General features: G+C 36.2%; 59 protein-coding genes. 33 read left to right on the top strand and 26 right to left on the bottom strand.

Features of this window, described 5'->3' with window-relative positions:
- The first annotated feature begins 123 nt into the window (after positions 1–123).
- The 16 genes from xerA (at position 124) to JOC73_RS01700 (ending at position 15852) form a co-directional block, all read left to right on the top strand.
- Positions 124–960 carry a site-specific tyrosine recombinase/integron integrase gene (xerA, locus tag JOC73_RS01775; RefSeq protein WP_204400114.1) on the top strand — a complete coding sequence of 279 codons (837 nt, stop codon included), beginning with the start codon at positions 124–126 and terminating at the stop codon, positions 958–960.
- 750 nt (positions 961–1710) lie between these two features.
- On the top strand, positions 1711–2475 hold the full coding sequence (locus JOC73_RS01770; RefSeq protein ID WP_204400113.1) for a hypothetical protein: 765 nt from the start codon (positions 1711–1713) through the stop codon (positions 2473–2475).
- 268 nt (positions 2476–2743) lie between these two features.
- Positions 2744–3265: a hypothetical protein gene (locus JOC73_RS01765; RefSeq protein ID WP_204400112.1), complete on the top strand. Its 522-nt coding sequence runs from the start codon at positions 2744–2746 to the stop codon at positions 3263–3265.
- A 213-nt stretch (positions 3266–3478) separates the two neighbouring features.
- The gene (locus JOC73_RS01760; RefSeq protein ID WP_204400111.1) at positions 3479–3640 is read left to right on the top strand and encodes a hypothetical protein; all 162 of its coding nucleotides are present in this window, start codon (positions 3479–3481) and stop codon (positions 3638–3640) included.
- Positions 3641–3822: 182 nt separating this feature from the next.
- Complete coding sequence (locus JOC73_RS01755) at positions 3823–4440, top strand: flavodoxin family protein (protein ID WP_204400110.1); 618 nt, start codon at positions 3823–3825, stop codon at positions 4438–4440.
- Between the two features lie 205 nt (positions 4441–4645).
- Positions 4646–7369 carry a DNA mismatch repair protein MutS gene (gene mutS / locus JOC73_RS01750; protein WP_204400109.1) on the top strand — a complete coding sequence of 908 codons (2724 nt, stop codon included), beginning with the start codon at positions 4646–4648 and terminating at the stop codon, positions 7367–7369.
- A gap of 2 nt (positions 7370–7371) precedes the next feature.
- Positions 7372–9555: a DNA mismatch repair endonuclease MutL gene (gene mutL, locus JOC73_RS01745; RefSeq protein WP_204400108.1), complete on the top strand. Its 2184-nt coding sequence runs from the start codon at positions 7372–7374 to the stop codon at positions 9553–9555.
- A 15-nt stretch (positions 9556–9570) separates the two neighbouring features.
- A complete protein-coding gene (miaA, locus tag JOC73_RS01740) occupies positions 9571–10512 on the top strand; it encodes a tRNA (adenosine(37)-N6)-dimethylallyltransferase MiaA (protein ID WP_204400107.1) in 942 nt (313 codons plus the stop codon).
- A 47-nt stretch (positions 10513–10559) separates the two neighbouring features.
- The gene (gene hfq / locus JOC73_RS01735) at positions 10560–10799 is read left to right on the top strand and encodes an RNA chaperone Hfq (RefSeq protein WP_204400106.1); all 240 of its coding nucleotides are present in this window, start codon (positions 10560–10562) and stop codon (positions 10797–10799) included.
- Positions 10800–10964: 165 nt separating this feature from the next.
- Complete coding sequence (locus JOC73_RS01730) at positions 10965–11942, top strand: AAA family ATPase (protein ID WP_204400105.1); 978 nt, start codon at positions 10965–10967, stop codon at positions 11940–11942.
- 17 nt (positions 11943–11959) lie between these two features.
- The gene (locus JOC73_RS01725) at positions 11960–12565 is read left to right on the top strand and encodes a GTPase (protein WP_204400104.1); all 606 of its coding nucleotides are present in this window, start codon (positions 11960–11962) and stop codon (positions 12563–12565) included.
- A complete protein-coding gene (locus tag JOC73_RS01720; protein ID WP_204400103.1) occupies positions 12546–13112 on the top strand; it encodes a hypothetical protein in 567 nt (188 codons plus the stop codon). The genes JOC73_RS01725 and JOC73_RS01720 overlap by 20 nt, the downstream gene beginning before the upstream one ends.
- Positions 13113–13126: 14 nt before the next feature.
- Complete coding sequence (locus JOC73_RS01715) at positions 13127–13327, top strand: hypothetical protein (RefSeq protein ID WP_204400102.1); 201 nt, start codon at positions 13127–13129, stop codon at positions 13325–13327.
- A gap of 118 nt (positions 13328–13445) precedes the next feature.
- Positions 13446–14723 (top strand): methionine gamma-lyase family protein, encoded by a 1278-nt coding sequence (locus tag JOC73_RS01710; RefSeq protein WP_204400101.1) that lies wholly within the window; start codon positions 13446–13448, stop codon positions 14721–14723.
- Positions 14724–14745: 22 nt separating this feature from the next.
- On the top strand, positions 14746–15240 hold the full coding sequence (locus tag JOC73_RS01705; RefSeq protein WP_204400100.1) for a hypothetical protein: 495 nt from the start codon (positions 14746–14748) through the stop codon (positions 15238–15240).
- A 69-nt stretch (positions 15241–15309) separates the two neighbouring features.
- Entirely contained in the window at positions 15310–15852 is a 543-nt protein-coding gene (locus JOC73_RS01700; RefSeq protein ID WP_204400099.1) for a hypothetical protein, read from the top strand.
- Between the two features lie 151 nt (positions 15853–16003).
- Here JOC73_RS01700 and JOC73_RS01695 read toward each other — a convergent pair whose 3' ends face one another.
- The 10 genes from JOC73_RS01695 to JOC73_RS01650 form a co-directional block, all read right to left on the bottom strand.
- Positions 16004–18067: a hypothetical protein gene (locus tag JOC73_RS01695; protein ID WP_204400098.1), complete on the bottom strand. Its 2064-nt coding sequence runs from the start codon at positions 18065–18067 to the stop codon at positions 16004–16006.
- On the bottom strand, positions 18039–18941 hold the full coding sequence (locus tag JOC73_RS01690; RefSeq protein WP_204400097.1) for an ABC transporter ATP-binding protein: 903 nt from the start codon (positions 18939–18941) through the stop codon (positions 18039–18041). Before JOC73_RS01690 ends, JOC73_RS01695 begins: the two co-directional genes overlap by 29 nt.
- Entirely contained in the window at positions 18938–19324 is a 387-nt protein-coding gene (locus tag JOC73_RS01685; protein ID WP_204400096.1) for a GntR family transcriptional regulator, read from the bottom strand. Before JOC73_RS01685 ends, JOC73_RS01690 begins: the two co-directional genes overlap by 4 nt.
- 350 nt (positions 19325–19674) lie before the next feature.
- Complete coding sequence (locus JOC73_RS01680) at positions 19675–20472, bottom strand: ABC transporter permease subunit (protein WP_204400095.1); 798 nt, start codon at positions 20470–20472, stop codon at positions 19675–19677.
- A gap of 77 nt (positions 20473–20549) precedes the next feature.
- A complete protein-coding gene (locus JOC73_RS01675; protein WP_204400094.1) occupies positions 20550–21353 on the bottom strand; it encodes an ABC transporter permease subunit in 804 nt (267 codons plus the stop codon).
- Positions 21354–21395: 42 nt separating this feature from the next.
- Positions 21396–22193: an ABC transporter permease subunit gene (locus JOC73_RS01670; RefSeq protein WP_204400093.1), complete on the bottom strand. Its 798-nt coding sequence runs from the start codon at positions 22191–22193 to the stop codon at positions 21396–21398.
- 5 nt (positions 22194–22198) lie between these two features.
- Positions 22199–23083 carry an ABC transporter ATP-binding protein gene (locus JOC73_RS01665; RefSeq protein ID WP_204400092.1) on the bottom strand — a complete coding sequence of 295 codons (885 nt, stop codon included), beginning with the start codon at positions 23081–23083 and terminating at the stop codon, positions 22199–22201.
- A gap of 113 nt (positions 23084–23196) precedes the next feature.
- Positions 23197–23820, bottom strand: coding sequence for a TetR/AcrR family transcriptional regulator (locus JOC73_RS01660; protein WP_204400091.1), 624 nt, complete (start codon positions 23818–23820; stop codon positions 23197–23199).
- Between the two features lie 518 nt (positions 23821–24338).
- The gene (lexA, locus tag JOC73_RS01655; protein ID WP_204400090.1) at positions 24339–24971 is read right to left on the bottom strand and encodes a transcriptional repressor LexA; all 633 of its coding nucleotides are present in this window, start codon (positions 24969–24971) and stop codon (positions 24339–24341) included.
- Between the two features lie 94 nt (positions 24972–25065).
- A complete protein-coding gene (locus JOC73_RS01650; RefSeq protein ID WP_204400089.1) occupies positions 25066–26190 on the bottom strand; it encodes a tyrosine-type recombinase/integrase in 1125 nt (374 codons plus the stop codon).
- A gap of 396 nt (positions 26191–26586) precedes the next feature.
- Between JOC73_RS01650 and JOC73_RS01645 the strand changes: the two genes are divergently transcribed.
- From JOC73_RS01645 to JOC73_RS01575, 15 genes are all read left to right on the top strand, one after another.
- Positions 26587–27552: a tyrosine-type recombinase/integrase gene (locus tag JOC73_RS01645; RefSeq protein ID WP_204400088.1), complete on the top strand. Its 966-nt coding sequence runs from the start codon at positions 26587–26589 to the stop codon at positions 27550–27552.
- A gap of 466 nt (positions 27553–28018) precedes the next feature.
- Entirely contained in the window at positions 28019–29125 is a 1107-nt protein-coding gene (locus JOC73_RS01640) for an acyltransferase family protein (protein ID WP_204400087.1), read from the top strand.
- A gap of 99 nt (positions 29126–29224) precedes the next feature.
- On the top strand, positions 29225–29896 hold the full coding sequence (locus JOC73_RS01635; protein ID WP_204400086.1) for a hypothetical protein: 672 nt from the start codon (positions 29225–29227) through the stop codon (positions 29894–29896).
- Between the two features lie 249 nt (positions 29897–30145).
- Positions 30146–30604 (top strand): GNAT family N-acetyltransferase, encoded by a 459-nt coding sequence (locus JOC73_RS01630; RefSeq protein ID WP_204400085.1) that lies wholly within the window; start codon positions 30146–30148, stop codon positions 30602–30604.
- Positions 30605–30711: 107 nt separating this feature from the next.
- Positions 30712–31575, top strand: coding sequence for a phosphotransferase (locus tag JOC73_RS01625; protein ID WP_204400084.1), 864 nt, complete (start codon positions 30712–30714; stop codon positions 31573–31575).
- 161 nt (positions 31576–31736) lie between these two features.
- Positions 31737–32342, top strand: a complete 606-nt coding sequence (locus JOC73_RS01620; RefSeq protein WP_204400083.1) for a histidine phosphatase family protein — start codon at positions 31737–31739, stop codon at positions 32340–32342.
- Between the two features lie 136 nt (positions 32343–32478).
- The gene (locus JOC73_RS01615) at positions 32479–32676 is read left to right on the top strand and encodes a hypothetical protein (RefSeq protein WP_204400082.1); all 198 of its coding nucleotides are present in this window, start codon (positions 32479–32481) and stop codon (positions 32674–32676) included.
- 88 nt (positions 32677–32764) lie between these two features.
- Positions 32765–33643, top strand: a complete 879-nt coding sequence (locus JOC73_RS01610; RefSeq protein ID WP_204400081.1) for a GNAT family N-acetyltransferase — start codon at positions 32765–32767, stop codon at positions 33641–33643.
- A gap of 33 nt (positions 33644–33676) precedes the next feature.
- Positions 33677–34624: a phosphotransferase enzyme family protein gene (locus JOC73_RS01605; protein ID WP_204400080.1), complete on the top strand. Its 948-nt coding sequence runs from the start codon at positions 33677–33679 to the stop codon at positions 34622–34624.
- A 339-nt stretch (positions 34625–34963) separates the two neighbouring features.
- Positions 34964–35503, top strand: coding sequence for an RNA polymerase sigma factor (locus tag JOC73_RS01600; RefSeq protein WP_204400079.1), 540 nt, complete (start codon positions 34964–34966; stop codon positions 35501–35503).
- On the top strand, positions 35496–36422 hold the full coding sequence (locus JOC73_RS01595; protein WP_204400078.1) for a hypothetical protein: 927 nt from the start codon (positions 35496–35498) through the stop codon (positions 36420–36422). Before JOC73_RS01600 ends, JOC73_RS01595 begins: the two co-directional genes overlap by 8 nt.
- A gap of 301 nt (positions 36423–36723) precedes the next feature.
- Complete coding sequence (locus tag JOC73_RS01590; protein ID WP_204400077.1) at positions 36724–37263, top strand: GNAT family N-acetyltransferase; 540 nt, start codon at positions 36724–36726, stop codon at positions 37261–37263.
- A 129-nt stretch (positions 37264–37392) separates the two neighbouring features.
- On the top strand, positions 37393–37944 hold the full coding sequence (locus JOC73_RS01585) for a ferritin-like domain-containing protein (RefSeq protein WP_204400076.1): 552 nt from the start codon (positions 37393–37395) through the stop codon (positions 37942–37944).
- 114 nt (positions 37945–38058) lie between these two features.
- Positions 38059–38460, top strand: coding sequence for a GNAT family N-acetyltransferase (locus JOC73_RS01580; RefSeq protein WP_204400075.1), 402 nt, complete (start codon positions 38059–38061; stop codon positions 38458–38460).
- A 171-nt stretch (positions 38461–38631) separates the two neighbouring features.
- On the top strand, positions 38632–39687 hold the full coding sequence (locus tag JOC73_RS01575; protein ID WP_204400074.1) for a DNA polymerase IV: 1056 nt from the start codon (positions 38632–38634) through the stop codon (positions 39685–39687).
- A 1017-nt stretch (positions 39688–40704) separates the two neighbouring features.
- Here the strand turns inward: JOC73_RS01575 and JOC73_RS01570 are convergent.
- From JOC73_RS01570 to JOC73_RS01525, 10 genes are all read right to left on the bottom strand, one after another.
- On the bottom strand, positions 40705–41127 hold the full coding sequence (locus tag JOC73_RS01570) for a hypothetical protein (protein ID WP_204400073.1): 423 nt from the start codon (positions 41125–41127) through the stop codon (positions 40705–40707).
- A gap of 21 nt (positions 41128–41148) precedes the next feature.
- Positions 41149–41364, bottom strand: coding sequence for a hypothetical protein (locus tag JOC73_RS01565; RefSeq protein ID WP_204400072.1), 216 nt, complete (start codon positions 41362–41364; stop codon positions 41149–41151).
- Positions 41365–41403: 39 nt separating this feature from the next.
- Entirely contained in the window at positions 41404–43170 is a 1767-nt protein-coding gene (locus JOC73_RS01560; protein WP_204400071.1) for a DUF4153 domain-containing protein, read from the bottom strand.
- Positions 43171–43184: 14 nt separating this feature from the next.
- Positions 43185–43760 carry a GNAT family N-acetyltransferase gene (locus tag JOC73_RS01555; RefSeq protein ID WP_204400070.1) on the bottom strand — a complete coding sequence of 192 codons (576 nt, stop codon included), beginning with the start codon at positions 43758–43760 and terminating at the stop codon, positions 43185–43187.
- Between the two features lie 49 nt (positions 43761–43809).
- Positions 43810–44064, bottom strand: coding sequence for a YkgJ family cysteine cluster protein (locus JOC73_RS01550; RefSeq protein WP_204400069.1), 255 nt, complete (start codon positions 44062–44064; stop codon positions 43810–43812).
- Positions 44065–44554: 490 nt separating this feature from the next.
- Complete coding sequence (locus JOC73_RS01545; protein ID WP_204400068.1) at positions 44555–46009, bottom strand: S41 family peptidase; 1455 nt, start codon at positions 46007–46009, stop codon at positions 44555–44557.
- Positions 46010–46375: 366 nt separating this feature from the next.
- Positions 46376–47188, bottom strand: coding sequence for a GNAT family N-acetyltransferase (locus tag JOC73_RS01540; protein WP_204400067.1), 813 nt, complete (start codon positions 47186–47188; stop codon positions 46376–46378).
- 30 nt (positions 47189–47218) lie between these two features.
- Complete coding sequence (locus JOC73_RS01535) at positions 47219–47695, bottom strand: GNAT family N-acetyltransferase (RefSeq protein WP_204400066.1); 477 nt, start codon at positions 47693–47695, stop codon at positions 47219–47221.
- Positions 47696–47727: 32 nt separating this feature from the next.
- Positions 47728–48540 carry a class I SAM-dependent methyltransferase gene (locus JOC73_RS01530; protein WP_204400065.1) on the bottom strand — a complete coding sequence of 271 codons (813 nt, stop codon included), beginning with the start codon at positions 48538–48540 and terminating at the stop codon, positions 47728–47730.
- A gap of 93 nt (positions 48541–48633) precedes the next feature.
- The gene (locus JOC73_RS01525; RefSeq protein ID WP_204400139.1) at positions 48634–48882 is read right to left on the bottom strand and encodes a MazG nucleotide pyrophosphohydrolase domain-containing protein; all 249 of its coding nucleotides are present in this window, start codon (positions 48880–48882) and stop codon (positions 48634–48636) included.
- 439 nt (positions 48883–49321) lie between these two features.
- Here JOC73_RS01525 and uvsE point away from each other — a divergent pair, with 439 nt between their 5' ends.
- Positions 49322–50287: a UV DNA damage repair endonuclease UvsE gene (uvsE, locus tag JOC73_RS01520; RefSeq protein WP_204400064.1), complete on the top strand. Its 966-nt coding sequence runs from the start codon at positions 49322–49324 to the stop codon at positions 50285–50287.
- A complete protein-coding gene (locus tag JOC73_RS01515; protein WP_204400063.1) occupies positions 50287–50721 on the top strand; it encodes a DUF3888 domain-containing protein in 435 nt (144 codons plus the stop codon). Before uvsE ends, JOC73_RS01515 begins: the two co-directional genes overlap by 1 nt.
- Positions 50722–50801: 80 nt before the next feature.
- On the opposite strand, the gene JOC73_RS01510 is transcribed toward JOC73_RS01515, so the two are convergent.
- The 6 genes from JOC73_RS01510 to JOC73_RS01485 form a co-directional block, all read right to left on the bottom strand.
- Positions 50802–51425 carry a class I SAM-dependent methyltransferase gene (locus JOC73_RS01510; RefSeq protein WP_204400062.1) on the bottom strand — a complete coding sequence of 208 codons (624 nt, stop codon included), beginning with the start codon at positions 51423–51425 and terminating at the stop codon, positions 50802–50804.
- Positions 51426–51472: 47 nt separating this feature from the next.
- Positions 51473–51934: a GNAT family N-acetyltransferase gene (locus JOC73_RS01505; protein ID WP_204400061.1), complete on the bottom strand. Its 462-nt coding sequence runs from the start codon at positions 51932–51934 to the stop codon at positions 51473–51475.
- Between the two features lie 23 nt (positions 51935–51957).
- Positions 51958–52773: a VanW family protein gene (locus JOC73_RS01500; RefSeq protein WP_204400060.1), complete on the bottom strand. Its 816-nt coding sequence runs from the start codon at positions 52771–52773 to the stop codon at positions 51958–51960.
- A gap of 13 nt (positions 52774–52786) precedes the next feature.
- Positions 52787–53194, bottom strand: coding sequence for a GNAT family N-acetyltransferase (locus JOC73_RS01495; RefSeq protein ID WP_204400059.1), 408 nt, complete (start codon positions 53192–53194; stop codon positions 52787–52789).
- Between the two features lie 36 nt (positions 53195–53230).
- The gene (locus JOC73_RS01490) at positions 53231–53776 is read right to left on the bottom strand and encodes a GNAT family N-acetyltransferase (RefSeq protein WP_204400058.1); all 546 of its coding nucleotides are present in this window, start codon (positions 53774–53776) and stop codon (positions 53231–53233) included.
- A gap of 205 nt (positions 53777–53981) precedes the next feature.
- Complete coding sequence (locus JOC73_RS01485) at positions 53982–54905, bottom strand: phosphatase PAP2 family protein (protein ID WP_204400057.1); 924 nt, start codon at positions 54903–54905, stop codon at positions 53982–53984.
- Positions 54906–55089: the final 184 nt, after the last annotated feature.

Below are 55089 nucleotides of genomic sequence, written 5' to 3'. Positions count from 1 at the left end.
TACATTTAGAACACGTTGGTAAGCCGTATGCCTTAGTAGGGCACGTGCGGTTTGATAAGGGGGTAGCTATGAGAATAGCTACCCTACTTTATTATGCCCAAAATTAAAGGAGGAAGATACATAATGAATAATCAATCAATATATCTACAAGTAGAAAGAGTATTGAAACTTAAGGGATACAGCAGTAATACTATTGAAGCCTATGTATCCCATATTAAGCAGTTTATCAGTTATTTTGGAAAGGAGGTGAGGTTAATAACCAATGAAGATGTCAATGAATATCTACTATATATGTTAGAGGAAAGGCAATGTTCTTCATCTTATGTGAATACAGCAGTTAGTTCTATTAAGTTCCTATTTAACCAAGTATTAAGGAGATTTGATATGGCGGTGGGCATTCCCCGCCCCAAGAAGGAAAAGAAACTACCAGAGGTATTGAATGAAGAAGAAGTTACGAAGATACTCAATGTAGTAGAGAATCATAAGCATAAGGCTATATTATGTCTAGTCTACTCCGCAGGATTAAGGGTAAGTGAAGTAGTTAGATTAAAGGCAGAAGATATTGATTCAGTCAGGATGTTAATTCATGTGAAAGGAGCTAAAGGGAAGAAGGATAGATATACATTGTTATCAGAGAAGGCACTAATCGTGCTAAGAAACTACTACCGTAGGTATACTCCGAAGGAGTGGTTATTTGAAGGAGAATTTAAAAGTAACCACCTAACTGAAAGAAGTGTCCAAAGGGTATTTAAGACAGCCTGTATTAAGGCAGGAATTAAAAAGGATGTATCTATCCATAGCCTAAGGCATTCCTTTGCAACCCATCTACTAGAAGGGGGCATAGACATAAGGTATATCCAGTCCCTCTTAGGGCATAGTAGCTCAAAAACAACAGAGATTTACACCCATGTAAGCAACAAGTATTTAAGTAATATTCAAAGTCCATTAGATAAATTGTAAAGGTGGTGGGAGTAATTATAATTAATGCTAAGATATGGTATAACAGATCATAAATAAGGTATAATGATAGTAGATAAAATAGCCTGTCCTATGAATTTGCACACACTTCAAAAAAATGTAATACAAATGTAATATTGTATATAGCTATTCCAGTACCTTCGTTAATTAATATGAAGAAAAAGGAGGCTAACTACGGTCTTACGTATATATTATAGTTCGAAGGGGGGGTAACTAGATAATCACATGTATTAAAAGGATTTGTTCCATGCCCACCCCCTTCTATATACATCTATATATAGGGGAAAGAGGTGGTAATGCAGATGAATGTTATCTACTCCCTATGTCCTTCGGACTGTGTAAAGGCTTATCTACTCCTATAGTATATATTCAATAGAAACATATTTGTCTATTAATGAGGTTAGGGATTAACTCCCCCCGCCTCCACGTACTGGAATAAAATCCAGTAGCCTTATATCTTGTAGATTCAAAAATACAAGAGTCTGCAGTGGAACACTGTAGTTTAGCTAAATTCAATATGTTTAGTAGGGAAGGTATACGGGAGTTAACTAGGAGTTGATGAACTAGGCTATTTTATCTAAATCAATCACATAACACTATATTCCAAGACATTTCCTCACAAAACAGTTCGGAGAACGTCTGGAATACTAATAGTTGTGTTACATTGGTCGCTTTCTATGCGCGTTCTGCGCGTATTTTTTCGATTATAGAACTAATTTAGGGGGAGTTATAGTGAAGGATATTAAGTATGTAATTGGTATTTTACTATTAATGGTATTGATATTGCCCGTAATAATTAACATAACACTCTTTCTACCGTTTCCCAGTACACCTTCGGATTTAGGCAATTCTGAATGGTTAAGTTTTTGGGGGAGCTATATAGGTGGTGCGATTGGCGGTATTGGTACGTTGCTAGCTGTGTACTTCACAATAAGATATTATGAAGTACAAAACGAAAGAAATATAAATCTAATAAGAAATTCAGATATAGTAGCAAAAATCAGTATAATTCTTGAAAAAATAGCTGATAGAGAAACTATTCCTAATAGTTGCTATAGTTATACAAAGGCATTTACAGAAATAAAAGAAATGATAGAGCAGTACAATCAGCTACAAGGCTACTTGATTTCATATTTTACAAATAGAGCAATTGGGATATTCATATCATTACTTTATGTTATAGATGAGAACAGTGAAGAAATGCAGAACAATTTACTAAATTACTTCAAAATTCCAGATGATGTAAAGGAATATGCATTTATTGTAGGTAGGTTAGCTTTATATGAAAACTGTGCTGAGTTAATAAGAGGAAATGCCCAAATAGGTCATATAATTGAAAAGGAAGTAGGAGGGTCTTATGGTATGTGGCATTACTTTTTGCACGAAATAATAGAAGATGAATATATAGAAAAATCACTTAAGGACTTCTTTGCATTAGTTCCAAAATTAGCTTATCAATTAGAAGAAATGAAAAGCAATATGAATACAATTCTCTAGAGTACTACAAAACAATATTTAGTTTTCTGGGACCGACATCCTTGTCGGTCTATGGCTTCGTGGGGCGACCAACGACACATAGCAATGCATCTACATTGACAGGGACAAGCCCACACCCCTTCGCTAACCGAGACGGTTTGATGGAAGCTAAGATAAGAGCTATCTAACCTTCCACCAAACCTGTAAGCTCAGGGGCGTCGTAGATGCTGCACGTTATGAGAAATTTTGCCTTGATATATTTTTGTTAACAATATAAATATTAAGTGAGGTGTATAATGGAAAAATAAATATATTTTTTAAAATCATTGATAAATTTGACTTAAAAGAAAAATGGAACAATATATCGCTTCTAAGAAGAGGATTAATAGTGAGCTTTATATTAATGATATTTACTTTTGCACATTTTTTAGTTGATGGACAAATTGAGATTTTAGTGTTTTTACCCGTAAATTTTAAAATTAAAGTTGTATCGTTACTGATAGTTACTTTAAGTTTTATAGCGATTGTTATTTTATTGAACTTTAACCATGAATATGGCTATAATATTAAGGTTAGAGAATTAAGAGAATTCGAAAGTGATGATAATCAAACAAAAGTGTTTAAATGCATTATTGAGAACACATCTTCAAAAGATATATATTTGAATGGAATGGTTTCAAATTATAGATATTATGAAGGGGCATGTTATTCATTAGGAGAGTATCGAAAAATTAGTTATGATGAAGAATATGTAATGGAATTAGAAATAGATACTTCTAATCTTGAATTATGTATGTATTTGGTAAAATAAAAATCAAGCAGAACGGAAGTTAAAAAACCACGCAAAAAATGGAAAAAATCCATTGCAAGCACCCCGTAAATATAATATCCTTTTTAGTGACCAAACTGAAAAGGAGAATAAGGAGATGCTAACAATGGATCAAATACATCGTATCAGAAATTTGAGGAAATTTGAAGGGAAAAGTTTGAGAAAAATAGCTGGGAGTATAAGCCTTTTGAGCATATGATTACATTTCAAGAGGAAAATGGCAGTAATGTTGAAGAAATGTATTTACTTGAATTTGTTTATGACTGTTGGAGGTTGACAGGTAAGTGTATTGCTGTTTATAAGATACTTCAAGATATCAAGCGCCATCGTGAGCTGATGATTAATAACATAGGCTAGCAGCGTATGATCAACATGGACAGTGCAAAGAGATGTACATGTCATCCATTCGCGAAAAGTTAGTGCACCAAGCAAAACTTAGCATTACTTGTAAGGTGAAAGTCCTTGGTGCAGTCCCTCTACTGCCGACAGTAAAGCTAAAGCGATAATCCAATTTACTAAAACACAGATGGAGGAATTCAATGAATAAAATCTTATTTATTTCAACATCAATGAATAAAGAGTCAAAATCAAAAAAATTCATAAGAACATTTCTCTCAAAATTGCCAGATAACAAAAACACATATTTACTTGATCTATCAGAAGCAGAGAAACTAAATATATTTTGTAGTGGGTACAATAATTGCAAGGATACTGGTATCTGCATAAATCCAGAAAATAAAAAAAATATTGATCTAGTCGTTCAATCTGATGTAATTATACTAGGTATTCCAATCTATTATGGTGGTCTGTCTGGAATAGGAAAGTTATTTATCGAAACTTTTTATTGCTTAGAGCGAGGCGAACTAAATGGGAAGAAAGTCATCGTAATACTATCCTTAGAAAAGAGAAATCAAGAAGGAATTGCAGTTCAAGAATTATTACCATGGATTTATAAGCATGGCATGAAATTGATTGATATAATAAATATAAATGCAGAAACAGAACTAGATATAGAGATTGAAAAATTTAAAAATACCCTAGAAAAGATAAATGACTGGAAATTAAGTGAGAGTCATATTGAATTTGGTAAATTAAATTATCTAGATAGAATCGTTGAGATACCAATAAGCTACAACATAGAAATAGAGATTAAGTAAATGTGGCGTATAACACTCAAATTCAGTATTCCTGCTGATGTCATGAGTCCTATAATGCCTAGTGCATTTTTAACCCAACTCCCCCACAGGGAGTTTTTCTTTTTTCCTTTTATCCAACTAAAACCTCCCTCCAACCTACTCAACCTCCTCTATATTTGCTATAATAATCTTATGCCGATAGACACAGTAAAAGGAGGTGGGGATTTTGAAAAAACTAACCCCCATGATGCAGCAATATATGGACATCAAAAATAAATATCAGGATACCCTGTTATTATTCCGCCTAGGGGATTTTTATGAGTTATTCTTTGAAGATGCCCTAACGGCGGCTAGAGAGCTAGAGATCACCCTTACAGCAAGAGACTGCGGACTAGAGGAGCGGGCCCCTATGTGTGGTGTACCCCATCATTCTGTAGATAGCTATATAGATAGATTAATTGCAAAAGGCTACAAAGTTGCCATATGTGACCAAGTGGAGGATGCCTCCCAAGCAGTGGGAATCGTCAAAAGGGACGTGGTGAGGATCATCACTCCAGGGACCATCATGGATACCTCCCTATTGGACGAAAAGAGAAACAACTACCTCATGTCCCTATATGGTGAGGGAGAAGGCTGGGGACTAGCCTATGTAGATATCTCCACAGGAGAGTTATTTACAACAGAAATAAAAGGGACGAGCCTATCCCTAAGATTAAAGTTATTGGACGAGATCGGAAAAGTACAACCAAAGGAAATCATCTACTATATTGACCCAGAAAAAGTAGAAGACATTGCAGGCCTTGCCCTAGACAAGAAATTCAACCTAGTCATCCACCCCCAACCCCATTGGTGCTACGGGATAGACTATGCCACAGGACAGTTAAAGAATCAATTCAATGTCATGGCATTGGATGGGCTAGGCTTCCACGGAGATCATTTAGGGGTAAATGCTACTGGTGGGCTAATCGATTACTTAAGCACCACCCAAAAGCGTTTCTTAAGCCACATCAACAAGATCAACGTCTACCATGTCAGTGAGACAATGGTGATGGACTTGACTACTAGGAACAATCTAGAGCTGACGGAGACCATCCGTAGCAGAAGTAAAAAAGGTTCCCTCCTATGGGTACTAGACAAGACCCAAACAGCTATGGGGGGGAGGATGCTAAGAAAATGGGTGGAAGAACCTCTATTAAACTCTGTTAAGATCAACCAACGATTGGATGCAGTACAGGCCCTATTGGAGGATTTGTTATTACGACAGGACTTAAAGGATTACTTAAAAAGTATCTACGACCTAGAAAGATTGGCAGCAAGAATCTCCTACGGTTCGGCTAACCCTAGGGATTTAGTGGCATTATGCAACTCCATCCAACACCTACCTGCCATCAAAGAGCTATTGGGAGATAAAAAGGGACTGATTCAAGCCCTATACGATAGAATCGACTGCCTAGAGGACATAGGAGAACTGATTCAAAGAGCAATTGTAGAAGAACCGCCTGTCACCCTTAAAGAAGGGGGCATCATAAAGGAAGGTTTTCATCCAGAGGTGGATGAGCTTCTATGGGCCTCTATGGAGGGTAAGCAATGGATTGCCACCCTTGAGGGGGAAGAGAAGGAAAAGACCGGTATCAAGAATCTTAAAGTAGGCTTTAACAAGGTCTTTGGCTACTACCTAGAGGTGACGAAATCCAACCTAAAGCTAGTACCAGAAAGCTACCAAAGAAAGCAAACCCTTGCCAACTGTGAACGTTACATCACACCAGAGCTAAAGGAAATGGAGTCCAAGATACTAGGGGCAGAGGAAAAGGTAGTTGCCCTAGAGCATCAGTTATTCCTAGAGGTGAGGGATCAAATCGCAAAAGATGTCCAAAGGATTCAAAAGACGGCTTCTGCCATAGCAGAGCTGGACACCATCTATTCCTTAGCAGAGGTGGCGGCGGAGAATCAATATATCAAGCCCACCGTCAACCAAGAAGGAAAAATCAATATCAAGGATGGTCGTCATCCTGTGGTTGAAAAAATGTTGGATAACGAAATGTTCATCACTAATGACACCAGGCTGGATCACAAAAATCATCAAATTTCCATCATCACTGGACCCAACATGGCGGGTAAATCCACCTATATGCGACAGGTGGCAGTGATTGTGCTAATGGCTCAAATCGGTTCATTTATCCCTGCATCAGAAGCCACCATAGGGATCGTAGATCGTATCTTTACTAGGGTTGGTGCCAGTGATGACCTATCCCAAGGACAAAGTACCTTCATGGTGGAAATGAGTGAGATGGCTAATATCCTAAACTCTGCCACAGCCAACAGTTTATTAATCCTAGACGAGATTGGTAGAGGAACAAGTACCTTTGATGGACTAAGTATCGCATGGTCCGTGGTGGAATACATCAGCCACAATGTCAAGTCCCAGACCCTATTCTCCACCCATTATCATGAATTAACGGAGCTGGAGGGTAAAATCGACGGGGTGAAGAACTATCGAATATCCGTAAAGGAAGAGGGGGAAAACATCATCTTCCTAAGAAAGGTAGTCGAGGGAAGTGCCGACAAGAGTTACGGTATACAAGTAGCTCGATTGGCAGGACTACCTCTGGATGTCATAGAAAGGGCAAAGGATATCCTGCGCCAGTTGGAAGAAAATGACATTGCAAAGGTGGAGATTGAGGCCAACGCCTTAGTGAAGGAGGAAATCGCCCCTGCAGTGGAAGTACCTATACAAGTGGAAGAACCCCCTACGATAAAGGAGGCGACCATAATAAAGGAAGCCCCACCAGCAGTTGCCCCTCAGCAGATGGATTTTGCAGGGATGCTACAGGATGCCCTATTACAGGAGTTGAAGGAGATTAATTTATTAAACACAACACCTATCGAAGCCCTCAACCTTTTGGCAAAGCTTCAAAAGAAGGCGACGGAGCTTCCACAGGGAGGTAAGTAAAAATGATTCGAGTCTTAGACGAATTGACCATAAATAAAATAGCGGCAGGTGAAGTGGTGGAGGGCCCCTTTTCAGTTGTAAAGGAATTGGTGGAGAACTCCATTGATGCAAAGTCCACCTCCATTGTTCTTGAAATCAAGGAGGGTGGAAAGAAGCTGATTCGGATTACCGACAACGGAATCGGGATTCCCGAATCTCAGGTGGAGACGGCCTTCCTTAGACATGCCACATCAAAGATTACCCAGCTGGAGGATTTGGAGAGTATCCTTTCCCTAGGATTTAGGGGGGAGGCTCTTGCAAGTATTGCCTCCGTAGCACAGGTAGAGATGATTACCCGGCCAGCTGACCAGCCCCATGGCATCAATATAGAAGTGGCAGGTGGAAAGATCCTCCACAAAAAGCAGGTGGGTTGCCCCACTGGTACGACGATTATGGTTAAGAATATCTTCTTTAATACCCCTGCCCGTATGAAATTCATGAAAAGTACTGGGGGGGAAACCACCAAGATTAGTGAAATCATCACCCGTCTAGCTCTAAGTAAGCCCGATGTATCCTTTAAATATATTAACAATAACAATATTATGTTTACCACCCCTGGGAATGGTGATTTGTCTCAAGTGATTTTATCGGTATTTGACCGTACCACCTTTAAAAATCTCATTCCTATCAGGGGAGAAATGGAAGCAGTGAAGATTGATGGTTTCATTAGTCAACCCAGCTATGCAAGGGGAAATCGTAGTTATGAGATTACCTTTATCAATGGCCGTTTTGTGAAGAATAAACTAATTTTCCAAGCCATTGAAAATGCCTATAAGGAACGATTACCCATTAATAAATATCCCGTATGCATGTTGAGTTTGGAAATTGATCCCAAGACCATTGATGTCAATGTGCATCCTACTAAGACAGAGGTGAAATTCCACAATGAGGATGCGGTCTATCAAGAGATTTATAGGGGTGTAAAGACGGCTTTAGATAAAAGGATGTTGATACCAAAGCTTGAGATTAAGACACTACCTAAAGCAACAGCACCATCTACATACAATATTACAGAACCGTCCAAATCTCTAGAACAATTCAAACCACAGTTGTTTCATGGCTCTAAGGGTTCTGTTAAAACAAAGGACTCTGATAAATCTCCTGAGATATCAAAGGCTACGGATGTTTTAAATGCCACTTGGAGAGCTAAGGGTCAACCTAAGACATCCATATCGAATAACCTAGAAGAGAATCCTAAAGATAGGGATGGATTGAAAAAAACCTTCAACGAGACTCAAAACAACCGTAAAAATTATTCATCTATGAATGATCGAAAGGATTCAATATTGGATTCCTCTAATTCTAGTAGGGAAAATAACGCATCTGAAACACCAATTGATATATCAATGTTAAAGGAATATTCTCACCCTACTGAGGATAAAACCACCTCCATTGCAGATACTAATACCTATCAAGCTGGAGATTCAAATGTTCAAAATCAAGGTCAGGCTCTCCTATCAGAAAAGTCGAATCCCTCTATACTGGAGCAATTGGTAATGGAGGAAGAGCAATCTATTATGCCAACAGAGGTAGCAGAAGACGAAGAGATACAGGAAAGCTTCTTAGCTAGTCTTTTAAATCATCAAAAGATCATTGGTCAGCTTTTCAATACTTACATCATATTGGAGAAGGATTCCTCCATGTATTTAATCGACCAGCACGCTGCCCATGAACGATTGGTATATAATCGATTGATGAAGGAGTACCTTGAGGAAAAAATCGTTTCCCAACAACTGCTACAGCCTGAGGTGATTCAGCTATCGGCGGAGGATTTTGACGTATTTTACCAACACATAGAAGATTTCAATCGGCTTGGATTTGATATCGAGGATTTTGGACAAAATAGCATTATAATAAGAGGTGTTCCAATGGTATTGGGGATTCCTAGAGATTTTAATTTTTTAATAGAGACCATTGATGATATCAAAAATGGCTATGATCGGAAAATTCCTTTTCAAGAGAAGGTTATTCAAAAGTCTTGTAAAGAGGCCATAAGAGGGAAGGATCAACTGGATCAAAGGGAGATAGATGAGCTATTGAGGGAGCTAAGAAAACTCGAACCGCCCCTTACTTGCCCCCATGGTCGCCCCATTGTCTTATCATTAACACAATACGAGATCGAAAAATATTTTAAACGTATTCAATAGGAGGGAGAGGAACCCTTGAAAAAGAATCTATTATTTGTCGTAGGGCCAACAGCAGTAGGAAAAACCGATACAGCAATCCATTTAGCAAAGACGATGGATGGAGAGGTAATTAATGCAGATTCTATGCAAATTTATCGCCATATGGATATTGGTACTGCAAAGCCTACAGTAGAAGAAAGAGAGGGAATTCCCCATTATTTAATGGATTTTGTAGATCCAGATGAGGAGTTTTCTGTAGCAGAGTTTCAAAAGAAAGCAAGGGAAGCCATAGATGATATCATCAGCAGAGGGAAACTCCCCATCATTGCCGGTGGAACTGGTCTATATATCAATTCCCTATTATATGAGATGGATTTCACCAGCACCATTTCCAACTGGGAGCTTAGGAAAGAACTAGAAGAGGAAGCATATCTCCATGGAAATGAGTATCTCCATCACAAGCTGAAGCAAATGGACCCAAAGGCAGCGGAAAGGATTCATCCTAACAACGTCAAAAGGGTTATCCGCGCCATTGAGGTAAACCAAGAGGGTGGCGAGCCAATGGGGGATTTTAGTACTGATGTGAAACTGAATCCTGAATATAACTCCTTTATGTTGGGCTTAACTAGGGATCGAGAAGAGCTATACAACAGGGTGAATCTACGGGTAGATATCATGGTAAAGGCAGGTTTGATTGAAGAAGTTCAAAAATTGTTGGATATGGGATACCCGGAAGATTTAGTGGCTTTTAAGGGGCTTGGCTACAAGGAGATCATCGGCTACTTAAAGGGAAGATATGATTTAGATACAGCCCTAGATATTTTGAAGCGGGATACAAGACGTTACGCCAAAAGGCAGTTGACGTGGTTCAGACGGTATGATATGTTAAAATGGTTTAACTTATCGGAGTATTCTTCTAAAGATAAATTATTTCAACAGATTGTTGAAGAGGTTGAAGGATTTTTTAAATTTGTCTAGAATTAGTTGTTATGACATAAGATGAAAAATATGAAGGAGGCTAAAGGATGAAAAATAATATCAATTTACAGGATGTTTTCTTGAACCAAGTTAGGAGGGAAAACATTCAGATCACCATATACTTAGTTAATGGATTCCAATTAAAAGGATATGTTAAGGGATTTGACAACTATACAATTGTTTTAGATTCTGAAGGTAAACAGCAAATGATTTACAAGCACGCAGTATCTACTATTTCCCCATCCAATCCAGTGAATTTAGTACAGGCTGCAAAGACTCAAGTATAATTTGTAAGCTTAATCAATTAGTTAAAATATATAGAATAAGGTAAATGTAATAAAATAGGATTCACCCCATGATTTAAAACCGCTTTAATATTAAGGCGGTTTTATCATTTTTTTGGGCTATTGATGAATATGATAGAATAGCAACGATTTTGAGGTGATCCAGAAATGACGAAAAAAATTGATAGTATCAATAACAACAATTACTGCAAGAATGAAGACGTTAAAGGGAAGTACAATTCCTTTGAGAAGGGGAATATCTCTACTAATGAATTCTTTGATTACTTGATTCTTCAATCTAAGGATTTACAAGGGGAGAGTAAAGATACTAAATCCAACGAGGAGTCCATAGAGGAGATTCTAATTTCCCTTGAGGCTCTGATCGGTCTGGAAAAGGTCAAGTCCTTAGTGGAGGAAATATTGGCATATACAGATATCCAAAGAAAAAGAAAGGCTGAGGGGTTAAACGCTGATAGTCTAGTCCTTCATATGATCTTTAAGGGAAACCCAGGGACAGGAAAGACAACAGTGGCTCGTTTGATGGGGAGAGTCTTTAGGGCCAAGGGAGTCCTGTCCAGTGGACATATGATAGAGGTGGAGCGGGCGGATTTAGTGGGGGAATATATTGGCCACACAGCCCTGAGGGTACGGGAGCAGGTAAAGCACGCCCTTGGGGGAATTCTCTTCATAGATGAGGCCTATTCCCTAGCCCGTGGTGGAGAAAAGGATTTCGGTAAGGAGGCAATAGATGCACTGGTAAAGGCTATGGAGGACCACAAGAACAATCTTGTACTGATACTGGCTGGATATCAAGAGGAGATGGAGAATTTTTTAAAAATTAACCCTGGTCTGAGATCCAGATTCCCGATCCACATGGAATTTGAGGATTATTCTATTGAGGAACTTGTGGAAATTGCTGACTCGATGGTATCGGAACGGGAATACACACTGTCCCTTTCTGCAAGGGCAAAACTCTATCAAATCCTCTCTCAAAAACGAATTCGAGAAGGGGTACATTCAGGCAATGCCCGTCTAGTACGGAATCTTATAGAAGGGGCCATTCGTCGCCATGCTGTTAGATTAAAGGATAAAAGCAAATGTACTAGGGATGACCTCATGACATTGATGAGGGAGGATTTCAAATAGGAAAGGATGGCGATAGAATGGAAAGTTGCATACTGATGGGAAAACCCAATGTTGGAAAGACTTCGTTTTTCCTAAGCTTTGCCTCCTATCTAGGGGTGTCTAAATGTCAGCTTTTATTTCGAGGAGTTGATGGAGGGATTCAAAGGCAAGCCTATGGAATGGACATAGCAAGGAAATATTTTATCAGCAGTTCCCCTTTTAAGACAAAGGATGTCTGTGAGATTCATTTGACAATCCCTGTGTATAAGGGAACTCAAGAGCTGAAGCTCTTGGACACGGGTGGACTGATGGATGGAATCCATAAGGACCCCCATGTCCGTAAATCTATGGCCATGTCCCTACAGAGTATGGAGCAGGCAAAAATACTACTGCATGTGATGGATACCTCCAATGTTTCCAGCAATCAAATAAATTCTATTAGCCATATTGATGACCAGTTAAATCAGTATGGAAGAAAAAGGGGAGGATATTGTATTTTAGCCAACAAAATGGATCTAGAGGAAAGTAAGGAGGGACTAAACCAGCTACAAAGGCGTTATCCTGATACATACATTATACCTGTCTCGGCGGTGACTCAGGCAGGATTTAAAGAGGTGAAGATGTTTGTGGGTAGAAATATTTAAGCGATATTTTGCAGTTCTATTAATGGGGGTAGTCATCAAACTATTGGATGATGAAGTGGATCAGGATGAAGCTCTGAGGGGGCTACCAGAATCCCAACTACTAAGGGATTTACAACGCTTCAAGCTACCTTATAGTCTTTTTTTCCTTGCCCTAGCCATGGTGCTAGACACGAATTATAGCTTCGGTCTGTTTTCCTCAGCATACATTCTTGGGATGTTTCATATTCCTCAACAGAGGTTGCCGTTGAAATTAAAGTCCTATCAGGAGACGTTGGTGGTTGTGGCGTTGAATTTAATACTAATTCCCTTTGGTGTCTTCTTTCAAAGTTTTTTTATCGTTACCATTCTACAATTGATAGATGACATCCTAGATGAGGAATATGATAGCACTTATGGATACTTTAACTTTGTAAAACGTTATGGGAGAATGGAGGTAACGTTAGTGATTGCAATACTTACAGTGGCCTCTTTTATGATTTCGTGGGTGAACACATTGGTCATTTTACCAACAGGTATTTTTATAAATTACTTGTATTCGTGGTGGTAGGAGGTTTATAAACTATGTTTAAATTTTATGGATACATTATTATAATATGTCTTTTTAATATGTTATTGGGCTATAGTGTTGGTAGACGAATTGGTAATAAAGAGGGATTTGAGAAGGGGATGTCGGAGGTTCCTTTATCCTTAAAGCTGGAATACTACCAGACCAGCCAATGCCCCGTTTGTAGCAAGGAACATGGAAAAGGGAAAACTAATTAAAAATCAGCTTCTATTAGGTAATCCAATAAATTACTTGTAATGGTGATTGTAGAAGGGGTATAATGCTATATGGATACATAATTATATTTAACTGAATTACAAAGGAGGAAAAGGTGAAATGCCTTATAATCACAACATACTGACGGAGCTATTTGGAATTTCTCCAGAGCTGGTGGAGAAAATGGAGTTGATTGAAAAGGATTTAGGAGAAGTTTTTGAAGAATATGAAGAGATTAAAAGCTACAACCAATACAAGGTACTAAAGGCTATGCAGGAGTGTCGTCTTAGTGACCAGCATTTCCAATGGACCACAGGATATGGCTATAACGATCTAGGTCGAGAAAAGTTAGAGGAAGTCTATGCAAAGGTATTTAAGGCTGAGGATTCCATTGTTCGTCCGATTATCGTGAACGGAACCCATGCCCTTACCCTATCCTTATCTGGTGTCCTCAATCCAGGGGATGAGATGGTTTCTGTAACAGGTAAGCCCTATGATACTTTAGACGAATTAATCGGAATAAGAGGAGACTATAAAGGTAGCTTAAAACATCATGGAATCAACTATCAACAGGTGGATTTCACAGAGTCTGGGGAAGTTAACTTTGATGCAATTGAGTCCACTGTTTCGGAAAAGACTACTTTAGTTTATATACAACGTTCTACAGGCTATGGATTTAGAAATGCTGTGGATATAGCCACCATTGAAAAAATCGTCTATATCGTAAAGGGAATCAATCCTAATGTTATTGTTATGGTGGACAATTGCTACGGGGAATTCTTAGAAAAGCAAGAGCCTACGGAAGTTGGTGCTGATTTATTGGCAGGATCTTTAATCAAGAACCCTGGTGGAGGACTTGCTTTATCTGGAGGATATATCGTTGGAAAGGGAGACTTGATAGAAGCGATTTCCTACCGAATGACTTCTCCAGGGATCGGTAAAGAATGTGGGCTTACATTTGGTCAATCCCGTACAATGTTCCAAGGATTATTCCTTGCTCCCCACGTAGTATGTGAAGCCATGAAGGGGGCAGTCTTCTGTGGTAGATTGTTTGAAGCCGCTGGGTATGATGTAAAGCCAACTGCTACCGAGAAGCGTAGTGATATTATCCAGTCGGTTGTCCTAGGGGATGAAGCAAAGGTATTGGCATTTTGTAAAGGCGTACAGGAGGCTGCACCTGTGGATTCCTATGTTACTCCATTACCTTGGGATATGCCGGGTTACGATCATCCTGTGGTGATGGCAGCGGGGGCCTTTGTTCAAGGATCTTCCATCGAGTTGAGTGCAGATGCACCCATTAGACCTCCATATATTGCCTATTTCCAAGGGGGACTTACCTACGAACACTCCAAGCTAGGGGCTTTGAAGGCAATGCAGAATATTATTGACTTGAGATAAAACAGAAAACAGGAGTGATGACATGAGTATTTTTTCTTTTATTGCATCGGAGTACGAACTACCAGAAGTAGAAAATAAAAAGGTAAAAATCATTACAGTCAAGGAAGCCATGAGACTAAGAATGCCAGCCAATAAAATGATGCCTTGGGAGAAGATGGACCCAGAGGACAAGCTTTTAATCGTTGACAATGAAGAGGACTTGGAGGAACTGGAGATTAAGCATATGCCTATGGCTCAGCAGGAGGAGAATGTAACTTGGTATACCAATAAGTCCTTTGTATACACAGTGGATTTTAAATATACAGAGGAGAGAGGTAAGCAACTACTGGAGTACCTTCAAGCAAATGTAAAGGAAGGTTATGAACTGGAATTATGGCATGTTTGGTTTGATCAAAAGAAAGAGATTCAACCACAGCAATATCATAGTGATGATCTAAGTCTGGATGTAATCCGAACAATGTTTGACACTAAAGATATGGAACACTCTAGCCATGGTTTTGTTAAAATGTGCAAATAGGATAGTTGAAAATTTAGTATTATAGCTTTATAATTGTTTTGTTGAATAAGGTTAAAGGGGAAAATACATATGCATATCACTGTTTCTATTATAGTAGGGGTTATATTTATATTAACTGGAATCCTTCTTTCAAAAAGGAGAATCTATATAATACGTCGGGAGTATATTGCCATCTTTATTATGTTATTTTCAACGCTTCCAATAATATTAAATAATCGATTTTCCTTTGTTTGGATTGTATTCTTACCCATGACATTATTAGCCCTAACGATTCATAAGGGACGATTTACCTTTGTAAATGCCACCACTCCAATGACGATGGATGCTGTAACTGCAATTTTAGACGATAAGAACATAACCCATCTCATTGAACATGAACAAGTGGTGTTAGGAGGACATAAAAGATTGATCATTTCTTTTCAACAGTCCATGAATACTGTAGAGATGGACCTACGGGAAATCAGCGACCTGCCTATATATAAAGAATTATTAGATGAACTTAAGCATACTCTCAATGGAAAAAGAAGTACGTTATTTCCATTAGCAGGGTTTTTTATGATTGGGTTGGGGATGTTGTTGATCACTATGATGGTAGTAGTTTCTAGATCGTAAGAAGAGAAATACTACTTCATAATATGAGTAGATAATAGAAGGTAAGTAGCCTACCTAAATATGAAATACTAAAATTCTTTAAATAAAAAGAATGGAAATCTCATTTAAGAGATCTTCCATTCTATTTTATTTGAATAACCTATAATTGAACTTACTTCTCAAAATGATCCAATACAAACTGAGGTATATATCCTTCAGCAAAAGAGCCCATAAAGATTTGCTTCTTTTTTGAATTGTAGAACCCTACAATATATTTTGGATAAGTGTTACTATAAGTATACCCATAGTTCTCTAAGCTGATTTCAATATCTTCTAGTTTGTTACTTTCAAACCTTTCAATGACATTTCCATATTTAGGAGCATTTGTTGTTCTTGGATCCCGTCGTTCTACAACATCCATTTCTTCGCGGGATTCAATTTTCTCAACAACAATATAACTAATCTCTTCCGGCATAACCCTAGCTTGCTCTAGATAACCTTTTGTCTCAAGCCATGCTTCAAACTGAGTAAAGTTTTTACTCCATGATGTATAGATATCATAATAATCTCTTTTATACTCATCGTAACCATAGAAGTCATCTGGATGTATAGGTTCATCCAGCATTATATTGATATTAGCCCAAGGTACTCTAGGATCAGTTAAAGTTTCATAGCTAGCGTCAACATATTCTTGCTTTAAAATTTCAACTGCTTCATGGATTTCATCAGGATTTATAATTTCCAAGCTTCTTCCAAAAGGTGCGTTATTGGGGTTAATTACCAGTTTTTTAGTTTTAGTATTGTCAATTTTTAATACGTCATATTTAATATTTTTATCCTCCAATGATTCGTGGATCGGTTTAAGATAATCATGATACTTTTTATAATCTATCATATAGCTTCTTGACATCCTTAGTCCGTTCTTTAAATGATAGACAAAATAAACCTTTCTCTTATTCTCTAAATCAGTATGATTGTAAACGTTTTGATACTTATCATGATCTCCATCAGCCAGGATTTCTTGATGAAGTTGCTGGACAGCTTCAATATTTTCTGGTGTAACATATAGACTATCTTTATGATTACCCTTTGATGATGTATAGCGATATGAACCATAGTCAAAGTATACGCCTTGAATATCATCTACTTTAGGTACTCTTGTTTCATAGCCTCCAATATCAAAGAATAATCCTATAATGATTAAAGTCATAACAACCAGATATCCAAGATAGCATTTAAAAGCTTTTTTAGTGAAAATACGTACAGATTTTTGAAGAATTCCTTCAGCAATCCAGAAACCAATTAAGGAAGCCAAACCATATCCAAGTATCAACCAGGAAATACTAGTACCTCTGCTACTATAGAAATATACACCCCCAAGCAACATAAAGGAGAAGGTGACTCCATATTTAAACAACTGGTAGAGGGGAGTGAACACAATTACCTGTTGATTTTTCTCTAGCTTACGTTTATTGTATAGGTATCTACCCAAGAAGAATAGTATCGTACAAAAGACTCCATAAGCAAATGCCTCAGACCAAGGTAAAGGTCTACTATTAAGGCTAGCAATCCTTACAAGTGGTGAAATACTGGCATAATAATCATTCTGAAAGAATTCTGAACTAAACCCACTTAAAAACACTTCTAAACTAGTAGAAATAAGATAAATAAAACCAGCAGGTAAGAATAATACGATATAAGTTAAAATTACCTGTGCAATGGAGATTCCCGTCACAACCCCTGCAAATACAGTACTTAAAAATAAAGTCATATTCATCAGTAATGTGGTACCCGTCCAGCGAAGGATGGTGGTGGTGGAAATAAACTCCCCCAAGTTAAAGATTCCCGTTAAAATCCAACTGATTAGGGCCACTGCAATAACAGGAAGCACTAAAAACATAGTCCCCATAAATACATGATTGTTATATAAATTACTTCTTTTAATAGGTAAACTATGAATCATATCTGATGACTGTCTACCTTGTAAATAGTAGAATAGAAACGCTGCAAAAAGTACAGGTATAACAAAAATAATTACATCAGAGATAGGATTTGATCCGAATCTAAATATATAACCACCTGTGAAGTTTGGCTTTGTCTCTGTAGGTAAATTCATTAATATATTTAATGGATATGCAAACAGTAGGGCAATGAAGTATAAGGCTCCCATCCAATAGAATCGACGGAAGATGTTCTTTAAAATAGCTTTATTCAAAAACGATGTTTTCGATGGCATAACCGATATCCCCCATTTCGTAAATAAATATTTCTTCTAATGTCAAGGGTAGTACATCCACTATAATAGGTTGAAACTCTTTAAACTGCTCCATTACCTTTGCTTTATTTCCCTTTACAATATATAGTTGAACACTACCCCTAGATTCCTGATAGAGGAGATTCATCTTCTCTAAACGATCTTTAGAAGGTTGCTCCTTAAAGACTACTTGTATTTTGTGAATGTCCTGTTTCAGTTCATCCAAATCCTTTTCCAGTACCAAAGTACCTTCATGTAAAATCCCCACATGGTCGCAAAGGTCTTCTAGTTCCCTTAGATTATGGGAGGAGATGATGATGGTAACTTCCCTATCAGCAACCTCTTGAATTAGCAGGTTTTTTACCTTTTGTCTCATAACGGAATCTAGTCCATCCAGAGGTTCATCAAGAATCAAAACATCAGGCATCATAGAGAGGGAGAGCCAAATGGCTACTTGTCTTTGCATCCCTTTGGATAATTTATGAATCTTTTTATTAAAATCTAAATTAAAAACTTTTTGGAGCTGCCGAAATCTATTTTCATTCCATCTGATATAGATTCCTCTATAAAATTTCGCCATGTCTTCAATCGTATAGGAAGAGAAGAAGTAGAGGGCATCGGATATATATACAACCCTTTGCTTGAGCTCTTCGTTTTCAAATACTCGTTTTCCATCAATAGTGACCTTTCCACCATCCTCTTGATAGATTCCAGCTAAAGTTTTCAGTAGAGTGGTCTTACCAGCACCATTAGAACCCAATAGTCCATAAATAGAACCTTTATTTACATTTAGGGTTAAGCCTTTAATAGCTTCCAAATTTTCAAATTCTTTGGTAAGATTAGTAACCTCAATCATTTTTCATTACCTCCTCCAACTAGATCATCCACATTGGAGATCAACTGTAAAATTTCATCCTTTTTCATTCCTAAGTACATTACCTCTGATAAAAGCTTTGCTAATTCTTCCTTCAATTTCTCTATTTTATCTCGATGAATAGTTGCTCCTATAGGTGCCACAAAATTCCCCTTTCCCTTTACAGTGTAGATATATCCCTGACGTTCCAACTCTCGATATGCCTTCTGTATCGTATTGGGATTGATGGTAAGCTGCTGGGCCAACATCCTAACAGAAGGTAGCTGTTCATCTGTTTTTAGTACCTCACTGATAATTAGTTCCTTAATTTTTTCGATTAACTGCTCATAAATAGGGAGACGACTCCTTAAATCTAACTCGAACATTAATTCCCTCCTCTCTGTATTAACATAACTAACTGTATTATTACTATTAATACAGTTATAGTATATATGACTAAAATCAAAAAGTAAATAAAAAAAATTTAAATATCCGATTACATAAAAGAATTACATGCCACAATGAAGATAATCATGGTATTAGGCTTACAAAGGGGAGGGAGAGGGCTAGAAAAGGGCAAGAAGAGTTAGAAGAGGAGAATATCAAGTGAAGAATAGCAAGACATAAAACAGGAAGAGAAGTGATTGCTTAAGTCGATAGAAGAAAGAGGGACAAGTAAAGATGAAAAAAGGGTAAATTGCTAAGATTATGCAATATACCCATTCTAGGTTGTTATCTATACATTTATATCCCTTTGCTGATAAAAACAATAGGTGAAAACAGATAATACCGTTGCAATTCCTATTGATATCAATACATAGAACAAATCGAGTCCGCCCCCATACATGATATTCTTTGCTTCAAAGTATTTGAAGGGAGTTAAGTATTTTAGTGGTTCGATTTTACCATTCATATCAATGACGATGGACAACAGGAAGGAGAACATTAAAATACCAGTTGAAAGCCCAATAGACTTTGTGGGTTTTCTGTTGATGGCAGCTATAGCTGTCCCTATAGTCATAAACAAAAGTTGAAGTAAAAATAATCCCATCATCAAAGTGATGATATCACCGGTCATTTTTTCACCTTTGCCATAATAGCCTGTGATGTAAATGGAGGAGACTAAAGTAACAGTATTAATAATCATTAAATTGACTAAGGTAGCTAAAAGCTTTGATGTAATAATTGATTTTCTTGAAACAGGCTTCACTAAAAGAAACTCTGATGTTTTATCTCTTTCTTCCTTAGCAATAATATTGCACCCTGTCATGACGGCATGAATTGCGCCAATCAGTGATACATAGAGAAAAAGTATACCATAATACCCACTTGCCTTGGATAAATCTAAAGTACCGACCCCCATAATTGCTTTGATTGACCGTGGCATACTTTCCACCAATTCATTCATGGTCTTGCCTGAAGAGGATACTGCAGAATATTCCCCCATACCTGAGGTGATCAGTAGCACAATGCCAACAGACCAGATTATAAGAGACTTCCGATGGGCCTTCATTTCTCTTAAAAATATATTCACGAATCAAACCTCCTTAGATCAATAGATCAACATTACCTCAACTCTTTTAATGTCTAGTAAAGTAAGAAGAGGGGAAACTATACATTCATATCCCTTTGCTGATAGAAGTAGTAGGTAGCAATTGATAGTACAGTGATTATACCAACCGATAGTATTACAAACACAGGCTCTAAGCCGCCACCATACATTAGATTTTTAGCTTCAAAATATTTAAACGGTGTAAAGTATTTTAATGGCTCAATTTTACTATTCATATCAATAGCTATGGATAATAGAAATGAGATCATCAAAATCCCCGTAGATAGACCGATTGCTTTAGTAGGCTTTTTACTAATGGCCGCAATAGCTGTTCCAATAGACATAAAGATCAACTGTAGTAGGAATAAGCCCATCATTAGAATAACGATATCCTCCGTCATTTTTTCTCCTTTACCGTACTGATTGACAAAGATGAAGGAAGATGCCAAGGTAACAAGATTAAATATAATAATATTTGCCAAAGTAGCCATTAGCTTTGATGAGATAATGGTTTTTCTTGATATAGGTTTGACCAATAGAAATTCAGAAGTTTTATCCCGTTCTTCTTTAGATATGATGTTAGCCCCCATCATACAAGCATGTATGGCACCCATTAGGACGAGATAGAGGAAAAGCACCCCATAAAAGCCACTTACCTTTGATAAGTCCAGCGTACCGACGCCGAAAATTGCCTTCATTGCCCTTGGCATACTGTTCATTAAATCATTCATTGTCTGTTCTGATCCGGCCATTGACATACCCACATATTTTCCCATACCACCGGCAATCATAAAGACAATACCAATGGACCAGAAGATCAGGGATTTACGATGGGCCTTCATTTCCCTTAGAAATACATTCATTGTATAAACCTCCTTAAATCCAAACCACAGCGAGCAATGAAGCTACAGGGCTTGGATATCCTTTTTAGAGTAAATGTAGTATGTTGCTGAAATGGCCCCCAGGACAAATATTAATCCGATGATGATATAGGTACCTTCATAAGCAGCGTTTTGCATAATATAGCTGGTATCAAAGTATTTAAAAGGTGTCAAATATCTTAATTTATCATCTCCAGTGGTGGAGGCTAACATACCTGCTATAAAGAAACCAAATACTGTACCCAAAGAAAGGGGTAATACTGACTTTATTCTTTTTAGAAGTACAGATAGTACCATTCCTAAAGCTAAGAAAATCAGCTGTATAAAGAACAATGTAATAGAAATCATTAAAAATACCTTGCCACTAAAATCATCGGTTTTTATAATAGTGGCCACGATATAGGCGGATGTTAAATAAACAATATTTGTGATTACTAAAGAGGTCAAGGCAGCTAAAAGCTTTGATGTAATAACCTCTATACGGGTAACGGGTTTGGTCAAAAGAAAGTCTGCTGTTTTTTCCCGCACTTCCCTAGAAAGCAGGGATGTACCTAAATTCATTGCCTGAATAGCTCCACATAGAACTACATAAGTAAAGATGTATGAATAGTAGCCAAGAATACTACCCATGGTATCTACTTGAAGACCAATAGCATTTCTAACAACCTCCGGGAAACCCTCCAACAGTTTTTTAAATTCTTCTGCCTCTTTAGCGAAGGAGGGGAACATAGCAAACACTGTAATTAATATGCCTATCAATGAAGCTGTCCAGATGATGGTGGACTTCCTATAGGTTTTTAATTCCTGTAGAAACATGTTCATAGTTCTTATTCCTCCTTTTCATAGTAATGCATAAAGATTTCTTCTAAGTCTGGTTCAACAACCCAAAGGTTAGTGATTTCTATTTCTGCAATTTTCTTCATGATGGTGTTGATATCACCCTTAAATATAAAGCTAATGACATTGTCATTTTCCTCTAAATCATTAACGCCAACCATGTCAAAGTGCTTTTTATCAACCTTTGAAGCACACTGGATTTTGAATTTCTTATAGGTATTTTCCTGTAAAGTACTGATTTTTTCCACCTTGATGATTTGACCATCCTTAATAATGGCAACTCGATCACACAGTCTTTGGACTTCACTAAGGATATGGGAAGAAAAGAGGATCGTAGCTCCTTTTTTGTTTTCCTCCTCCAGTAAGTCAAAGAAGATTTGCTGCATCAGTGGATCAAGTCCACTGGTGGGTTCATCTAAAATGATGAGCTTTGGGGAGTGAAGAAGCCCTTGCACAATGCCAACCTTCTTTTTATTACCTAGGGATAGGTCGTCGATTTTTTTAGTTAAGTCAAGATTCAATCTTTTAGCTAGTTCTTGAATTCGTTGAGTGCAGTCTTTTTTATAAAAGCTTGCAGAGTAGTTTAAAAGATCCATTACCTTCATATTGTCATAGTAGAAGACCTCTGAAGGCAGGTAGCCGATTTCTTTTTTTATTTCTGGAGAAAATTTGATACAATCCTTTCCAAAAATAGTAGCACTACCACTTGTAGGGTAGATTAGAGATAGTAGGGTTCTGATGGTGGTGGATTTACCTGCACCATTAGGACCTATAAATCCGAAAATTTCCCCCTCTTCAACATTGAAACTTACATCTTTAATACCTCTTGCTTTACCATAAAACTTAGTTAAATTTTTAATCTCGATTACATTCATTTTAGATCCCCCTTATTAATTTTTAGATGATAGATGCAAACAATTAATAATTATGATTGATAATTGATAATTGTTAATTAATACTTAATAATTTATGGGTATTACTTGATGAATTACCTGTATAAGGATTTTTTTAAAATTTCAACATAAACTGCTATTTCATCAAACATTTCTTGATAATTGTTGATCCTAGCAGGTAGGAGCTTCAACTTATCTAAATTACGGTTTTTTATTCCCTCAAAGGTCCAGAGGATGATATTGATGGCTTTATCTATTTCTACATCTTCTCTAAATTTTGAGATATCAACATTGGCAAAGAGCCTAGCAAAACTATTTTCAGTAATTTCATTATTCCGATCATCTAAATCCTGCTTGATATCAAGGTCTTCTTCAACAGTAGCCTTCATAAAGAAGTCGAATATTTCTGGGTATTGCTCCATGAGCTGAATTTTTAAAATAGAGATTTGCTTTAGCTTATTAAAAATATCAGTTTCTTCTGGGTCTAATTTTTCAAAGAACTCTTTTATCAATATCTCTGAAAAATGGACATACAAGAAGATGAATAGATCCTTCTTGTTATTGAAGTAGTGGAACAGAAGCCCCTTTGAGATGCCAGCCTCCTTTACAATTTCGTTGGTGGAGGCATTTCTGAATCCTTTCAAGGCAAATTCTTTAATTGATGCATTTAAAATACGTTCTTGTTTTTCTGGGGGAAGGGTAAGGAACTTATCTGTCATATCTGGATATCACTTCCTTCTATTCAATTTATGTTGTCATTGACCAAAGTAGTCAAAGTTTATATGGACTAATCATATCACCAATTGACTAGAATGGTCAATAAATAATTGGTAAATTCTCCGATAAATTTTAGTGAATTTTTAGAAAATCTATTAACGACGCAGAAGATAGGTGTTTTCATCAGCGTAGCCTGTTCAAAATGCATCAGATTCAAGGAACAAAATGAACTGGCGAACGCCGCGTATAAGTAATACGCAAGGGTGCTAGTTCTTTGCAGTGACGAAGGAGATGAAGTATTTTCAACAGTGCAGCCTGTTCAAAATGCATCAGATTCAAGGAGCAAAATGAACTGGCGAACGCCGCGTATAAGTAATACGCAAGGGTGCTAGTTCTTTGCAGTGACGAAGGAGATGAAGTATTTTCAACAGGCTAAAAAGGCGTCCCTTATAGGAACGCCTTAACTTATGTAATATGTTTTAGTAATTATTCCTTAAGATAATCTATACGATATCTATCATTACATTTTTCTAAAAACCCCAACAACCTTACCAAGAATAGCAACATCCTTAACAATAATGGGTTCCATTGCGCTATTTTCTGGTTGAAGTCTAAAATGATCTGCTTCCTTGTAGAAACGCTTTACTGTAGCTTCTTCACCGATGAGGGCTACAACGATGTCTCCATTACGAGCAATACTTTGTTTTCTAACGATTACATAGTCCTTGTCTAAGATTCCAGCTTCAATCATACTATCACCTTTGATGGTCAGCATAAATACATCGCTATTACCACGATCAAGAAAATCTAAAGGCATAGGGAAGATATCTTCAATATTTTCCACTGCAAGGATCGGTTGACCAGCTGTAACCTTACCAACGATGGGAATATTGATCATCTCCTTTTTCTGTTGAAAATCAATGATATTGTCAATACCATTAGAAAGGATTTCAATTGCTCTTGGCTTTGTGGCATCTCTGCGGATATAACCTTTATTCTCAAGCTTTGATAGGTGCCCATGGACAGTGGAGGTGGACCTTAATCCCACAGCTTCACATATTTCTCGAACAGAAGGTGGATATCCCTTATCATTAATTTGACTCTTCATATATTCTAATATTTCGATTTGTTTGGTATTTAAGTCCTCATGCATTTAAAGAACTCCTCTCTCAAGCGTTTAATTTACTACATTATACCATAGTAATCAATAATATACAAACATCCGTTCGCAATTGCTGGGTATTTTTTTATTTCTCGTCAATCCACTCAAAGTTTTTGACGATTTCCCTTTTGACATTCTTCTTGTGGGCGGCATAGAGCTGAGTAGTAGTAACATTATCATGATCCAGTAGATTTTGCACATCATAGATGGAAAAACCCTGTTGTATTAAGGATGTAGCAGCAGTAGCCCTCAGCTTGTGGGGGCTATAACCATTGTCGGGGGTAGTCCCCAACACAAAGGAGGTATATTTTTTTACAAGATTCCTAATGGCCCTTGTGGTCATTCTCTTTTTCTGTAGGGATAGGAACAGGGCATCTTTAGCATCCTCCTCAAGGGTATCTTCATGGGGTCTTTCAAAATTTATGTAATCCTTAATCACCTTTTCACAGGTACGGTTGACAGGCATAAGGACTTCTTTGCTTCTTTTTCTATAAATCCTAAATTCGCCACGATTAAAGTTGAAGGAGGAGATATTAAGCTGTTGCAATTCACTGAGACGAAGTCCGTAGGTAACGAATAAAAGAATGATAGCTCTGTCTCTGAGTTTTGTCTTTTCCCAATAGACTTTTTCTTTTTCTGTGAAAGCTTCTCCAGAGTCTACGGCATCCAGAAGTCTTGCCACCTCATCAATTTCCAACCGTTTGATGGCATCAGGCTGGGGTTTTGGTAGGCGAATGGGGTTAAATCCATCGGTTATATTTTGTTTGATTACTTCATCCCGATAAAGAAACTTGAACAATACAGATAGGGAAGATTTCTTCCTTGCCAATGCTCGGTTGTGATTCTCCATTACCTTGACAGAATGGTCTTGTTTGATCATATATCGGGTACAATAGTCTCCAATAAATCGATTGACGTCCTTTGCTGTAATCCGACTGAAATCTTCTGCTGTAATTTCCTTTAAATCTTCTGCAACGGTAAGATTTGTCTCCTTAACTAAATACCTACAAAAAAATTGGACATCTGTAAGGTATGCCAGTCGTGTGGAAAGGGCAACTGCGTTCTTTAGATATATAAAGAAATCCCTCATAAAACTGGGGAGCTGGGATTCGATATCAAGGCAGGTTTCTACGATTTCATGTTCTTTAAGAACAATATTATCTGGTCGATCTGATTTGTTATGTACGGTTAGTTGTTTTTTCTTAGCCATAAAATCACCCCTCAGTTTTATTTTAATAGGTAAAGGGGGGAAAGACAAGGGGAAATAAGCACAATCAAATTATCAAATATTTTTTTGACTTGCCCGCTAATCTATACAAACATTGAAAATACTATGATATAATAGAACTATATCAAAACAGGAAAAATCTAAATGTATTATAGGAAAAACGTTTTAAACCCCCACAAAAGCGTGATAGGGGATACTCCTAACCCTTAAAATCACTATATATGTCGAATTTTCTGTATTTCCTATAATTATATATTATAGGAAAAGCGTATAATTTGTCGATTTATAGACCGTTGGGCTTAAAGCGTCTAGTTAATTTTCTTACAAGTAGGATATAGATTTTACTCTGTTAAAAACAGAAGGAAAGAAGGTGGAGAATTGAAGATTCCAGAAATCATAAAATACATAGAAAAATATGTGAGAAAACTAGAAGGGGATAAGAAGTCCATCCACACCATAGTTAATTATCGTTCATCATTACATAATTTTGCGGAGTTCATAGATGATAAACCTCAAGATATTAACTATGATACAAAAGGCATTAGAGATTTAATATTCGACTACATATATAGTTTAGATCAAGCGTATTCCATCAATACAATTAATGCCAAGAGAACCTCATTAAAGGGATTAATCAACTACCTGGCTTCAGAAAAAGCCATAGATGAAGATTTCAGTAGAGACATAGTTCGTCTTAAGGTGGATAGGGGTAAGGAGAAGTCCGTATTGACGACTAATGAAATCCAAAGAATTTTTCAAGTGCTGGCGGAGGAATACAGTCGAGCGGAGGGGTATAACCTCTATTATAAAGCAAGAAACCTCCTCCTATTTACTACCCTTCTATATACCGGCGCCAGAAGGTCAGAACTAGTTGGTATCCAATGGGAAAATATTGATATGATCACCAATAGAATCGTCCTGTACGGAAAGAATAACAAGACTCGAATCATTCCTTTAAAAAGAGAACTAAAATATCAGTTGATGGATTTCAAAGATATATTGGATAGACTTGAAAAGGCAGGTTACGAGGTTAAATCCAACTACATTTTTAGAACGGACCATAAGAATAAGAAAACCAAAGTCAAGGACAAACCTATGACACCTAAAAATGTATGGTGTATTATTAAGGAGATTATCAAGAAGGCAGAGATTGAGAAGCCAATTAGTCCCCATAACCTAAGGCATAATTTCGCTAGTTATTTTTTAGCCAACGGGGGAAGTATACCTGCTCTTTCAGGAATATTAGGTCATAGTAGTCCTGATATTACCATGAGGATCTATGCCCATGAAATCAGTATTGAGGAAAGAGAAAGAGAAATGAATAAGTTGGATTTTGGGATATAGCCATAGAGTACTGTAGAGTCAATGGATTAAAACCATTGGCTTTTTTTACTAAAGTTGGCAATAGCTTAATTATTATTATAATCATTCGATCTCAACACATTGTAATTATTACGCTTCGTATATTTACATAATACAATTATGGAAACTTAAGTGTGTGATAAATAAAAAGAAAAATACAGCCGTTAAAAATTCTGATAATCTTATATGTTATTGATATTTCCAAAACATAATATAACCAACGCTTATGACTGGATTCAAAACTATTTAAGTTTATAGATTTCTATAAAATATAAAAAGTAAATTTGAATTAGAGAAGACTATAAGGGTAAAGTCACCCCTAATAAATAGCTTTTTTAACGCAAAAATATTTCGTAACATTAAATAAAAAAAGATAGTCGGAAATAGGTCTGATATGTATAATTAGATTTGTAGATGAGATTGACTTAAGGACATTGGAGGGAAGCAAGTGGCAAGGGAAAAACTTGAAGAGATTAGTTTCATCAGAAGTATTGCTTGTCTATGTGTTGTAATGGTGCACTCCATCACTAGGGTAATTGATTTGTACGGGCATCAGTTATCTTCTTCTAGGGAGTTCATGTTTTGGGCTGTTCGTTTATTTTTTACCTTTGGTACACCCATCTTTATTTTTTTATCGGAGTTTTTATTGGCTTACTCCTATTCAGATGGGGTGCCGGAGGGATTTTTAAACAAACGCTTTAGGTTTATTTTTATCCCCTATATCTCCATGTCTTTTATTTATGGTGTTGTGATGTTGCTGGAGGGAAGGCAATTGGATGCCCCTGTGTCCACCACATACATCACTTTGGTGATACGGAATTTGCTTTTTGGATTTTATCGTCATGGATACTTTGTTTTGGTAATCTTTCAATTCTACTTTATCCATATTCTATTTAATAGGAAGCTTAATGAATGGCGTCCCCGAAATGTTCTACTGGTATCTTTGTTAGTTAATTCATTGTATCTAGGCTTTTTTAGTTTTGTAGGCCCCGATGAGTTCCCATTGGGAAGAGAAGTCTGGCAGGGGCTATCTTGGGGGAGCTTTCCATCTTGGATTTTTTATTTTGCCCTAGGCTTTTATTCTGGCAAGCACTATAGTGTATTTAAAGACAAATTAAAACAGTATAAGAAGCATGTGTTTGCTTTGCCCATCATCACGCTAGCAATCGTCATGTACTTTTATGCAACTGAAACCATTATCATTAATAGTTCAAAACGTTTTGATATGATTTATTTTTCCACCAGTATGTTATTCCTACTTTTTTATCTTTCTGCATATATTGTAAAAATTCCAAGATGGGCTCCTTGGCTCAGCAACTATGCCTTTGGTATCTACCTATTGCATATGTTTTATTTAGCCACTATGACGGGTATAATTTTTAGACTAGATTATATTATGATTTCACCTGTAGTGATGTTAGGTATCTTATTTGTAGGGACCACCACAGCCTCGATCTTTACCACCTACCTCTTGGGTAGGTTGCCAATAGGGGTCTATATTGTAGGAAATCTTAAAATAAAGAATAAAAGTAGTCGAAGAGTTTTGGAAAGATGATTAAAAGAGGTTAAAACAATTCATAATAAGGGTATATTATGGTATAATTGATAACTGTTGAGAGATAAATCAATCATTAATATTAAGAGAGGTGAATTTATGGAAATTTTAATTGGATTCGGAGTAGTCATTATTCTATATCTTGTAATCTATTTCATTCCGTTGTTAAAAAGAACAAAAAATCTGGAGTCAAAATTAGCAGAAGGAAAAGATATTAAAGGGTATATAGCTGAGCTAGATAAGATGATTAACAAAACTAAAAACAAGAAGTATGAGAACTTTTTAATGATTAGTAAATCATCAGGATTGTTAGCCTTAGGAAAATATAGGGAGGCTGCTAATCTACTGAAGTTGGTGGATCTGGGAAGTCTTCCAAATATCTATATTGTTCAATATTATAACAACCTGCTTTATTCTCAGCTCATGCAGGAAAATCTAAATGATGCAGAAGCACTTCGAGAAGCTTCGAGAAAACTATTAGGAAAATATGAGAAGCAAAAGTCTTTAAAAAACAGTATTAAGAATACCTTTGCTACATATGAGTACTACTTAGGAGATCTTGAGAAAAGTCAAAGTATGTTTGAAGAACTATTAAAAGATCAGAATTCGATTTTATTATATAAGATTGCAAGTCATTACTTCTTAGGCTTAATTGATTTGAAAAAGGAAAATAAAGAACAGGCAAAAGAGAAATTTGAGAAGGTATTGAATACTGGTCATAATAATATTTTCTTTGAAAAGAAGGCGGCTAGTCTCTTGAAGGAACTATAGATATTGAATCTAGAATTTAGAACAGAATATCTGCAACTAATTCATATCCCTAGAATGAAACCACAGTTTAGTAAATCTAAGCTGTGGTTTTTTTATGGAAACTTTTAAAGGAAATAGTTAAATAAGGTAGAATTATTAAAAATAGTATATAGAAAAACAATCGATAATTTACTTTTTAGTGACAGGGAAAATAAGTTATTCAGCAAAAGCATTTTGTAGGGGTGTATTAGTCAAATTGGAGGTGTTTTCATGAATCAATTTAATTTTATAAAAGTTAATAAAGAACTGAAAGAGAAGTGGATACAATATTCCCAATGGAGTGTAGAAGTCAATAAAGAAGTGATTCACACGGAGGATGATGAAGGTTTTTCTATTGTAGCAGAGATTGACGGAGAGCTGGCAGGCATAATCAGTATAATCTATAAAGAACTGCCCCCGCCGCTAGAGAAAACCCTTGAAGTATACATCGATAATATTGAAGTACGTAAGGAGTTCAGAAATAGAGGGGTAGCCACCCACCTCATGGAAGAGGTCCTACAGCAATTACCTAATGAAACCAACAACTTTTATCAGATAAGGGCTTGGTCATCGGAGGATCGGATTGAAATGCTTCACCTGTGGAGAAAGCTGAGTTTTACCCTAAATCCATCCTCCATTTTTCCTCAAAATAAAGAGGTTAAGGGATTTTACGTTTCTAGGATATTATAAAATATGTATTTAACTATAATAATGATTAAAATGACACTACTACTTTACTGATGTATTTAAGTGGATTTAATAATAATATCGTATCAATCAAGGAGGCACAAATCAAGATGGAGCAAATATTTCGAGAGTTAGAAAAGTTAGGACTTTCCAATAATCACTTTAATATAAAAGAAATACGTCAACAAAATGGCGTTTATCTCTATAGGGTAAAGGAAAACCATCAATTCTATGTCCTTAAATACTTTGAAAAGGAAGAGTTTAGAAGGGAAATAAAAAACTATGCTTTACTTCAAAAGTTGAATATCCCCACGATTAAAGTTTTGTCATCTACAGAATTTTCCCTTTTATTAGAGGATTTAGAGGAAAGTAAGGATTATCGTTTAGGTATTGCTGATGATCTAGATAATAAAGATGTGGCGAAGGCCTTAGCAAGATGGTATATTCAGCTACATGATGAAGGAACAAAATACATTAATGAAAATGGATGTCATTTTTATCGTGAAATAGATGCGATTAACAAGGAAAATATCCAGTTGCTCATGGAGCAATCCAATACCCAAGGGCTAAAGGTTTGGGACTTAATCTTAGATCATTTCGATGTCCTCTGGGATAAAATAAACTCCATGGAAGAGACCCTAACCTATAATGATTTCTACTGGACTAATTTCGCAGTAGGGCATGATGGAAATAAAGCCTTGATGTTCGATTATAATTTCTTAGGGGCTGGCTTTAGATATAACGACATAAGAAATGTGTGTAGTTCTTTATCAAAGGAAGCATGTGAGGCCTTTATAAAAGAATACGGTGGAATAAATGAAGCGGAAAAAATCATTGATGATGCAACCTGTATTTTATTTGATTTGATTGCGGCTTATCAGAAGCCGACTTTCCCCAGCTGGGCTAAAACTAGTTTGGAGTCCATTGATAATGGAGATCTAGAAAGAGCCTTTCTACGTATTTTAGAGTTATAAGTATTGAAATAGATTAAAAGCGAAAACGGATAGTTAGTAGAAGTTCGTTATGGTTAAAGAAAATTAAAAATTAAAGTTAATGTTTAACTTTAACTTTAACTCTAAATGTACAATATGTAAGTTAGCAAACCTTATAAATACAAAGAAAAGAGGGATTTATTTTGAAAATATACATTACAAGACACGGTGAGACGGAATGGAATAAGGCTGGTATAATGCAGGGATGGAAAAACTCAAATCTTTCGGAAAAGGGAAATGAAAATGCTAAGAAGCTCAGTCAACATTTAGCCTCCGTAAAATTTGATGCCATTTACTCCAGTCCTTTAGGACGTGCCATGGAAACTGCTACTCATCTAAAGGGTGAAAGAAATATTGAGATTATTCAACTGGAGCATCTTAAGGAAATGGGCTTTGGAGTCTGGGAGGGGATGCCCCACTTAGAAGTTCAGGAAACCTACAAAGAACAACAACATAACTTTTGGAACCAACCCCATTTATATCAACCCATTGATGGAGAGACCTATGAAGCATTAATTGAAAGAGTGAAAAAGGGACTTGAGAAAATTGTAGCCGACAAAGCAGGCGAAAATGTCCTAGTAGTTGCCCATGGAGGAGTGATTAAGGCAATATATACTATTATTAAGAACATTCCTCTGGAGGACTTCTGGAAACCTCCATTTATCACAGATACTTCCTTAAGTATTATACAAGTGAAGGATGAAGGAATAGAATTTATCCTAGAGGCGGATGTATCCCATCTTGGCTAAGTTCTAAAATATTAATTCATTTTAATATAAAAGAGAAATAAGAAAAGAGGAATAGAGATTATGGATAGAATCTAGTGCTTATACTATCAACTTTGACCACAAGACCCTCTTCATTGTAGGTAGTGTGGGAAACCCCTTGGATATTCCCCAAGCATCCTATGGGATTCTTGAATGGTTCATGGAGAGTAAAGAACCTGCTGCCTTTTCCATATCACTAGTTCGAGTACCCTATGATGTAGAGGCTGCCATAAGAGATACTGAGGTGACTAATGTGCCGGAGAAGGAGGAATATATTAAGGAGTTGAGGACTGCTGTTTATCGGAATCGAAAATAAACTCTATAATATATAATTAATTTACGATTTATATACTTTTAATTCATATATCCACTGAAGGAAAAACTTTTAGAAAAGGAGAACAAAAATGAAAAACCTACAACTAATATCAAACTACAAAACCAACGGCAACCATAGAGCCAGCTTCAACGCCCTAGCAAAAAAAGTCTACGGTCTAGACTTCGAACCATGGTACAAGAAGGGATTTTGGTTAGACAACTACGTACCCTATTCTTTTATGGATGGAGAGAAAATAGTCGCCAATGTCTCCATCAATAAAATGGAAATGATTATAGAGGGGGAAATGAAAAAAGCCCTTCAAATCGGTACAGTCATGACCCACCCCGACTATCGAAAACAGGGGTTATCTGGTAAGCTGATGAATCATATCTTGGAAAAATATGAAAATGAATACGACTTGATGTTCTTATTTGCAAACCCTACAGTATATAATTTCTACCCAAAGTTTGGTTTTGAATACTTCAAAGAACATTGTTTTGCAGCCCCAGTAAAAGTTGAACAAACCGAAAGAACAGGTATTAGAAAACTAGACATGAACAATGAAGAGGATTATAACATCATTAGAAGATTGATGGCAAATAGAAAAGCTATTTCCCAAACTCTTGGATTTGAAAAGGATGAATACCTATTACTCTTCTATGGACTATATGTATTTGGTGGATCATTATATTATTTAGAAGCGGAAGACACCATAGTAATCTATCAAAAGGAAGAGGACAAACTCAACATTTTTGATATCATAGGCGAGCATTCCTTATCCTTTAATCATCTGATGAATCGAATTGCAACCACTGAAATAAAGGAAGTGTTGTTCCACTTTACCCCAGATTTTAAGGATGTGGAGGTTACTTCCAAGGTATACGAATCTGACTATAGGGTATTCATTAAGAATGCTCCAAGTAAAATGCCTGAGAAATTCTTGTTTCCTATTACTTCCCACGCATAAGTAGCTAGCAATATTAAAAGGAGGTGTATCCTTATGGAGGATCAAATATTAGAATCAATATTGGAGAAATACTCTTTCAAGGCAACGAAAATAAAACAGATCACAGGAGAGATGTATCGGCTGGAGGGTGTAAAAGGCGCTTATTTTGCACGGATTACCAATTATAGACCCTATGAAATGCAGCTTGAAGAGGTTAGATGGACTAACTACTTATATCATAAGGGCTTGAGTATCTCGCCAGCGATATTATCTAAGGATGGTAATCTCGTTGAAAAGATAAAACTTAAAGGTGACAAATCTAATGAAGAGAGGACTACTACCTTATACAGAGCAGCTGATGGGGATCATTTAGCTAGAGAAAAATGGGATGCCTCTATTCTTAGGAAGCTGGGTAGAGTCATCGGTAGGCTTCATCGATGTACAAAGGATTATCAGAAGGAAACACCCATCAATCATTTAACCCATTGGTACAAAAATGAAGAGTATAACTTTCTAAAGTATATCCCCCAACAGGAGACAGCTATTAGGAGCATAGCGTCTAATGTGCTTCAAGAGATTAAGAACTTACCCCAAGATAAGGATTCATATGGTCTCATCCACGGGGATATTTGGTTGGAGAATACTTTAGTAGCCGAGGATGGTGGGATTACTATCATTGATTTTCAAGACTGCGAACACCATTACTATCTATATGATTTAGCAGTACCTATCTACTCAGCACTGGAGTTTTCCTTTACTGGAAATAGCGATATAAAGCGATATAAAGAAGAAATAACTGCTGCAATCATAAATGGCTATCAAGAAGAACATCCAGTCCCTACAGACTTCTTTAATAATTTATCCCTTCTCTTAAAATTGAAGGAATTATTCGAGTACTCACTAATGCATATGTACTGGGATAAGGACTCCTTGACTGAAGAACAGGTTCGAATTTTTAACCTATATAGGATGAGGCTGGAATCTGATCTAAGTTTTATTTAGGCACTTAGGTATATTTTTTTGTCTAGAAAATACTTTAACAATTTCATCAAAGCTCTTGATCTTTAACCTTCTTTGGGATTCACTCCTTTAAGAAGGTTTTCTATTTATGAAAGTACAAGGCCACAAGAAATTATAGAAAAAACAGAAAATCTTCAAAACAAAAAACTTTTTCTTAAACCATTGGGTAATTATTATATAGAGGTTATTAATCAGTATTTAAAGTGGGCCAGCATCATTCCTAATTAGAAAAGTTTTTAAAAAATATTTGATTTCAAAAAACTTCTTATTCAAAAGACGGGTATATTATATGGAGAACAATAACAGAAGGGCGGTGACCTAGTGGAGGATTTAATTTGGAAAATAAAAGATGGGCATCAGGCCTCCTTCAAGGTTTTATATGATCAATACGCAGATTACACCATAAGGGTGGCAATAGCAATCACTAAGAATAGTGCCTATGCTGCTGATGCGGTTCAAGAAACCTTTATCAGAGTCTACAACAATATACAAAGTTTCGATGATAGCAAACCCTTTGAGCCATGGCTATATCGAATACTGGTGAATGAGTGTAATCGAGTACTAAAAAAACAATCCAAGACCATATCGATTTCAGATTATATGGAGGATTCATCCATCATGTCAGAGGAGGATTCCTATGAATTTGAGGAATACGAGGATTTATATTCTGCTATAGAAGACTTGGAGGATCTCAACAGGATTCCGATTATATTGAAATATCTAAGGGGCTTTACTGAAAATGAAATAGCAGACATTTTAGAGCTTAATGTCAATACAGTCAAATCCCGTCTATTTAAAGGTAGAGAAAAGTTGAGGAAGATGATGGAGAGGTATAAAGAAGGGAGGCGCCAATATGAATAATAGATTAAATAAACACACCGATGAAGAAATCAAAGATTCTTTGATGAAGCAAACTGATGCTTCTATAGAGATGAAAAATGAAATATGGAGTAGAATCGAAAAGCGTATTAATGAAGATAATGAAAATCTTGAAAAAAGTGAAGTTACTATAAATAATGAAAAAGAAACTGATAAGCAACTTCGAAATAATGAAGAGCAAATATATAATCGAAGGGCTAGGAAAAACAACGTAGTAGAAGAAATTAATACAGTGCAAAGTAGAAGTAATCTAAGGAAGGGAAGAATAAACATGAGAACTGAAAAAAGAAATCAAAAAAATAGAAAGAGAATGTTTAATATAGGAACTATAGCAGCGTCATTATTAATTGTTTTCCTAGCTGGAACTGCACCTGGTCATGCAACGATTGAGCGAATCAAAGACTTTTTCCTACCTGAAAAACCAATTGTAGAGGAAATTGAAGGTATGAAGGAAGAAAAAAATGTTCAGTTACAGGAAAGTAAGTATGGATATGTTATTTACTTTGATGAAACGGTATACAAGTTAGAAGAACTTGAAGGAAAGGATCGAATCTTACCAATGAATCAAGCAGCTAATTATCCTGAAGTATACATGGAAATTCAACAGGTTGAAGACAAGAACATTGAAACCTCAGCAACTGAAATTCAAAAAGAGTTAAAGGATCAGTACGAGATTGTGATGACAGGAGAAGAGGTACTAGAACCAGTAAAAGGTATTTTGTTATATGCTCAAGCGGGAAATGAATGGGATGATGAGGTTCTTCGTTATTACATTGTAGATAATACACAAGGTGGAAGCTTTATCATCAAGCAACAGTTTTTCGTTGAAGCTTCAGAAGGTCATGGAGTTAGATTTGATAACATGCTGAAGGAATTTCAAATTGTTAAATTACAGGAGTAAAAAGAATAAATGTATAGGTATAGATATATATTTACTGAATAGTTTAACATTTAACCTTGATTCAATCCATGAATTTAGATATAATTACCATATATAAGCTATTGGTTAATTTCTTAAGACTATAAAATAAATTAATCTATAGGATCTAGATAGAGTATAGTCAATGAAAAATTAAGCTGTAGGAGGCTGATGCTTTCTACAGCTTTTTTATCAGACTTATACTGATCTTATAAAGGATCTAGGGAATTGGACCAATATTCAATAAGTACATAAAAATATTGTAGAATAGGAGATTGAGATAATGAAAGAAATCATTTACCGTTTAATGAGGATAGAAGAATGTGATAAAATCCGCGAAATAGATCCAACTCACTACATAAAAAATGCTTGGAGACTGGTGGATGGAGAAAGAAAACTAGTTGAAATCGACTATCTTGATAACGACTGGCCCGATGGATATGATTATTATAGAAACAAGTTAGAGGAAACGATTTTGTCGGAAGGAGTTGCCTTCGGAGCATTTGAGTCAAATGGTAGAATGATTGCCTTTGCTACCCTAGATCATGATTTCTTTGGAGAGAGAGCAAAACACCTTCTATTGGATTCGATGTTCGTATCCCGTGAATGTAGGGGTAAAGGTATAGGTAAAAGTCTATTTAAAATGTGTGCTGAGCAGGCTAAAGAATGGGGAGCAGATAAGCTTTATATGTGTGCTGGATCTGCAGAGGATACCATTGCCTTCTACAGTTCCCTAGGCTGTACTGAGGCTGAAGAGATTAACGAAGCACTATTTGAAGAAGACCCAAGGGATATGCAATTGGAATATAAACTAAATGGATAGTTTTGGAGAAGCTTTAGGAGTTTCGTATTTTTGCTGGAATCTGAATTTATAATGAACAATCTTTCTCTCCAATCGTAAGATATAGTATAGATATTATATCTAGCTAACTCTTATTAAGGGGGAATACGAATGTATCACAATAATCCTTATAACGGTTATACCAATCCCATGATGCCATATTGTCCATCAATGTCAGGCTATCAAGATCAGTATACCTATCCCTATAACTTCCCAATGGCACTGGAACTTATTAGAGAAGCAGTGTCTGATGAACGTTCAGATGAACTATTTTACGATTATCTTCTTGGAGAAGCACCTACCGAGGAAGACCAAGAAATGATAAGAAGTATCAGGGATGATGAAAGAAAACACTTTGCTTTATTTCGTCAATTATATTACGAATTGACAGGGATGATGCTTCCACCACCACCTGAAGGGGAACTCACACCACCAGAGTCCTATTGTATGGGATTAAAACAGGCTTTGCGGGGAGAGCTGGCAACAGTTCAGAAATATCGGAAAATACTCTTTGCTATGCAAAGTAGACGACATATCAATATGATGACAGAGATTATCACCGATGAATTAAGACATGCAGATTTATATAATCTCTTGTACTCTAAAAATGAGTGCTATGAGGAAGAACTACAGGAAGAAATGGAAGAGGAAGAAGAGGATTAAGAATTTTGACGGATTTCATATAAAATAAGCCAGTTAGTTTATTCAACTGGTTTATTTTGCTTCCCATAATTTAAAATTCATATAACAAGTATGATAAAACAAGGAGTGTTTCTAATGATAAAAATTATAAGAAACGATCAATTAGATACTCAAGAACTAAACAATTTACTATCAACTATTGGCTGGGGAATGAGTTCAAACGAGAAACTTGAGCAGTCTTTGAACTTGTCTTGGGGATGGATCACTGCCCGCGAAGAGCCAAGTGGCGAATTAGTAGGATTCGTTCAAATTCTATCTGATGGCATCAAACATGCATATATTCTGAGAATGTTAGTAGCCCCCGATTATCAAGGGCAAGGAATTGGAACTAAAATAATTGACGAGTTAATGATCCTCCTTAGAGAAAACAAAATCAACCCTATATTGATTACTAAGCCAACAGAGGAATCCTTTTACCAAAAGTTTGGATTTGTCAGAGAAACAGATCGCTTTATTTCCATGCTTAAGTGGGATTAGAAATGCTTTTTAGTTTCTTCTTATTTCTACTAGTATTTCTAACTGGTATTATATTATAATAGAATATATGTTCTTTTTTGCATTATGAACTCATATCTTCAATAAAATTCAATCTCTTATTATTGTAAATGTAATACCACCTAAATACTACTTAGAATCGTTGGTGATGATATGAATCGAAAAATCTTACACGTAGATATAGATGCCTTTTTTGCATCGGTGGAACAACTGGATCATCCTGAACTAAAGGGGAAGCCGGTCATGGTGGGGGGAACCAGCGAACGGGGGGTCGTGGCCGCCGCCAGCTATGAGGCAAGAAGATTTGGGGTGCATAGTGCCATGAGTACAAAGATGGCCCGTAGTCTATGTCCTCTGGGGATATTCGTTAATGGCCGTCATGATCGTTATCGAGAAATTTCTAGAGAAGTCTTTAAAATCATGAGATCTATAACCGATCAATTGGAAAAAGTCTCGATAGATGAAGCCTTTTTGGATATAACAGATCTTCCAAAACCCGCCCTAGAGATTGCAAATGAAATAAAAAGGATGGTAAAGGATCAAATCGGACTAACCATCAGTGTAGGGATTTCCTATAATAAGTTTTTAGCTAAATTAGCCTCTGAATGGAACAAACCCAATGGAGTCTTCGAAATAAGAGAGTCAGATATTCCAGATATACTTAAGCCTTTTCCTATTATTAAAGTCCATGGTCTTGGTAAGAAAACTGCTGCCAAACTTAACCGAATAGGGATCTTTAAAGTAGATGACCTCCTAAAATATCCTTTAGAGAGTTTAATCCCCATTATGGGTGAACTTTGGGCTATAGAAATCTATAATCGTATCAGGGGAATCGATGATCGTCCTGTTGTGACCAGTAGTGAAAGAAAATCCTATGGAAAGGAAACTACCTTTTTTAAGGACACAAATGATAAACAGTATCTTATTGAAGTATTAAGGGAGTATGCCAGGGAACTACTGGGGGATTTAAAACGTATAAATAAGGGCATTAGGACAACTACGCTTAAAGTTAAGTATGAAGACTTTGAACAGATTACTAGGAGTCACAGCGTAGAATACCTAACCAATGATCTAGAGTTAATAAGAGAATCCATAGAGTTGATTATGAATAATATAGAACTTCATAAAAAGGTGAGGTTGATCGGCATATCATTTTCAAATATTAGTGATTATAAAAACATTCAGTTGAGTTTTTTTGATAGGATTTAAGCCTTAGGCTAAAAAGAAGTATAAAATTAGATTTGATTTTAGATTTGAGATATCGCTTTTATGATCTCTTGTTTAACTCAGAATTAGACAAATCAAGTCTGGGATTTAAAACTTTTATTTTGAATAAGCCATTAGTAGATCATTAAGCCAAAATATAATTTTAGTACTTATGAATAGAATAGTATAGGGGATTCATAAAATAAGTCAAAGAACTAGTCAATCTATGGTAAATCTTTGACTTAGCTTCCTTTTTGTGTAACTATTCCCTAAATATACATTTAAAGAATAGTATAAAAGATAATAATATACCCCTTTATTGGGCCATCTTCATTTATTATTATCGGAATTCTTCCTACTTCATATATATCAAAACATATTTTATATTCAATAATCCTGTTCATTATCCTGTTCCTATGATTGCTGTTCTATTACAATTTAACAGTAGCAATGGTTTTTAAACACCAATTATTTAATCATTTTAATATTAGACCACCTGATAAAGCTTTTTTATAAGCAATCTAGTAATTCGTTATGGATTATGATAATACATTCATCTTTTATTTATTCAAATATTGTTGCCTAAAAAGTTTCTTCTTTGCAGTGTTTAAATAGATTGATTCTTATTATCTCATCAAATTTCTAAACAATAATGCTTTAATCATTGGAGATCTTCACTTGTGCATAACTTTCATTATTATCCACAGATATTGTTAAATATTTAACTTATCTTATTGTATATACCCTCCTATTTCCCGACATATTTTTCACTCTAGGGCAAAATGTTTTTCAAAAAAATAAATACTATGATTATGTCGAATTCCTCTACTTATTTCGACCTTCTTCTGTTGTGTCGAAACAATGTCGATTGTGCCATTTTTCGACAAGATTATAGGTAATAATTGAATAGACTAGAGTGATAATTTACGACAAAATACCCAATCATCACGGTATGTCGCCGTATTGATGATTGGGTATTTGATTAACACGCTAAATGATTGTTCGTATTTTTGCTTTTGTCTAAGGTAAATTGCGATACCGAATGGTGACAATTCCCCCGATACCTAACAGTAGGATTAGACTAATAAGGACAAGTGGAGACTTTTCGGCTTCATCCCCTGACTCTTGATTATTAAAAACAGCTGTAGTCGTTGATTTTTGAGTATTGTTGTAAAGCTCATCAGTAGGATAGATTAGTTCATCTCCCCCGTTCTGTTTCCTTAGATAAACCTTTTCATCCTTATAATAGAAATCAATGTCCTTTGCATTGCTATTGATATATCTTTCTAACATAGCTAAGTCTCCTTGCAATCCAACTGACAAATTATTTTTTAATAGCTTTAAAGTTTTATAATCCCCTGAGTCTACCTTAAATGCCCCCCATTTTATATAGTAATTAATTACTTTTCTGTCTAAAGAAAGAACTAGAAAGTCTCCAATCATCGGGGTATCTTCCGTAAAATATTAGAAATCCGTATGAAGTGTAATGGTTTTTTGAGGTAAGCGGCCACTGATCACATGTATGACATCTATTTTATAGCTATTGCCAATTCCCTGTACGATTTCTCCAAGCACCAAGGCGTCTTGATCATTGTGGGTTATACGATATATTAAGTCTGCTGCTAATACATGTTGAACTGAAAGCAAAAACATTAGTATAATAAGCCAAACTTTCCTCATTTAGAGTTCACCCCATTTTCGTGTCAATTTATTATATATTTACTGTTTGATTTTTACAAAGAAATACATGTCAAAGGATTCCATACCAAACTCTGCTGTCTTTTTATTTTCTACTAACATAAACCGTTTAAATCCAAAGAAAACCTTTACTTTGTGATTTTCATCATTAAATGATAGTTCTTCAGCTGTTGAAGGCTTTTTGTTGCTGTTAGTTTGATGGATATTAACTGCTAAATCCTCGATATTTTTTGTATAGATAACTTCTCCTTTATAGCTAATGGAGATTTCATTTTTAGATTCCTTGTATTCAATAGATAGATTATCCTGATCAAAATTCAACCCTTTATTTCTATGGGAGTAGTACTCCAAAGGAATAAAGTAATCAAACTCTTTTATAATATAGAGATTACTTGAATCACCTAAATCATAGTGATGGTATTGTGGGTAATTGTAACGACCATCCTGATGCCTATTAAATTGAAACCCAAAAACCTGCTCCATCGTTTCTAAATCAAAGTCGTCTGGCACATAATTTAAATCCTTTAAGGAATGGTACTCCTTGAAGTAGTGTACGATCTCACTTACTTCACTGATAACCTCCTGGGGAGCATTTTTTTCAGGTATAATCCCATCTTGCTGAAGCATGCTATTATCAACAAGAATTGATTTTAGTCTCATATTTTGACTGTATTTAGATATTGAGTAGCTACTAACGGGACCTACTACAGATAACAACGCAACTAAGGATATAGAAATTGCCAATAGGATATTTCGTTGATTTTTTCTAATGGCGAAATACAACATAGATCCTGTAACCCACAGACCTACCACGAGGACAAAATATCTACTTTCAGTAATTCCATATTCGTTAATCCTAATAAAAAGAGCAACAAACATCATTGCCAGTAATGGGATTATTGCCTTTGAAAGAGCCTGTTTAAAGACTTTAGCCCATTGATTTTCTTCGGTTAATGGCTGTGTTAGAAAAATTATGATTGTTGAGATAACAGAATACCAAAGGACAAGATTTGTAATCAATCCTTGAGGCCATTGTCTGGTTATGAGGATCTTCACAAAATAACTGTAAAGTATCACAGTATAAACAGACAATAAAGGCATGATTATATACAGCACTAATACTTTAAATACTTTTGGGTAGTCTTTTGTATTCATATTTTCCCCATAAGCTGGTATTTCACCCAAGAAAAAGGCTGGAGCAAAAATCCCTGCCACCATCAGCCAGATGTCAAAGTAAATCTCTCCAGATAATCCTACTGAGAATAACTGATCCACGGTAAAAATGATCGCTATCAGGCCAAAAAATAGCACTACAGAATAGATAAATACGATGAAAAATCTAGTGATGAGTTTGATCACATATAAGTCATAATTGGCTTTCCTGTCTAAATAGGGTATATAAGTAAAGGCAATATAGAAGGCTAAGGTTAATCCGAAATATCGAGTTATATTAACCATGTCTAGTTCATTTCTTAAAAATAAGAAATAATTTATCCCTAAAAAAAGACTAGCAACAGTGTAAATGATGCCAATAGTTTTTTTCGTCCTATGGACTGATCTTTCCAAATACATCTTCACACAAAGAAATACAGGTACACCTAAAGCTAAGGCCATTGCTACTCTAGTGATACTATCTCTATTGAGCCTCCCACCATAATCCAAATGATTTAGCCACATGAGATGGATTACTGTGGCTACTGCCATCAGTAATGGTAATGGAAATCGCTTAAAGCTTGTTAATAGTTTCTGAATAATTATCTTTACTAAATTGATTACTTTTCTTACCATAGTATCTTCCCCCTTTATTTATTTTTGCTTCCTTTCTTGACTACTCTATCTGTTGAATCCCTTTGAATCTTGTATAGAACATGAGTACAAAGCGGATCCTTTGGAGTAAGGTTTGGATGCATAAATTCCTTTACCTTTTTCATATTCAATTTTTCCATCACCCGTATCGACCTTTCGTTTTTAACTGAAGTGAAGGAGACAATTTCAGAAATCTTTAAAAAATGGAAGGCAAATTCAATACAGGCCTGAGCACCCTCTGGAGCGTAACCCTTGCCCCAGTGGGAATATGCTAACCGCCAGCCAATTTCTACACACGGTGTAAAATCAGCATCAAAGTTTGGGACGCTTAGGCCAATAAATCCGATGAATTCTTTCGTCTTTAGAAGTTCTACAGCGTACAAGCCAAAGCCATTCTTATTTGTATTTTCCTCAATTTTCTCAATCATTGCATCGCTTTCTTCCGGTGTTAATAAGCGTGGAAAAAACTCCATTACCATAGGATCTTGATTTATTTCTCGAAAAGCAGCATAATCTGATTCTTTCCATCTACGAAGTCCTAGCCGCTTGGTCTTTAGCAAATACGTTTCCATTTAATACCTCCTATAAATTATTAACATAATAAAGTTACAGTTTACTTATCTAGGGTTTTGTGGCTTCCTCAAGATCTAGTAAAAAAGTGTATGCCTCAACATTAGTTTTACCGCACATTTCCTTCGAAGGTTGAAGTTCTCCGCAAACCGCAGGTCGTTCAGCTTTTCCGAATATCCTACACTTAAAATCATCTGTCAACTGAATACACTTTACTCCACTTGGTTTGCCCAGTGGCATTCCTGGGATAGGGGTGGATATAGATGGGGCGATACAGCAGGCCCCACAGCCGTCTCTACATTTCATTTGGTTGTATCTCCTATCTGTCATTATTTCCCTAAGTGGAGGGATACCTCTATATAAAGGATACCACATACTAGCCTTCTTAAGAGATAAATTAAATAAAAATTGTAGGGAAATTATAAAAAGTCTTAAATTCAACAAAACACTTTGAGCTCTCCCTGTGGTACATATATTTATTTTATCTTTTATTTTCAAACTATTTTGCAAATTATTGTCGATTAGATAATTTATTTATTAAATCCTATACCTGCACTTTCAAGTGCTTTATTTTAAACGCTAGAACAATTCTGATTACAAAACTGCGAATGATTTTATTTTTTGTCGTAAATCGTAAATAATGTTGAAATTCCACTATTTCCGAGGCAATTATTATCCCCTATATCTAGATCAAAGTCTTCCTTCAGAAGACTTATTGGTTGTAAAAAAAATACCAGTCCTAGAACTGGTAGAATGAGGTGCATTATTTTGCTAGACTGTCCTTTATTCTTTGTCACTAATGCTTACCTTCTTCTATTAACTGCAAAGCAGTCTCCAACGCATCCATATCAGGGCGGTTATAGTGGTGGGGGGTGGTGGTGAACTCATTTAAAGACCTGCCCTCACTATCCGTTAAATAATCTGTATCCCACCTTAATATAATCCCGGTGTTGGGCAAGGCAAAGTGGGCCCCTGCACCTGCAGTGTATGCCCCTCCGGTCTCCCCTCCCACAAGGGTGGCGAAGTCCATTTCTTTTGCGTGACGGGCAAAAAGGGCTGCAGCGGAGAAGTTGCTTCCGTTGGTCAAAAGCCATATTTTGCCATTAAAAGGCTGAGAAATTTCTTTAAATCCAAACTGTCGTATATGCTGTTCTTCTATATTTTCAATACTAGTGCTAAACCTTACCCCATAAGCTAAATCTTCTAAATCCTCAACATTGATATGGGGCAAATCATGTAAATCCATCATTTCATTTACTGTAAGCAACTCATCAGTTTCAGGTTTATAAGTTGAAAACTTTGATGTAGTTTGAATATTGTCTTCTCCAAAATATTTTCCAAGCTCACTGTCTCGGTAAAAAGCGTATAATGGCATATCAGGCATATTTTTATCCTCCGGCCAAAGAGCTTTCATCATATACATTCTCCAAAAATCTGAGCTACCTCCTCCATTGTCCCTGATATCAATAATCAAGTGCTCATATCCTTGAATATTATCATAAAATTCTTTCAATTCAAGTATAGAAGTTAAATTGGGCGCAAAAACTGCCAGCTTTAAATATGCGATCCTGTCCTCTTCTATAATTTCTGTTTCAACCATAGGCCTGCGGCTCCTAGACCCTCCAGTCGGAGGTTCTTGTCGAAAAATAAATTGGAAAAGATCTGATTTATTATCAGCAAGATTCTTAAAAAGAGCCTCCTGTTCTTGGTAAAAGCTTAGGGCCACAGGATTAGTGAATACTTCGTAATTATTGACTGTGTTAAATGGACTGGTAGATTTTGTATAAGATGGTTTAATATAATTATATCGTGCATAATCGAAGGGAATGGCATGCCCAAACCCAATGAAATCTGAGAATAATTCATGACGAATAATGCTCCAAAAAACATGCTCATCTAATTCCGGCATATCCTTCAAGGAAATCCCCAGTTCTTTTGCACGACCTTCAAGAGAATAGGGGTAATTTTCTATCATAGCCCTCGTTTCTCTCCCTAAAGCTCTTATATCAACGCCTAATCTTCTTTCTACTACACCAAAATATGGATATGTGTCTTCCATTGTTTGCATTAAGTAATCAAAATCACTTAAAAAGTCTTCAATTGTCAGCTGTTCCTCCGATGTAAGTTCCTCATCGGATGTCATTTGTTCATTAGTTGTCAGTTGTTCATCAGCCTTACCACATGCCGTAAAAACCACCAAAGTCATCAATAATACCGCAATCATGGTGATTCTATAGTTCAATTTTTTCATTAAAGTCCCCCCGACTATTCAAAGTTTTTACCTTTTCATTCTTTTGATTTTGGAAATTGGAAATTTTTATCTTATCTAAAATAATTTAAATCCTCATTTCCATAATTAGAAATATTATACTATTAACACTTTCAATTATTAAATAGTTTAACTTTTCTGATTAAGCTAATTGTACCATAATTTGTTTTTTATGTATAATATTTTTTTCAGCCCGTTTTTTGCAAAGTCTTTCAGAAGACTTAACTGATGACTTATATTGAGACTCATTTAGGAGAAAGTTCTCTTTTATTAATTTAATGTAGAACTTTCCTATTCATTATACTTACCCATAGCTGAAACTGGCTATGGGTAAGCATGAATATAAGACTATAGGAGTAGCTCCATATTAATCTGCCCTGAATCTGGATTACTCTTAAATCCGATCTTCTCGTATAATCTAATGGCACCTCGATTTTCTTCATCAGCAGCCAAAAAACTTCTTTTAGCCCCCTGCTGTATTCCCCAACTCAGTCCGTGTTTTAAGATTGCGCCCCCTACTCCTTTAGATTGATATTGAGGATCTACTGCCAATTCCCGAACCCAAAGGCATGTACCGGCCTTACTTTCCTGAGCGTATAGTTTAAAGCATCCCATCCCTACTAAATTATTGTTCATTTCAGCCACAAGTACAGTAGAATTAGGGTCTTCGTTATTTTCCTGTACCCATTCTATTGTTTCACCACTAAAGCCTCTTGATTGATTTCTACAGGAGATTGTTATTTCAGATACTCTCCTGTACTCCTCCTGGGCAGCAGGTCTAATAACAGGATCTTCAGGTACTTGTAATTCTAGTGTGGCTAAATCTTTAATCCAATAATCTACGTAATTCGAGACAACCTCAAAATTATTTTTCTTCATTTCCGCCACGAAGTCTTCAGGTATAAACTCAATATAGACTGCCCGATAATTTTCAATGTCTAGTTCAGACTTTATTAATGCGATCGTTTTGATTAGACCGTTAAAAAAATCATCCTTTGAAGATGCACCCCAATAAAGGAAAAGACGTGAATCATCTTCACCACATAAAAAAATATAGCTCTCATCCTTTTGATAAAGAAGGATATCTTTAACATCCTCTAACTCTACATACTCAACGCTATTGAACTTATATTCCTTAGCTTCCTTGATTAATTCTACCATTTAAAAACCTCCTTCTTATATAGCTAAATATTACTTAAAATCGATTGCCAACCGAATCATGTCTAAGCATTGAATCCCATTTTCAAAAATTTCATCGGAGTAATGCCTTATAAAAAAATCTTTATCGATGGCAGTTATACGAAAACCACATTTCTGATAGAGGGCCAACTGTCCGATACTGGAACTTCCTGTTCCTACCTCAATGGTTTTTGCATCGGATCCTTTGGCTATAATGATGGCATCCATCACTAAAAGCTTCCCAATGCCTTTTCCTTGGAAGGACTCTTCCACCGAAACATTTACCAACTCAAGGGTAAATGGTCTAGTTTTTAGAATTAAATAGACACCTACAATTCCCTCTTCAATAAACGCTCCATAGATTTCTCCACGGTCTAAATAATCATTAATACTTTCTGTAGATGGGTCAGCCATCAACAATAACTTTTGGGGGATATTTGAGCCAGGAGCTAGCTTTCTAATATCAATGTTACCTTTTATATTTTTCATCCTTACTCACCTCTCTAAGCAAAAATAAAGTCCTATTTTCTATTCTTATGAACCACAATATGTAAATGCTCAGTAGCATCCCTAAATTGTGGAGATTCACAGTTCTCAGCTGAAGCCTTGACTATGTTCATGTAGGCCTCAGGATTCTCATTATATAGCTTGATAATTTCATTACTAAATCCTGCTGCAAAACCTTCTACACCAGCATAACTGACAATATCAAAACCTGCATCTGCTACTTCCTCCAGTGCCTTTGGGGGCGTAGTAAAATAGCACTCAGTAAATCCTACATCTGCACTTAGAGATTGCTCTCCAAGATACTTATACAAGGCATCGATATTACTATAGCTTTCTGGAAATTCTGAAATCCCTGCCTTGATGGCTCCCCATGAATTGATATAGGCAATAATCGCCACCCCATTTGGCTTAAGAACTCGATAGGACTCTTCTAGGACTTTTCTACGGTCTTCTTTGTTGATTAGATGATATAATGGCCCCATAACCAATAGCGCATCGAATTGATTGTCTGTAAATACTGATAAATCTCTGGCATCTCGACAATGGAAAGCTTCTGCCACTAAGTCCAGCTCTTGAATTTTCTCCTTCGCTATTTCCAACTCTTTATTAGAAAATTCCAATAGTGTTGTATTATATCCCTTCTTTATCAACTCTATAGAATAACGACCAGGACCGGCCCCTATATCACATACTGCACCTACTTTAGGAAAATACTTATTGATTAAGTACATGGTACCTTCAAATTCTATTTTACTGTAGGGATCTTGTAGCCTTTTCCACTCTTGCTCTGCATTTTCATCATAATATTTTCGAACAATTTCACTCAATTTAGTTCCCCCTTCTTAATATGTCTAATGAAATATCTCAATCCATACCTATTCCTTAAATAACCTTTTCCCTCTGCAGGATTGCTTATCCAGTTACTTATTGGATGCAGGATTGCCCTTTTCGTCAATTCTCGTTTGGTACTTTTCTAATACCCTTAATAGACAATCTGCCAAATCTATATCTGAATTGTTGGCTACACATATTAGAGAGAATAAAGCATCTCCCATCTCTTCAGAAAACTTATCTTTATGAAGTTCTAGAGGTTTTTTGCCATAACTGGTGGCCTTGAGGACTTCCTTAGATATCTCTCCTACTTCTGAAACTAAATCTAAGACTCTGATTTACCACCAGCAAAACCTCCTATGCTTATATTAACTTAGGCTTTATTTTATGAAATCACTTACTCTTATAGCTACTAATATACAATTCAATAAAAACCATAAATTTCCTCTAAAACTAGTATAAAATTTTATTCTAAATAAAATTGGTCGTTTAGACAACTGCCCTTCGACATTTTATTTGTATATTCAATGGTGAAACGACAAAAAAATTATTGTTCAATTGATATGCATTTTCAACTGAAAACCACATAATTCTCACCTTCTTGATGATTAATAGGGGATATGACGACTAGAATTTATGCAGGATAAGTTGCAAGACTTGCATATTTGAAGGAAAAGCTAAGGAAATCAAATAGAGTAATCAAAATAAATCAACTTCTGAAATATAATTTTTTTCACAAAAATAGGGCAAATTATTTCTAGATATGGAGGTGTTGAAATGAAAATAAGACTAGGCTACGTGGCGATTTCTCTTGATTTACATGAGGGTTCTCCTAATAAGACAATGACTTATAAAAGGTTTTTGGAATTACCCGATGACGATACTAGACTGCACAAACTTCAATCTTTGACTAAGGAAAATTTAGATATCACCCGAAGAGTTCTCATATATAACAAAGCCCACGATATTGCCCTCTACCGTTTTACCTCAAAGCTTATTCCACTAGTGACCCATAATGACGTTTTTGATTGGGACTACATTCAACCTTTTCAAGATGTATATACCACCATCGGAAATTATATTAAGGAACGTGGACTGTTAGTAAGTGCACACCCTGACCATTTCACAATTTTAAATACTCCTAAAAAGGATGTTTTTGAATCCTCCCTTAGGGATTTAGAATACCATGTACGGATTTTTGAAGCGATGGATTTGTCCCCTGCCTCTGCCAAACTGGTACTCCACGTTGGAGGAACTTATGGAAGTAGAAAAAAGGCCATGGAGCGCTTTATAAAACAATTTAAAGAAATAGATCCCCGCTATCAAAGTCGCATTATCCTAGAAAATGATGATAAATCCTTTACTGCAAAGGAAGTATTGGAAATATGTCAAGAGTTATCAATTCCTATGGTGCTGGACATACATCATCACTTTTGTAATCATAACGGTGAGGAAATTGGAGATATGATTGAGGAGATATTCGATACATGGAGGGACCAAGACCGTCCACCAAAGATTCATGTATCCAGTCCTAAATCAGAAAAGCAAGTGAGGGCCCATGCTGATTATGTAGATATTAACTTCTTAATGGCATTTATAAATAAAGCAAAGTCTTTAAATCGGGATTTTGATATCATGATTGAAGCAAAACAAAAAGATAAGGCTCTCCATCAACTTATGAAGGATTTTAAGGCAATTGAAGGTGTGAATATCCTAGATGCTGGTTCTTTGGAGGTGCTTTAATGACGAAAAAAACTGTTGCCCTCAGCATTGTTATTACTCTACTGATCACTACTTATTTAGGATATGCTGTCTTTAATAAAGGAGATTTAGAAGAATCTGAGTTGCTGTTGAATCCCCCAGAGGCTTCAACAGATGAACTGTATCAACATGTTTTTTTAACTTTGCTTGATCCCCTTATATCCAATGCCATTTATGGCTATTATGGGGAGTCCTATAGCCACGACTACTGGGATATAAAAATTATCAACCTCGAAAGGCTTAGTTACACTGAAAATGGTATGTTTAAAATGACTTTGGAGGTTTCTCCCTATGTTGGAGCCCATAACTCTGTTGGGGTGGATCAGATTACCTTAATAATAGAAGCTGGCGGTGATGTTGAGGTAGTGGATTATAAACATATCAAAAGTTACGACCTTCCACCACACCTTCAATAGCTTATTTGAACATTAATAAGGGATTCCCCTAGATTTTGAGGAATCCCTATCTTTATAGTTATTTTAAATTCTAATTTTGTCTATTTCCATAACTCTAATGCGCCAGCACAACTGGAGATCTGAGTATATTTGTATTTTAGTTCTGTTTCTTTTAGCATTTCCTCCATCTCTTGCAGTACCATATAATACTCGTCAGTATCCCAGTAACGTCCTGCCTCTGTTTTGCATTTTTCTAAATCTGAAGTTGTTTCAAAGGCAACATCCCCAAAGATGATTTTACCATTGTCTTTTATTAAATTCTTCAACTTATTTATAAAGTCAATTTTGCCCTTTAGGTCCACATGGTGAATAGCGAAGGATGAAACTATATAATCAAACTTCATTTCCTTTAATTCCAACGGTACTCCATCCTTTATATCTCCCTGATAGAAGTTCCCCTTTGGCATTTTCTCTTTTGCTAGTTCCAACATTTTTTGAGAGAAGTCTAGTCCATAGACATTAGCTCCTTGTAGATATAGTTCGTATGATAATAGACCTGTACCTACACCAATGTCTAATATATTTTTCCCCTTTGGTTCTTCAACTAGACTATGTATATATCCTAATACATCATAATATCCTTCAAATGGATACCCTTTACTAAACTTTGCTATGTCTTCGTCGTAGCTTCCTGCCCATTGATCAAAACCTTTATTATTTAACATAAATTCCTCCTAGATGATTGTTTTATTATATTGTGTTGTAGGGTTTTCTATAAGTTCTTCACCAGTATTAAGCAAGGGTTTTGTTCATCCCACAGATCCTTCAATTCTTCCAATGGGTAAAATCCAACACCTTCATAATATTTCCTCGTCCTAGCATAATAGAGGTCTGGACTTGATTCTCCAACGGTCTTTACCATGAGGTATTTATATGCTTTATCCTTGATCCCCTCTTCTGCCCTTTGGAGCAAACCTTTGCCGATTCCCCTTCTATGATGACCCTCCAAGATCCCCATCACATAGATTTCAGCTGTATATTGATTATTATCTTTAATACTGATGAAGCCCACCGCTTCATTATCTACAAAAGCTGCATAGAAGGGATATTTATATACTGTATTTACATATTTCACTAAAGGCTCCTCTTGCCCAAACCAATGGGGTAGTTGGCGAAGAACCTTCTCTGTAATCATACTTTTTTCTTTTGCATCCTCAACTAATCTAATTTCCATTTCATATTTCCCCCTTATGATTTCTATGATTTAGTCTTACTACCATCCTCTAAAAAGGGTTGATACATCATGATGGCATGGTTCTCAGTAATATACTCATCACCAATTTCCTCTTTATTTAGGTTGAAAACCTTCCTATGGATTGTGTTATGCCTTACATACCCATCCCAGTATTCCAAGGTCATTTGGTGATCCTTTTCATAGACTTCATAGGTATAGATTGGCTCCTTTGTAGTCCTCCACTGACCCACCAGATGATCTGCAGTAAGGTATAGATTCAACTGGTAGGGTTCATCAGTTGGATTATAAATCCTCAAGTCTAAATAGTTGTAGGCACAGGTGGCGCCACTGCCAAAGGGCTGGGTGCGATTGGAGTCGGGAAATACATCATAACTGTGTCGGTGGCGTTCCGTTACCTGTAGAGGAGTATGGAGGGTCATCCAATAGATTAAATTTGAGAGCTGACACAAGCCACCCCCTACCCCTGATTTAAAACCACCATAAAAAAGAACCATTCCATCCTTGTATCCCTTTCTACGGGTTGGTTTTCCAATTAATCTCCAGTAGGACAGCGTCTCACCCGGCTGAATAACAATTCCGTTTAATTTCTTTATGGCAATTTCTATATTTTTAATTTTATTGTATTGATACCACATATCAACATCCTTTAGTTTCCTCAATAGTGGCGTCTGATGTTGAAATACTTCTTTGGGAAGTAGATCCTTATCCATGTTTTTTGCAAATCTAGTCCCTCCGCTATACCATTCAAGATAGCGTTTGTATGTATAGTATATTTTGCCTAACTGTATTCGTATCTTAGATCGTTTGATGGGCTTCATGAACAACCTCCCTTTATTTGCCCCCTTGTTTATCGTAGTTGCGGAACATCATGGCAGTTGCTTTGCACATGCCATACTTCTTATAAAAAGGTGTTTTATCTTCATCACAAACCAAATCAATCATATAATAGCTCTTTAAGGTATCCAGCATAAGTTCAACTAATTTTCTACCAATTCCCTTTCCTTGCTGGGAGGGCACTACCTCCAATAATGGAATATAGGCGGAAAGGACTTTATCTGAAATTGCTGTAATAAAACCAACTACTTTGTTATTGTCCTCGTCTATTGCCAACCAAAAGTAATCACTTTTTTCAAACAGTTCAAAATGTTTCTCCTGTTTTAGGGGTTCAAGCCAGCCCACAAAAAACCCTTCCAATTGTTGAGGTGTAATTCCCTCTATTGTATCAATGTATTTAATCATACTATCATCTCCATTCAAAATAATGGTAGTGAACACTTATAACTTATGTTGATGGATTCGTAGAGGTAACTCCATATGAATGTCTAGGGGTTCTAATTTAAATAACTCTGGATCTACTTCCTTTGCTAGTCTACACCCCATCCCTAGATAGAAATGAACCGTGTTTTCAGATGGTGTGGCTGAAATATAGAGGCACTCAGCCCCCATATCTCTAGCTTTGTCCTTCACCATTTCCACTAGTCTCTTGCCTACTCCTTTACCCCTATAATCACTATTGATATATAAAATATCCATCTTCAACTGATGTTGTCGACTGCCTCTTGGCTTGCTCTCCAAAGATGTAATACCCACCAGTTGGTCGCCATCAAAAGCCCCTGCTATGTATCCAGCTTCTTCATGAATTTTGATTAATCGCTCTAGTATGTCTTCCTGTTCATCTGGAGGGAATCCTTTGACATCAAAATATTCCTTCTCCAAAACTAATTCACCATCTCGAAAGTAATAAATTCCTTCGATAATTTCCCTACGATCAATTTTTATGAATAGTTGTAACTCTTCTCTTTTTAACTCCCTATATTCCATATAACTCCCCCTGACTCTGTTTACAGCTTTGTTAAGTGATTTCCATTATAATACTGTACCTTATCTAGCTGTTTTTAATTATTGTAAATCCCTTATTAATTCTTTGTCACCCTCTTTAAATCCTTTATATTATGCAAAATATTGAAAAAAGAAAAAAATCCTAAGTTTCTATTCCCTAGGATTCTTTATGCTTTATACATTATTACTATCTTGTTACAGCCTTACCAGCTGGTGTTCTTGGAAATCCGCCCCCAACAGTTGATAAACCAAACTTAACAAATACTAATGGAGCAATATATGACGCCCAAAGTCCAATAATACTGTAGCGAATCACATCTGCTGCTAATGGTGCGGTATCACTAAAACCAATCTGTAGGAATAGTGCCTTCAGAATAAATCTTAATCCAAAAAAACCCGCGACTCCAATAACAAACTTTACTACTTGCTTACCAAACGTAGCATCGCTTTGAAAACCAAGGGTTGTGCCCTCCACTTGATAACCCACCAAAAGACCGATCACAAATCCCACCAACATTCCTTTGTCATGGCTTGGTGGAAGTAGCAGGAACAGCGGAAGAATAATAGACAGAAGAATACCTGTTTGGAAGGAAAGTGTTTTCATTTTCTTCACTAGGTCATCATAGAACTGATTGAATAACCATAGAATTACTAGCGCAAAAGACAATCCTCCGAGTATATCAATAGGGAAATGTAATCCCAAATACATTCTAGATAATCCCACTAAAATGATGATGACCACCGCTAAAGCTGTAAAGGCTTTATTTTTAATATAGTAGGCCATATATCCCCAAAAGGAAGCAGTTCCTTGAGTATGTCCACTGGGAAAAGATGAAGTACCAAGGGTTGATTCCTTATAAAGAATTCTTACTTCATCACCTGAGGGACGAGGCACCGCCGTAGTAGCCTTCACCACACTATTTACATAAATAGAAATTAAGAAGTACATGGTAAAGCGAAAAGCCGCCTTTTTATTGATACACCAATAAAATAAGGGAATTGCCAACATATAGTACTCAGGATTGCCAAGTTTTGTAATGTAGGTGAAAAACAAATCTAAAAAACCATTGGAAAATTGCTGTAGCCATAAAATAAACGAAGTATCCGTCACTGAGCTTCCTCCTTTATTCAATATAAATTAAAAGTATCATATTAATCCTTTAGCATCAATATAAATTCTTCTAATTCTCTATCAGAAATAACCTATCCAAATTTCTAGCATGTTTAAAAACAGTTGATATTTGATGATATGAGAAAGACCAGCCACCACAGTATAATATAATTACTTAAGTGGG

Origin of the sequence: Alkaliphilus hydrothermalis, assembly GCF_016908555.1 — a bacterium.
Classification (GTDB): Bacteria; Bacillota; Clostridia; order Peptostreptococcales; family Natronincolaceae; genus Alkaliphilus; species Alkaliphilus hydrothermalis.
The sequence above is the reverse complement of the archived record's forward strand: the minus strand, read 5'-3'. Positions and strand labels throughout refer to the sequence as shown.

Excerpts from the sequence above, each read along its gene's own strand:
- JOC73_RS01705 (WP_204400100.1), top strand. The coding sequence starts at position 14,746 with ATGAGTATTTTTTCTTTTATTGCATCGGAGTACGAACTACCAGAAGTA.
- JOC73_RS01675 (WP_204400094.1), bottom strand. The coding sequence starts at position 21,353 with ATGAATGTATTTCTAAGGGAAATGAAGGCCCATCGTAAATCCCTGATC.
- hfq (WP_204400106.1), top strand. The coding sequence starts at position 10,560 with ATGAAAAATAATATCAATTTACAGGATGTTTTCTTGAACCAAGTTAGG.
- JOC73_RS01580 (WP_204400075.1), top strand. The coding sequence starts at position 38,059 with ATGATAAAAATTATAAGAAACGATCAATTAGATACTCAAGAACTAAAC.
- JOC73_RS01510 (WP_204400062.1), bottom strand. The coding sequence starts at position 51,425 with ATGTTAAATAATAAAGGTTTTGATCAATGGGCAGGAAGCTACGACGAA.
- JOC73_RS01660 (WP_204400091.1), bottom strand. The coding sequence starts at position 23,820 with ATGACAGATAAGTTCCTTACCCTTCCCCCAGAAAAACAAGAACGTATT.
- JOC73_RS01605 (WP_204400080.1), top strand. The coding sequence starts at position 33,677 with ATGGAGGATCAAATATTAGAATCAATATTGGAGAAATACTCTTTCAAG.
- xerA (WP_204400114.1), top strand. The coding sequence starts at position 124 with ATGAATAATCAATCAATATATCTACAAGTAGAAAGAGTATTGAAACTT.
- lexA (WP_204400090.1), bottom strand. The coding sequence starts at position 24,971 with ATGCATGAGGACTTAAATACCAAACAAATCGAAATATTAGAATATATG.
- JOC73_RS01590 (WP_204400077.1), top strand. The coding sequence starts at position 36,724 with ATGAAAGAAATCATTTACCGTTTAATGAGGATAGAAGAATGTGATAAA.
- JOC73_RS01665 (WP_204400092.1), bottom strand. The coding sequence starts at position 23,083 with ATGAATGTAATCGAGATTAAAAATTTAACTAAGTTTTATGGTAAAGCA.
- JOC73_RS01565 (WP_204400072.1), bottom strand. The coding sequence starts at position 41,364 with ATGAGGAAAGTTTGGCTTATTATACTAATGTTTTTGCTTTCAGTTCAA.
- JOC73_RS01715 (WP_204400102.1), top strand. The coding sequence starts at position 13,127 with ATGTTTAAATTTTATGGATACATTATTATAATATGTCTTTTTAATATG.
- JOC73_RS01630 (WP_204400085.1), top strand. The coding sequence starts at position 30,146 with ATGAATCAATTTAATTTTATAAAAGTTAATAAAGAACTGAAAGAGAAG.
- JOC73_RS01595 (WP_204400078.1), top strand. The coding sequence starts at position 35,496 with ATGAATAATAGATTAAATAAACACACCGATGAAGAAATCAAAGATTCT.
- JOC73_RS01505 (WP_204400061.1), bottom strand. The coding sequence starts at position 51,934 with ATGGAAATTAGATTAGTTGAGGATGCAAAAGAAAAAAGTATGATTACA.
- JOC73_RS01555 (WP_204400070.1), bottom strand. The coding sequence starts at position 43,760 with ATGGAAACGTATTTGCTAAAGACCAAGCGGCTAGGACTTCGTAGATGG.
- JOC73_RS01625 (WP_204400084.1), top strand. The coding sequence starts at position 30,712 with ATGGAGCAAATATTTCGAGAGTTAGAAAAGTTAGGACTTTCCAATAAT.
- JOC73_RS01545 (WP_204400068.1), bottom strand. The coding sequence starts at position 46,009 with ATGAAAAAATTGAACTATAGAATCACCATGATTGCGGTATTATTGATG.
- JOC73_RS01760 (WP_204400111.1), top strand. The coding sequence starts at position 3,479 with ATGATTACATTTCAAGAGGAAAATGGCAGTAATGTTGAAGAAATGTAT.
- JOC73_RS01725 (WP_204400104.1), top strand. The coding sequence starts at position 11,960 with ATGGAAAGTTGCATACTGATGGGAAAACCCAATGTTGGAAAGACTTCG.
- JOC73_RS01670 (WP_204400093.1), bottom strand. The coding sequence starts at position 22,193 with ATGAACATGTTTCTACAGGAATTAAAAACCTATAGGAAGTCCACCATC.
- JOC73_RS01490 (WP_204400058.1), bottom strand. The coding sequence starts at position 53,776 with ATGGAATATAGGGAGTTAAAAAGAGAAGAGTTACAACTATTCATAAAA.
- JOC73_RS01500 (WP_204400060.1), bottom strand. The coding sequence starts at position 52,773 with ATGAAGCCCATCAAACGATCTAAGATACGAATACAGTTAGGCAAAATA.
- JOC73_RS01575 (WP_204400074.1), top strand. The coding sequence starts at position 38,632 with ATGAATCGAAAAATCTTACACGTAGATATAGATGCCTTTTTTGCATCG.
- JOC73_RS01610 (WP_204400081.1), top strand. The coding sequence starts at position 32,765 with ATGAAAAACCTACAACTAATATCAAACTACAAAACCAACGGCAACCAT.
- JOC73_RS01755 (WP_204400110.1), top strand. The coding sequence starts at position 3,823 with ATGAATAAAATCTTATTTATTTCAACATCAATGAATAAAGAGTCAAAA.
- JOC73_RS01570 (WP_204400073.1), bottom strand. The coding sequence starts at position 41,127 with ATGATTGGAGACTTTCTAGTTCTTTCTTTAGACAGAAAAGTAATTAAT.
- JOC73_RS01540 (WP_204400067.1), bottom strand. The coding sequence starts at position 47,188 with ATGGTAGAATTAATCAAGGAAGCTAAGGAATATAAGTTCAATAGCGTT.
- JOC73_RS01700 (WP_204400099.1), top strand. The coding sequence starts at position 15,310 with ATGCATATCACTGTTTCTATTATAGTAGGGGTTATATTTATATTAACT.
- JOC73_RS01560 (WP_204400071.1), bottom strand. The coding sequence starts at position 43,170 with ATGGTAAGAAAAGTAATCAATTTAGTAAAGATAATTATTCAGAAACTA.
- mutL (WP_204400108.1), top strand. The coding sequence starts at position 7,372 with ATGATTCGAGTCTTAGACGAATTGACCATAAATAAAATAGCGGCAGGT.
- JOC73_RS01535 (WP_204400066.1), bottom strand. The coding sequence starts at position 47,695 with ATGAAAAATATAAAAGGTAACATTGATATTAGAAAGCTAGCTCCTGGC.
- JOC73_RS01685 (WP_204400096.1), bottom strand. The coding sequence starts at position 19,324 with ATGTTCGAGTTAGATTTAAGGAGTCGTCTCCCTATTTATGAGCAGTTA.
- JOC73_RS01695 (WP_204400098.1), bottom strand. The coding sequence starts at position 18,067 with ATGCCATCGAAAACATCGTTTTTGAATAAAGCTATTTTAAAGAACATC.
- JOC73_RS01690 (WP_204400097.1), bottom strand. The coding sequence starts at position 18,941 with ATGATTGAGGTTACTAATCTTACCAAAGAATTTGAAAATTTGGAAGCT.
- JOC73_RS01515 (WP_204400063.1), top strand. The coding sequence starts at position 50,287 with ATGACGAAAAAAACTGTTGCCCTCAGCATTGTTATTACTCTACTGATC.
- JOC73_RS01585 (WP_204400076.1), top strand. The coding sequence starts at position 37,393 with ATGTATCACAATAATCCTTATAACGGTTATACCAATCCCATGATGCCA.
- JOC73_RS01710 (WP_204400101.1), top strand. The coding sequence starts at position 13,446 with ATGCCTTATAATCACAACATACTGACGGAGCTATTTGGAATTTCTCCA.
- JOC73_RS01635 (WP_204400086.1), top strand. The coding sequence starts at position 29,225 with ATGGAAATTTTAATTGGATTCGGAGTAGTCATTATTCTATATCTTGTA.
- JOC73_RS01495 (WP_204400059.1), bottom strand. The coding sequence starts at position 53,194 with ATGATTAAATACATTGATACAATAGAGGGAATTACACCTCAACAATTG.
- JOC73_RS01730 (WP_204400105.1), top strand. The coding sequence starts at position 10,965 with ATGACGAAAAAAATTGATAGTATCAATAACAACAATTACTGCAAGAAT.
- JOC73_RS01650 (WP_204400089.1), bottom strand. The coding sequence starts at position 26,190 with ATGGCTAAGAAAAAACAACTAACCGTACATAACAAATCAGATCGACCA.
- uvsE (WP_204400064.1), top strand. The coding sequence starts at position 49,322 with ATGAAAATAAGACTAGGCTACGTGGCGATTTCTCTTGATTTACATGAG.
- JOC73_RS01550 (WP_204400069.1), bottom strand. The coding sequence starts at position 44,064 with ATGAAATGTAGAGACGGCTGTGGGGCCTGCTGTATCGCCCCATCTATA.